Source organism: Azoarcus indigens (assembly GCF_004361735.1).
Classification (GTDB): Bacteria; Pseudomonadota; Gammaproteobacteria; order Burkholderiales; family Rhodocyclaceae; genus Azoarcus; species Azoarcus indigens.
This window is the reverse complement of the sequence record NZ_SNVV01000002.1, coordinates 285,078-342,748: the sequence shown is the minus strand read 5'-3', so window position 1 is coordinate 342,748 and position 57,671 is coordinate 285,078. Positions and strand designations below refer to the sequence as shown.

Annotated in this window: 41 protein-coding genes and 1 pseudogene (2 of these 42 cut by a window edge); 31 read left to right on the top strand and 11 right to left on the bottom strand. The window is 65.1% G+C overall.

All coding sequences use genetic code 11. The annotated features are described in order from the left end of the window. The 5 genes from C7389_RS04355 to C7389_RS04335 form a co-directional block, all read right to left on the bottom strand. Positions 1-1,422, bottom strand: the start of a protein-coding gene (locus tag C7389_RS04355; RefSeq protein ID WP_133588726.1) for a TIGR02680 family protein. Its footprint begins 2,697 nt before the window's first position; the window shows 1,422 of its 4,119 coding nt (coding positions 1-1,422); its start codon is at positions 1,420-1,422; its stop codon lies beyond the left edge, outside the window. Then, the gene (locus C7389_RS04350; RefSeq protein ID WP_133588724.1) at positions 1,419-2,675 is read right to left on the bottom strand and encodes a TIGR02678 family protein; all 1,257 of its coding nucleotides are present in this window, start codon (positions 2,673-2,675) and stop codon (positions 1,419-1,421) included. The genes C7389_RS04355 and C7389_RS04350 overlap by 4 nt, the downstream gene beginning before the upstream one ends. Beyond that, positions 2,672-4,186, bottom strand: coding sequence for a TIGR02677 family protein (locus tag C7389_RS04345; RefSeq protein WP_133588722.1), 1,515 nt, complete (start codon positions 4,184-4,186; stop codon positions 2,672-2,674). The genes C7389_RS04350 and C7389_RS04345 overlap by 4 nt, the downstream gene beginning before the upstream one ends. Positions 4,187-4,211: 25 nt before the next feature. Next, positions 4,212-4,451 carry a hypothetical protein gene (locus C7389_RS04340; RefSeq protein WP_133588720.1) on the bottom strand — a complete coding sequence of 80 codons (240 nt, stop codon included), beginning with the start codon at positions 4,449-4,451 and terminating at the stop codon, positions 4,212-4,214. Between the two features lie 70 nt (positions 4,452-4,521). After that, the gene (locus tag C7389_RS04335; protein ID WP_133588718.1) at positions 4,522-10,635 is read right to left on the bottom strand and encodes an AAA domain-containing protein; all 6,114 of its coding nucleotides are present in this window, start codon (positions 10,633-10,635) and stop codon (positions 4,522-4,524) included. 255 nt (positions 10,636-10,890) lie between these two features. On the opposite strand from C7389_RS04335, the gene C7389_RS04330 reads away from it, so the two are divergent. The 7 genes from C7389_RS04330 (at position 10,891) to C7389_RS04300 (ending at position 18,456) form a co-directional block, all read left to right on the top strand. After that, positions 10,891-11,538 (top strand): DUF7146 domain-containing protein, encoded by a 648-nt coding sequence (locus tag C7389_RS04330; RefSeq protein ID WP_246034621.1) that lies wholly within the window; start codon positions 10,891-10,893, stop codon positions 11,536-11,538. A 282-nt stretch (positions 11,539-11,820) separates the two neighbouring features. Further along, the gene (locus C7389_RS04325; RefSeq protein WP_133588716.1) at positions 11,821-12,885 is read left to right on the top strand and encodes a DUF932 domain-containing protein; all 1,065 of its coding nucleotides are present in this window, start codon (positions 11,821-11,823) and stop codon (positions 12,883-12,885) included. 346 nt (positions 12,886-13,231) lie between these two features. Further along, on the top strand, positions 13,232-13,531 hold the full coding sequence (locus tag C7389_RS04320; RefSeq protein ID WP_133588714.1) for a hypothetical protein: 300 nt from the start codon (positions 13,232-13,234) through the stop codon (positions 13,529-13,531). A 12-nt stretch (positions 13,532-13,543) separates the two neighbouring features. Continuing rightward, entirely contained in the window at positions 13,544-14,173 is a 630-nt protein-coding gene (locus tag C7389_RS04315) for a FlhC family transcriptional regulator (RefSeq protein WP_133588712.1), read from the top strand. A gap of 41 nt (positions 14,174-14,214) precedes the next feature. Next, a complete protein-coding gene (gene mobH / locus C7389_RS04310; RefSeq protein WP_133588710.1) occupies positions 14,215-15,930 on the top strand; it encodes a MobH family relaxase in 1,716 nt (571 codons plus the stop codon). Position 15,931: 1 nt separating this feature from the next. Then, entirely contained in the window at positions 15,932-17,836 is a 1,905-nt protein-coding gene (traD, locus tag C7389_RS04305) for a conjugative transfer system coupling protein TraD (protein WP_133588708.1), read from the top strand. Continuing rightward, on the top strand, positions 17,833-18,456 hold the full coding sequence (locus C7389_RS04300; protein WP_133588706.1) for an IncC plasmid conjugative DNA transfer DtrJ family protein: 624 nt from the start codon (positions 17,833-17,835) through the stop codon (positions 18,454-18,456). Before traD ends, C7389_RS04300 begins: the two co-directional genes overlap by 4 nt. A 49-nt stretch (positions 18,457-18,505) precedes the next feature. On the opposite strand, the gene C7389_RS04295 is transcribed toward C7389_RS04300, so the two are convergent. The 6 genes from C7389_RS04295 to mads1 are packed head-to-tail and all read right to left on the bottom strand — an operon-like array spanning position 18,506 to position 34,404. Further along, positions 18,506-20,341: a DUF262 domain-containing protein gene (locus tag C7389_RS04295; RefSeq protein ID WP_133588704.1), complete on the bottom strand. Its 1,836-nt coding sequence runs from the start codon at positions 20,339-20,341 to the stop codon at positions 18,506-18,508. A gap of 33 nt (positions 20,342-20,374) precedes the next feature. Further along, the gene (gene pglZ, locus C7389_RS04290) at positions 20,375-22,570 is read right to left on the bottom strand and encodes a BREX-2 system phosphatase PglZ (RefSeq protein WP_133588702.1); all 2,196 of its coding nucleotides are present in this window, start codon (positions 22,568-22,570) and stop codon (positions 20,375-20,377) included. Continuing rightward, a complete protein-coding gene (locus C7389_RS04285) occupies positions 22,567-26,268 on the bottom strand; it encodes a BREX-2 system ATPase PglY family protein (RefSeq protein WP_133588700.1) in 3,702 nt (1,233 codons plus the stop codon). The genes pglZ and C7389_RS04285 overlap by 4 nt, the downstream gene beginning before the upstream one ends. Positions 26,269-26,298: 30 nt before the next feature. Next, the gene (gene pglX, locus C7389_RS04280; RefSeq protein ID WP_133588698.1) at positions 26,299-29,982 is read right to left on the bottom strand and encodes a BREX-2 system adenine-specific DNA-methyltransferase PglX; all 3,684 of its coding nucleotides are present in this window, start codon (positions 29,980-29,982) and stop codon (positions 26,299-26,301) included. After that, complete coding sequence (gene pglW, locus C7389_RS04275) at positions 29,979-34,187, bottom strand: BREX system serine/threonine kinase PglW (protein WP_133588696.1); 4,209 nt, start codon at positions 34,185-34,187, stop codon at positions 29,979-29,981. The genes pglX and pglW overlap by 4 nt, the downstream gene beginning before the upstream one ends. A 13-nt stretch (positions 34,188-34,200) precedes the next feature. Continuing rightward, on the bottom strand, positions 34,201-34,404 hold the full coding sequence (gene mads1 / locus C7389_RS04270; protein ID WP_133588694.1) for a methylation-associated defense system helix-turn-helix domain-containing protein MAD1: 204 nt from the start codon (positions 34,402-34,404) through the stop codon (positions 34,201-34,203). Between the two features lie 351 nt (positions 34,405-34,755). Between mads1 and C7389_RS04265 the strand changes: the two genes are divergently transcribed. The 24 genes and pseudogenes from C7389_RS04265 to C7389_RS04155 all read left to right on the top strand — a co-directional run. Next, the gene (locus tag C7389_RS04265; protein ID WP_133588692.1) at positions 34,756-36,186 is read left to right on the top strand and encodes a Wadjet anti-phage system protein JetA family protein; all 1,431 of its coding nucleotides are present in this window, start codon (positions 34,756-34,758) and stop codon (positions 36,184-36,186) included. Beyond that, on the top strand, positions 36,179-36,859 hold the full coding sequence (locus C7389_RS04260) for a DUF4194 domain-containing protein (protein WP_133588690.1): 681 nt from the start codon (positions 36,179-36,181) through the stop codon (positions 36,857-36,859). Before C7389_RS04265 ends, C7389_RS04260 begins: the two co-directional genes overlap by 8 nt. Continuing rightward, positions 36,849-40,511 (top strand): SbcC/MukB-like Walker B domain-containing protein, encoded by a 3,663-nt coding sequence (locus tag C7389_RS04255; RefSeq protein WP_133588688.1) that lies wholly within the window; start codon positions 36,849-36,851, stop codon positions 40,509-40,511. Before C7389_RS04260 ends, C7389_RS04255 begins: the two co-directional genes overlap by 11 nt. Then, the gene (locus C7389_RS04250) at positions 40,508-41,671 is read left to right on the top strand and encodes a Wadjet anti-phage system protein JetD domain-containing protein (protein ID WP_133588685.1); all 1,164 of its coding nucleotides are present in this window, start codon (positions 40,508-40,510) and stop codon (positions 41,669-41,671) included. Before C7389_RS04255 ends, C7389_RS04250 begins: the two co-directional genes overlap by 4 nt. 168 nt (positions 41,672-41,839) lie before the next feature. Further along, positions 41,840-42,337: a hypothetical protein gene (locus C7389_RS04245; protein ID WP_133588683.1), complete on the top strand. Its 498-nt coding sequence runs from the start codon at positions 41,840-41,842 to the stop codon at positions 42,335-42,337. A 178-nt stretch (positions 42,338-42,515) separates the two neighbouring features. After that, positions 42,516-43,052 carry a lytic transglycosylase domain-containing protein gene (locus C7389_RS04240; protein ID WP_133588681.1) on the top strand — a complete coding sequence of 179 codons (537 nt, stop codon included), beginning with the start codon at positions 42,516-42,518 and terminating at the stop codon, positions 43,050-43,052. Beyond that, on the top strand, positions 43,049-43,729 hold the full coding sequence (locus tag C7389_RS04235) for an OmpA family protein (protein ID WP_133588679.1): 681 nt from the start codon (positions 43,049-43,051) through the stop codon (positions 43,727-43,729). The genes C7389_RS04240 and C7389_RS04235 overlap by 4 nt, the downstream gene beginning before the upstream one ends. A gap of 134 nt (positions 43,730-43,863) precedes the next feature. After that, positions 43,864-44,214 (top strand): hypothetical protein, encoded by a 351-nt coding sequence (locus tag C7389_RS04230; RefSeq protein ID WP_133588677.1) that lies wholly within the window; start codon positions 43,864-43,866, stop codon positions 44,212-44,214. Positions 44,215-44,242: 28 nt separating this feature from the next. Continuing rightward, entirely contained in the window at positions 44,243-44,542 is a 300-nt protein-coding gene (gene traL, locus C7389_RS04225; protein ID WP_133588675.1) for a type IV conjugative transfer system protein TraL, read from the top strand. Between the two features lie 16 nt (positions 44,543-44,558). Beyond that, on the top strand, positions 44,559-45,125 hold the full coding sequence (traE, locus tag C7389_RS04220; RefSeq protein ID WP_133588673.1) for a type IV conjugative transfer system protein TraE: 567 nt from the start codon (positions 44,559-44,561) through the stop codon (positions 45,123-45,125). A gap of 299 nt (positions 45,126-45,424) precedes the next feature. After that, positions 45,425-45,985, top strand: coding sequence for a type-F conjugative transfer system secretin TraK (locus C7389_RS25340; protein WP_246034627.1), 561 nt, complete (start codon positions 45,425-45,427; stop codon positions 45,983-45,985). Next, positions 45,982-47,340 (top strand): TraB/TrbI/VirB10 family type IV secretion system protein, encoded by a 1,359-nt coding sequence (locus C7389_RS04210; RefSeq protein WP_133588671.1) that lies wholly within the window; start codon positions 45,982-45,984, stop codon positions 47,338-47,340. The genes C7389_RS25340 and C7389_RS04210 overlap by 4 nt, the downstream gene beginning before the upstream one ends. Then, positions 47,327-48,130, top strand: a complete 804-nt coding sequence (locus tag C7389_RS04205; protein ID WP_133588669.1) for a DsbC family protein — start codon at positions 47,327-47,329, stop codon at positions 48,128-48,130. The genes C7389_RS04210 and C7389_RS04205 overlap by 14 nt, the downstream gene beginning before the upstream one ends. Beyond that, complete coding sequence (gene traV, locus C7389_RS04200) at positions 48,127-48,726, top strand: type IV conjugative transfer system lipoprotein TraV (protein ID WP_133588667.1); 600 nt, start codon at positions 48,127-48,129, stop codon at positions 48,724-48,726. Before C7389_RS04205 ends, traV begins: the two co-directional genes overlap by 4 nt. A 7-nt stretch (positions 48,727-48,733) precedes the next feature. Further along, positions 48,734-49,924: pseudogene (locus C7389_RS25335) on the top strand (TraC family protein); the annotation flags it as partial. Positions 49,925-50,216: 292 nt separating this feature from the next. Continuing rightward, the gene (locus C7389_RS25330; protein WP_342773491.1) at positions 50,217-51,296 is read left to right on the top strand and encodes a TraG/VirB4 family ATPase; all 1,080 of its coding nucleotides are present in this window, start codon (positions 50,217-50,219) and stop codon (positions 51,294-51,296) included. Then, positions 51,293-51,673: a hypothetical protein gene (locus C7389_RS04190; protein ID WP_133588665.1), complete on the top strand. Its 381-nt coding sequence runs from the start codon at positions 51,293-51,295 to the stop codon at positions 51,671-51,673. The genes C7389_RS25330 and C7389_RS04190 overlap by 4 nt, the downstream gene beginning before the upstream one ends. After that, positions 51,670-52,260 (top strand): conjugative transfer signal peptidase TraF, encoded by a 591-nt coding sequence (traF, locus tag C7389_RS04185; protein WP_133588662.1) that lies wholly within the window; start codon positions 51,670-51,672, stop codon positions 52,258-52,260. Before C7389_RS04190 ends, traF begins: the two co-directional genes overlap by 4 nt. Before the next feature lie 11 nt (positions 52,261-52,271). Then, entirely contained in the window at positions 52,272-52,673 is a 402-nt protein-coding gene (locus C7389_RS04180; RefSeq protein WP_133588661.1) for a hypothetical protein, read from the top strand. Continuing rightward, the gene (gene traW / locus C7389_RS04175) at positions 52,670-53,302 is read left to right on the top strand and encodes a type-F conjugative transfer system protein TraW (RefSeq protein WP_246034620.1); all 633 of its coding nucleotides are present in this window, start codon (positions 52,670-52,672) and stop codon (positions 53,300-53,302) included. Before C7389_RS04180 ends, traW begins: the two co-directional genes overlap by 4 nt. Continuing rightward, entirely contained in the window at positions 53,299-54,324 is a 1,026-nt protein-coding gene (gene traU, locus C7389_RS04170) for a conjugal transfer pilus assembly protein TraU (RefSeq protein WP_133588657.1), read from the top strand. Before traW ends, traU begins: the two co-directional genes overlap by 4 nt. Continuing rightward, positions 54,311-55,060: a type-F conjugative transfer system pilin assembly protein TrbC gene (trbC, locus tag C7389_RS04165; protein WP_133588655.1), complete on the top strand. Its 750-nt coding sequence runs from the start codon at positions 54,311-54,313 to the stop codon at positions 55,058-55,060. The genes traU and trbC overlap by 14 nt, the downstream gene beginning before the upstream one ends. 9 nt (positions 55,061-55,069) lie before the next feature. Then, the gene (gene traN, locus C7389_RS04160) at positions 55,070-57,547 is read left to right on the top strand and encodes a type-F conjugative transfer system mating-pair stabilization protein TraN (protein WP_246034619.1); all 2,478 of its coding nucleotides are present in this window, start codon (positions 55,070-55,072) and stop codon (positions 57,545-57,547) included. Next, a protein-coding gene (locus C7389_RS04155; protein ID WP_133588653.1) for a hypothetical protein crosses the window boundary here: on the top strand, positions 57,544-57,671 show its 5' portion. Its footprint extends 244 nt past the window's final position; the window shows 128 of its 372 coding nt (coding positions 1-128); the start codon lies at positions 57,544-57,546; its stop codon lies beyond the right edge, outside the window. The genes traN and C7389_RS04155 overlap by 4 nt, the downstream gene beginning before the upstream one ends.

Genomic DNA, 57,671 nt, shown 5'->3' with positions numbered 1-57,671 from the left:
CTGCTCCGCCGCCTGACCATGCCGGCCGTGGGCTTCCGCCACCTCGTTCAGCCGCCGCCTGATCAGGCCGAGATGTTCGCGCCGGCGCGCCAGCAGGCCGCGCAGGCGCTGCTGCGCGGCCCGCCAGGCGGAAGGGTCGAGGGCGGCCAGCGCCTCCGGATCGCCGATGGCCTCCTCCTGCGCGAAGTCGCCGCCAAGGCCGCAAATGTCGGCAGCGGCGGCGGCCGCGGCGCGGCCGTCGGCCAATGCCTGCCGGGTGTCGGCAGCCCGCAGCTGGCACTCTTGCAGCACAGCCGTTTCCCGTCGCAGCCGTGCGGCAGCTTCCGCCACCGCCTGCACCGCCTCCCCTGCATCCTTGTAAGCCTCGTCTGCCTGGCGCTTCGCATCATCCAGGCGCCGGGCGTCGCGCAGCGCCGGATCGTCGCGCAAAGCGTCATGGGCGGCGCGGGCCCGCAGCAGTCCGCCCGCCACTTCGTCCCGGCGCTGTTGCTGCCTCCCCTCCTCCATCCGCGCGGTCTCCAGGTTTGCCCGGGCATCATTCAGCGCCTGGCTGGCCTTGTCGAATTCGGTCTGGGCGGCGCGCAGCCGGCGCGCCTCGCGCCGGGCGTTGATGCCGGCGTAGACGCGATAGCGCTGGTTGAACTGCCCGACGGCCCTGGCGAGGGCATCGAAGCTGTCGAGTTCCTGGCGGTACTCCTCCAGCTGATTCAAGGCGTCGGCAACATCGCCGAGCAGTTCGGCGGGCAGCGGCGGCAGTGCTTCGGTGAGTGCTTCCGAAAGGTTCGCCTCGTCGGGGCGCTTGGAAAGCTGGGGTTGCCGCAACTGGATCAGGGTGTCCATGAGGGCGGAGTAGCGGGCGGTGCCCAGCCTGAACAGCCGCTCATCCACCGCCCGCCGATAGGATTCCGCGCTCGGGAAGACCTGGCCGTGGCCGCCGAGGGCTTCCTGCAGGCGTTCCCGGCTCAGCACGACGCCTTGCGGGCTGGTGAGCCACAGGCTCTCGCCCATGCGTACCTCGTCGGCGACGAAGAACCAGGGATCGACCTGTGGCCGGGCCGCCACCGCCGACAGCCCGCAACCGAGGGTAACGAAATGGACGCGGCCATCTTCGCCGCGGCGGCCGAATTCCGCCCAGACGTAACCGACGCGCCGCTCGTGCTTGCCCATGAGCAGGTTCCAGGCCATCTTCTTGCCGGGATCGCCATCGGGCTCGATGCGGGAAGGCTTGATCTGGGCGTCGAACAGGAAGGGCAGCGTCAGCGACAGGACCTTCGACTTGCCGGTGCCATTGTTGCCGCGCAGCAGCAAATGGCCGTCCCGGAACCGGAATTCCTCGCTGTCGTAATGATAGAGGTCGACGAGCCCCAGACGCAGGGGCTGCCAGCGGGCAACGGTCGGCAGCGGAAGTTCGGTGACGTTCATGAAAATATGTCCAGTTGCATCGGTTCGTCGCTACGCCGGGTCTTGACCGTCGCCTCGCCCAGTGCGACGCGGGCCAACGCGGGCGAGGGACGCACCGCCCCCTCCAGGCGGCGGATCAGCCGCAACATGGCGAGCCGGCTCAAGGCGGCTTCGGCGAGTTCCCGTTCTCCGCCGGGCTCGCGTGCCGACTTGCGCCAGTAACGCCCATAGCTTGCTGCCGCCGCCCGGATGAAATCGGCGATTTCGGCTTCCGTGACCACGGCATCGGCATCCTCGCGCCGGCGCTCGGCGAGGAACTCGGCGACCAGCAGGGTGACGTGGGACTCGGTGCCCTCGGCCGGCAGCGCGACATCCGTCAGGAAGCCGGTTTCGTCCACCAGCGCGACCCCCTCGGCGCGCTGCTCGGCGATGAGGCCGCTGTCCTCGGCGAGGCGTGCCGCCATGGGGCCGCGCTGGTTCAGAAGGTAGGCGCGGCTGTCGGCGTCGAGGTCGTCGAAATAGATCACCGGATCGTCGAGCAGGCGGCGCGACAAATGGTGGCGCAGCGCGGTGCGCCGGCCCTCCTCGCTTTCCGGCTGATGCTCGGCGACCAGGGCGGCGATGCGTTGTTCGAGATCCTGCGGCGCGGCTTCCGGCGTCCAGGTGGATGGCCCGCGCACGGCGGCCAGCAGGCCGGCCAGGACGCGCCGGTGGATATCGTAGAGGGCGTCACCGCCGCCCCCTTCGTGGCCCAGGACATAAGCTTCCTCGTCGCCCGCGACCCGGGCCATCACGCCCCAATCGAGCAGGGCGCGGCAGACGGCCACGAGTTCGCGTCGTTCATGGACATTCTCCAGCCCGAAAGCGAATCCCCGTTCGGCCAGCGCCGGCTCTGCGGCCAGGAGGAGCAGACGGTCGCCGAGGACGCGCAGGGTAATCTGGGGCTCGGCGCGCTCCAGCACGGCGGCGGCCAGGCAGAGCAGCACGTAGCGGCGGCGGTCGAAGCCGGGCAGGCCCCGCGAGGCATCGGACAGATCGGCCGGCCGCTTGTAGAGGCGGGCGCAGTCGCGCTCGATGGCGAGCGGCCAGCCGGTTTCGCGGGCAAACCAGGTACGCAGCCGATCGGCATGGCGGCGCACGGCGGCGAAGGCGGGATGGTCGCTGGTCAAGAGCGGGCGCATGAGCAGGACCCGCACGGCGTCGCGGTATTCCTCCTCGCGGTGTTGCGCCTGGCGGTCGCCGATGGCGCGGCTTTCGAAGCGCGGCTTCTTCATCCTGAGTTCGGCACGGGGGTGATGGTGAGGCGGTGGTCGCGCCCGGAAAAGGTGCCCAGCGCTGTCTCGATGACGGCATGGGAATCCTCGCCCAACGGCTCGAGGCGGATGTGCAGGAGGCCGTCGGAGGTGGTGCGCGCCACCGTCGCGCCCGGAGACGGCTGGCTCGCCAGCGCCTCGCCGAGCACGGAAAGAAAGAGATCGAATTCGTGCGGGTCGAGCCGGCCGAGCTCCGACAGGCGGCAGCTCTCGCCCGTCGCCAGCCGGGCCCGGGCCGCTTCCACCTGGCGGTGTTCGGCCGCCGCCTGTTGTGCCAGTAGCGCCCGCTCCGCATCGCGGTTCCTGACCCGGGGCGCGGCGCCGCGCACCGTCGCCGTGCCGTACTCGCGCAGGCGCGGATGGATGGCGATCGCTGGCGCATCGGCCCACGCGGTCGTGGCCGGCACCTCCTCGGCGGCCGGCAGCGACAGGTGGCGCGCCGGGTTGAGGGCGAAAGCGGCGCGCGCCAGGCGATGGGCCTGATCGTCGTCCGCGCAGTCCGCGAACCACCGGGCGAGGATCCGGAAGTCCGCCGACCGGTCGCTGCGTCCGCTGCGCCGCTCATTGACGGCGGCGATGGCGGCGAGCAGCTGCGGAATCGCCGCCCGCGCCTTGGCTCGCAAGGCCTCGGCCTGGGCCGGGCCATGGCCGTCCGCGACGAACCACAGGCGCAAGCCGCGCCAGCGTTCGCGCCAGGCATTGACGCGGGCCTGCAGCACGTCGGCCTGCTGGTGGGTGTCGCCCGGAGCGATGTCGCGCGCCTCGCGATTCGCCGCCTGCCACAGCAAGGCATCGACACGGGTGTCGAGGGCCTTGAGGCGCTGCGCAATGGCGCCGGAACGGCTCACCAGGTCGCCGATGAAGCGCTCCAGATAGTCGATCAACCGCTTCTTGAAGCCGACCACGGCCTGCACCTCGGCCTGCTGGATTTCCAGGCTGCGGACGATGCCGGCCATGAAGGCCTGGGCATTCTCGGCCAGATCCTCGAACACGCGCACCAGATCGCGCAGCACTTCGTGGACCTTGGCATCGTCCGGCGCGCTCTCGGCAGCCAGCGCGATCAAGGTTTCGAGACGGGCGTGGATGTCCTCCAGGGCGACGCTCTGCAGTTCGCCGCGGCGCCTCAATGCCTGCGCGAAGGTCGCCAGCGCCGACTCCACCGCCTCGCCGCCGTGGGAGAGCCGGTAGATGAAACGGGCCAGGTAAAAGTCGTCGATGCTTGCGACCCGCGCCGTATCGGGCTGGGATTCGAGGTTGCCCCATTCCACCAGCTGGGCGAGCCCGGCCCGGACCTCCTCCAACCGGGGCGGCTCGTCCGGCCAAGCCGCTTCGCGCCACACCTCGTCGGGCCGCAGGTAGGGGCGGAACTGGCGTTTGGCGGCGGCGAAGGCCTCCATGATGGCGCGGTAGAACGCCGCTTTGTCGGCGCTGACGTGGCGGAAGAGTTCGCGGTGGTCGGGAGAAACGTTCATGCAGCGCTTCGGGAAAGCGGCGATTCTATCGGTTCTGCATGTACATGGCGAAGAGCGTCGCGTTGGTGTGGCGCAGTTGGCGCCTGTTGTCGACGACTTCGGCATGGCGCCCCTGGCGTTCGAGGGCGAGCAGGGTCATGATCAGGCGCAGGCAGCGCTCCGGCGGTGTGGCGCTGCCTTGCTCGGCGCGCATCAGCTTCGCGGCGTCGACGACCGCGTTGCGCAACGTCACCGGCTGGCTATGTTCGAAAAGGTTGAACTGCATGGCGATCGGCGATCGATGATCCTGGCTTCCGTCCCTGCTTCCGACACGCTGGCAAGTCGTGCATGTGTCGTCAAACCGGATCGGTCGCCGCCACGGCAGGCATTGCGCCTGGCTCGGGAACGTCAAGCGTCTTCGGGCCACTTCCATCGCCAAGCGCCGCACGGATCTCGGCCAGGACCTGGGCGCGATTGCCATCCCACTCGCGGCTGGAAATACGCAGGAGCTTCCAGCCCCGGCTGGCGAGGACATTCGGGATGTGGACGTGGCTCTCGAATACGGACTCGGCGGGGACGGCTTCATCGAACAGGATGCCGAGCCGGTAGCGCTGCGGCGCGGCCGGATCGACGACCGCAAGCGGAACCCGGAAGTCGGAAGTGCCGACATCCAGTTCGCATTTGATGCCGAGTGTCTCCAGGGCCAAGGCGACCTGCGCGTTGAGCGGTACCCAGGATGCGGGCAGCCTGCCGGCGTCGGCATGGCGCGACCGACTCGCACCCCCGATCGCCTTCAAGGTCTGCTCCGCCTGGTTGCGCTGGCCGGCGGCCAGCTGGTGGGCGAACTGGAGAAATCCCTTGAAGAGCCTTGGGCCATCGTGTTTGCTGCGCGCCACCGAGAGCATGTGCGGTTCGAACGAGGCGACGACAAAAATTTCCTGCTTGGCGCGCGACACCGCGACGTTGAGTCGCCGCTCGCCGCCGCGCTGGCCCAGAGGGCCGAAGCGGGCCGGAACGTAGCGTTCCGTCTGGCCGTTGCGGCCGGTCCGTTCGACGGGCGCATGCCCGAGCGAAAAAATGATGATGTCGCGCTCGTCGCCCTGCACGCTCTCCAGATTCTTCACGAACGGCCGGTCATCGATGCGGGGTGCGGCGTTGGCGCGCAACCAGAGTTCGGCAAAGCCGGCGTCGGCGCCGACGCGGCGATCGATCTCGTCGAGGATGGCACGCCGTTGGGTCAGGTTGAAGGTGACGATCCCCAGCGAGGGCTTGTCGGGGCGCTGAAGCAGGCGTTCGACCAGGCCGATCACCGCCCGCGCTTCGGGTGGGTTGGCGCCGTTCTCGTAGCTTCCGTCCGGAACATCGAGCCAATGAACCGCCGCTGGTGCCAGCCGGCTGACGGTGGACGGAATGGTGTTCAGGTCGCCGCCATAGATGGCGTGGTTGGAGAAGGCGATCAATTCCTCGTGCCGGCAACGGTAGTGCCAGGCCAGGCCCATGCGCTGGGCGCGATGGCGGGCCAGCACCAGCAAGGATTCGGCATCGAACATTTCGCGCGCTTCGATGCCGGCTTCGCTGACTTCCTCATCGGCGTCGTCGCCCGCCTTGAAGAAGTTGCTGGGCGGCATCTGCCGCTCGTCGCCGGCGATCACGGCGCGGCGGGCCCGCATCAGCACCGGGAGGCCGTTCTCGACGGTGCATTGCGACGCTTCGTCGAAAATCACCAGGTCGAACACCGGGGCACGGGGAAACAGCAAGGTTGCGGTTTCGGGCGAAAGTAGCCAGACCGGGAGTACGTCGAGCAGGCCCTTGTCCCAGAAACGCCGCACGAATCCCCGCAAAGGCAGGATGTTGCGCTGTTTCCTGGCCTCTCGCAGGATGGCTTCGCGTGTCGCCTGTTCCGGCGTCCGCCGCGCACCTTTTTCTGCCGGGGCGACCCGGAGCAGCGGTGAATCGTCTTGCATGGCGAGGATGTGCTGCACGGCGAGGCGGCGTTCTTCATCGTGCAATGCCGCGAGCTTGGCTTCATCGGCATACAGCGTTGTAGCGGTTGCCTGATCGAGGATGGACAGATCGGAACGATGGTTTTGAACCGAGGCGATCGAGGCTCGGGTCCACGTCTTGCGGACCCCGTCGGCCCATGCGTCCGCGCTGTCGAATTCCTTGCCATCGGCAAGATGGGCTGGCAGGATCGCGGCTTCACGGACCATCGCCTGCGCCGCCGCCAGTTGCCGGTCGGCGCCGACCAGGCGGCTGGCGTCGCGACGCCAGGCTTCGGCAAGCTGTCCGAGGCTCTGCGCCGTCGGCGACAGGGGAAGCCAGGGCAAAACGGTACGGATCGGCGCAACCGCGGAGGCCAGTGCGGCCATCGCCGTGGCCGCGGCATGCAGGCAGTCGATCCGCTGGTCCCATGCCATCACGGTGTCGGCATTCCATCGTTCCGGCCAGGCATGGAGCGCACGCAATGCCGCTTGTTCTGCCTCCAGGGCAACAACCGGTGCCCGCAGTGACTGGGCGCGGTGATGCCAGTCGATCCAGTTTTCCGCCGCCTTGTCCCACGCTGCGATGACCCCAGGCCCCGGCGCCGCACGCCAGACACCGAGCGCCTGCATATCGGCGCGGCAACCGGCGATGGCACGGGCGGGACCGATGAGCGCCATGGCCGCCGCAAGCCAGGCGCGCGCTTCTACCAACGATGCAGGCCGCTGGGTGGCAGCCAGCCAGTCCATGGTATCGGCCAACCCCCGCCAGCATTGCGCGGCTGCCGCTCTGCCGTCGATGCGGGCCAGCAAGGCATGGTCCATCGGCGCAGCAGCCATCTCCGGCCATTGCGCTGCGAGGCTGGCACGCACGGTTTTCCGGGCGCGCCACCAGGCCGGACTCAGAAAACGCGCCAGGCTGTCGACACGGGTGCGGACTTCGGCCAGGGCCTGCGCAAAGACAGGATCGATGGAAAATGCGACTGGCCTGGCAAAGGGCTCCAGGGCGGCTTCGTGCTCGCGCCAGAGCCGGCCGAGTTCCATCAGCTTGTCTGCCCCTTCCGGTTGCGCGGCCAAGGCAGCAATCAGTTCCCCGAACCAGCGCACACGGTCGGTCCCCTGGCGCTGCGCCTGGGAATCGATGAGCGCATGCCAGGCAAGCTGGGTACGTTCGACGGCCTCCGGTTTCGTATCCTTGACCAGCAGAGCAACGAATGCATCCTGGCCCGCCGCGGCATCTCGCCACTGCCGCGAATCGAGGGCGGCCGACAGGCCCTTTGCCGCACCTTCCAGCAACTTGTGCCCCATCTCGCCCGGCGGCAGCGCGGCTGCTGCCAACGCCCCTTCCAGCGCGGCCGCCGCATCGCGGGCGGAGACGAGGTCGGCCATCAAGGCGCGCGCCTTGTCGTTGTCGTAATCGGCGAGACTGCTGCGTACCGATGCCCCTGCGGGGTCCCGCCATGGCGACCCCTGGCGCCAGAGGTCGGCCAGGGGGAACAGCGCGGAGATCTGGACGGCCAAGGGATCGAGGCGACTCGGCGGCAGTTCTGCCAGGGCGTCCACCCGGCAAGGTTCGGTCACCTCCAATCCGGAAGCGTAAGTATGCAACTGCCCCAGGGGCAGCGGAGCGATGGCATCGCCCTGATGCCCCGGCGGCGTCACCATGGTCAGAGCCGCCCGTTGTCGCAGGCTCGCCATCAAGGCATCGACTTCGCCGGCGACCACGCCACGGCGGAAACCGTCATCGTTGCGTGGCTCGGGATTTTCGAGTCGCGCCGCCACCTGCCCATACAGGGCGCGGCGATCCTCCTGCACGTCATGCACGACGGCCAGCAAATGACGCAGGCCCACACCATCGAGCCGATGCGCAACCACATCGAGGGCCGCGCGCTTTTCGCAGACCACGGCGACTTTTTCGCCCCGCGCCAGCGCATCGGCAACCAGATTGACGATAACCTGGCTCTTGCCGGTACCCGGAGGGCCATCCACCACCAACGCCGGCGCCGTACGTGCGGCGGCCAGGACGCCGCGCTGCACCGGGTCGGCATAGAGCACCGGGACCGGTGGCGATGCTTCGGCCTCGGTGGGGGCTGCCGTGTCCGGCACCAAGGCCTGGCGCAAATCGGCCGGCAACACCTCGCGTGCACTGGCGAAAAGCGCTATCGGCGGCGCGCCTTTATCGAGCGCGGACAGCAGGTCATCGTAATCCTGCAAGAGGTCGGAACTCGATTGCGGGAAGAGTCCCAGCACTGCGCATTCCTCGATCTCCAGCCGGTCGTCGCGCCATTCGGCGAGTTCTTCCCGCCGGTCGGCGAAAGGCAGCAACCGGTCGAGCGAGCCGACCGTCCCGAGACCGATCAGCGCCAGCTCCCCGAGCAAGGCCTCGGGGCCGACGGCGGCAAGTTCATCGGCCTTTTCGGCGAGTTCGTCCGGATAGCTGTATCCCTTGCGGTGAAAGATCAGACGCAATGCGGACTGATTGGCGATGGGCGCTGTATCGGGCGGCACCACCAGGCTGATGGCCCCGGCACCGTGGGCACCCCGCTCGATACGCACCGGCTGGAGGATCAGCGGGGCACGGAACAGATAGCCGCCCGCCAGGCCGGCGACAAAGGGGTAACCGAGGTAGAGGTCGTCCGCGCCCGTTTCCTCGTGGCGGGTCGACCGCTCGCGCTCGAGTTGCACCAGTGCCTGGGCCAGCCGGCGCGCCGTGTCATGGGCACCGATTTCAGCCGCATCGAACAGGCGAGCCCGTTTGCAGCCGCGCAGCAGCGCCAGGGTCCGTTCAGCCAGGCCGGTCGAGACGGCCTCAAGCTCGTACAGGTCGACCGAGCGGCCGGGGCGGCAGATCTGCATGCGAATCGAAGGACTGCGGCCATCGCCGGAAATCAGCTTGTCGCGCAGGCGAGCCAGGCCGCGACGCAGGCGCTCGCCGTCCGGGCCGCAGCCCTGGGTCGGCGCCTCGGGAAGTTCGATGGATGGCGCGGCAACGCCTGGCAGGAGTTCCAGTCGATGGATGGCATCGAGATCGTCGCTCAATGCGGGATCGAAATCGAGCCCGTTGCCCTGGGCCATCTTTGCCAGGCGCTCGTTCATCTCCGGCGAGGATCGGTAGGCGCCGATCATGCGCAGCAAGCGCCGCAAACTGACCTGCCCGCCGCCCCGACGGGCGACACCCTGGAAATATACCGTCAAGGCCTCATCCACATCCGCCCCGCGCGGCGGCATCGGGATGCTGCGCTCGGGCCGTGCCAAGGCCTCGTGGACATCCAGCCCGAAATGGGACAGCACCGCCGGCAAGAGCTCGACAAAAAGCTTGCGGCACCCGAGCGCCCCGCCAATCGCGACGATGACTTCGACTTCACCGGGACTGCACTCGCCATCCACCGCCAGCACATGCGCCAGGACGGAAAAAAGCGAGCGTTGCAAGCGCGGGCCACTGGCGGCGATCAGGGGCGCGAGGCGCTGGAATTCCGTCAAGGCCCGTTCCGGATCGAGGCTGTCGCGCCAGTGGGGAACCAGCGGTGCGAATACCCGTTCGATGGCCTGCGTTTCCAGATCATGGAATTCGCCATCGGCGGCCGCCACCAGCACGCACGCCGCCAACGCGCATTCGTGCACTTCGATGGGAGGGTCTTCCAGCATGGTGGGGATGCCGATCTCAAGCTGCGGATGCCCAAGCACCCGCAGCAGCAAGGCGTCAACTTCAGCCAGGGTGCGCGTGCCGGAACCGTGCCCGGTGAGTTGCCGGTAGATATCGGTTTCGGAGAATAGCCACAATGCCCAGGTCCGCAGGCTGTGTTCCGGATGGGTGCTGCCCTCGGCAGTTTCGCCCTCGGCCAGCGTCGTCTCCATCAGATCGCGGCTTTGGGCAAGGTAGGCGTCGGTGTCCCAGGTCAGCGTTTCGGCGGCAAGCCCCGTGACGACGACCATCTCCAGGCGCAATGCGGCATCGAGGCCCGAACAGGCGAGCAATCCGATACGGTCGGCGGTCAGTTCCTGGGCCATGGAGAGGCGCTGAGCGGCAGCCATCAATGCTTCCGGCGCACTGCTGCCGTGCAGGATGGCCATCGCCGCCAAGGTCGGGCCACGGTGCGGATTGTCCTCGCCATGGGCGAGATAGTGGCCGAGCTCGTGGCCGAGAAGCGCAGCCAGGGTGTCGTCGTCAAGCAGGGAGAGCATGCGCCCCTGCACTTCCATCAGTACCGGAGAACGCACCGAATGCATGGCCGCGTTTTCGGCACCGGCCGCCTGGTAAATCTCGACAGGGGCATCGATACCGAACCGCGTTGCGAGTTCCCGCGCCACCCGGTACAGGTTCGGCGCCATGCCTTCGGAAAGCAACAGGCTGCGCGCCATGAGAGTCCGACGCACACGTGCTGGATCGTGAGAAATTTTCGCAGCCAGCGCGTCGACTCCCGGCAGTTGACGCAGAGTGTCAGCGTAGTCGGATTCGCCACGAAAGCGAATCGATTCGATATCGAACTTCACGTGATTGCCCCGTTCTCGAGTTGGAAATATTCCTGGCGGAACATTTTTATGACACTCGATATGCTACTCGAAAGTCGCGGGCTCACGAGTCAGGAAAGTGGCCGCAAGGGGAAGTTGTCTGTCGATTACCGGAAGCAGCCGCTTGACTGAGTTCCTGCCCCGGCCAGACACGAATAACGCAGCCAAGAAAATTCAAGCACGAAGACAACGACAACTTGTTGCTGCAATACCCCGCGCTCAAACCCAGCAGCGGCTATGTTCAAGCAGTCGTCACGCTCATACCGCGACGAGGTCGACCGCTACCTGAGCGGCCGAGGCCTGGCGCTACCGGTGTACCCGAAGGTGCTGCGCTTTCATCCGGCGCTCGGCTACTACCAGAAGGATGCCGCCGGCAAGTCGCGCAAGATCGCCGAGTACCCGGCGATGCTGGCCTGCATCCAGGGGGCCGATGGCCATGCCGTGACCCTGCACCGGACCTATCTGCAGAACGGCGGCAAGCTCGCGGCCCTGGACGCGAAGAAGGTGCTCTCGGCCGGGATCAACGGCGCCGCGGTGCGTCTCTTCGAGCCGACCGAGGAACTGGCGATCAGCGAAGGCATCGAGACCGGTCTCGCCCTGCATCTGGCGACCGGCAAGCCGGTGTGGGCCGGGCTCAACGCCGGCAACCTGGAGAAGCTGTGGCTGCCCGACACGGTGCGCAAGGTTTGCATCTACGCGGACAACGACGCCGAGGGCGACTTCGCTGGCCAGGCCTTCGCCTTCGCGCTGGCGCGTCGGTTGAAGCGGGATGAGAAGGCGACGGGTCGGCGGGAAGTGCGGGTGTTCCTGCCCAGGCAGGCCGGCACCGACTGGGCCGACGTCTGGCGCCAGCGTCTGGCCGCCCAGGAGCCTCGCGCGGCGTAAGTGTTGATGCGGGTGCGGTCCATCTTGGTGATGCCGCCGCACCCGCCTTTTCAGCGGGACCGCATCTGGCGGTTCCGGTGAAAAGGCGGTTTGCCCCACTGGTAGTTGTCACACCAGGTGACGCCCCACGGCGTCGCGAAGACAGCCCTGGAGTTCTCGCGCGATTCACGTCGCGCCTTTTTCGGATCGGCCAATCGCCGCTCCGCCATCGACCCTTGCGGGGATGCGCATCCCCGCAAGGATGTGCCGTCCCCGCTTTTCTTTTCCGACAAGGAGATTGCCATGAAAAGCGGACGTTCTCTCGTGAGCCTGGCCCAGGAACTCGAGCGCCAGTTGCACTCGAAGAAGGATCTGATCGTGCCCTCGACGCTGGTGCGCCATGCCACCGATGACCGGGGCGAGACCCGTCTCGTCATCGAGGAGAGCGGCGGCCCGGTGCGTTACGCTGTTACCCCACTGGCACGCCGGCAGCTGGCGGACAAGCTGAAGATTCCGTATGCCTACTTCGAGCGCATGCGCGAAGATCAGCCGGCTCTACTGGACCGCAACGTGAACACCTGGCTGCAAAGCGAGGAAGAGCGGCGCATGCTGCGCACCCTGGACGGTCAGGTGCGTGCCGTGCTGTCGGATCGCTACCGGCGCCTGGACAACTTCGACCTGGCCGAGAGCGTGCTGCCCATCCTGCAGCAGTTGCCGGAGGTACGCTTCGAGTCGGTCGAGTTGACCGAAACGCGCATGTACCTGAAGTGCATCACGCCGCGCCTGAAGTACGAGATGGCACCCGGCGACGTGGTGCAGGCCGGTGTGGTGATCTCGAACTCGGAGGTCGGCCATGGGACGCTTTCGGTGCAGCCCCTGCTGTTCCGGCTGGTGTGCAGCAACGGCCTCATCGCGGCCGACCGCTCGCTCAAGAAGACCCACGTCGGCCGCGCACTCGGCAGCGAGGATGAAGGGATCACGGTGTATCAGGACGACACCCTGCGCGCCGACGACAAGGCCTTCTTTCTGAAGGTGCGCGACGTGGTGCAGGCGGCAGTGTCGGAAGCGACCTTCCGCCAGACGGCGCAGAAGCTGCAGAAGACGCTTGCCATCCCGCTGGTGGGCGATCCAGTGAAGACCGTCGAGGTGCTGGCCCAACGCTACACTCTGAACGAAAGCGAGCGCGCCGGCGTGCTGCGGCACCTGATCGCCGAAGGCCAGCTCTCGGGCTATGGGTTGGTCAATGCGGTCACGCATTACAGCCAGGAGGTCGAGGACTACGACCGCGCGACGGAGTTCGAAGCGCTGGGCGGCCGGCTGATGGACCTGCCGGCAAATGAATGGAAAGGGCTGGCGGAAGCTGCCTGATCCTGAAGATCGCTGAAAGCCGGCCGGGGTATACGCCCCGGCCTGGCCTTCTGCCCTTCCCCGTCATGTCCATGCAACAGACATGGCATTCCGTTCGGCGTGGTCGTCGCAGCCGGTAGGCGACGGCACGCTTCCCCAAGCGACGGCATCGATCGGACCTTGCGTGTGGCAAGGATAGCGGCGCCCCTCGCTATCCGGAAAATGCTATTGCCATACAGCGTTCGCGGTATCTATTCTGATCCAGATCTACCCTCACTACACCCCATCGCGCCCGATCGCCCACGAAGGTTTCCAACGTCGACATCGTGGGCGTCTATCGCACCAGGGCGAACCGGAGACCAGGCCCATGAGTCACGTGACCCTTACCGACGCTGAATGGATCAACCTGAACGTGCTCGTCGTCATACGCGCCGGTCTCCAGCATGACATGGCTTCAACCTGCTGCCGGTACGGGCTCGACACCGAACAGGCCAACTACCTTCGGAGCTTGAGCCTTGATGATCTGTGGTCTCTGGTGATCCACGTCGGCGACACGACCCTGTTCCCGCCGCGCGCCGACCTCGTAACGCTCTTGAGCGCTCCGCGGCCGCTGGCAGGCCCCATGGCACTCGTCCATCCACCCAAGCCCATCGAAGGCCGGCGGTAGGAACCGAGACCCATGCCGACGCGCGGCGACCGGCACCTGCGCGCCATCCAGCTGGCGAAGCAATTGGCGGCGCTCGGCGCACGGCTGAAGACCATCCACCTCATCACCGGCATCCCGCCGCGTCAGGTACAGGCTCTCTTCTTCCCCGATCCCCGAAGCATCCCACGTGGACGCGCCCCCGATTCGGCCGAGTGGTACCACGGCGCCAACCTCATTGTGCGTACCGACGCCTGCCTCATCGGCGCCAAGTATCGCCAGTTGCGCGTCCAGGGGCTCACCGCCGGCGACGCCCTGGTTCTCGCCTACCGCGCCTACCAAGCCGCCACGCAGCCGCCTCACCGCATCAGCCTGGATCGCGCCTTCAACCTCGTCTCCTATATCGACGGGCTCTGGCTGGCCACCGCACCCACGTTGTCCGTGCTCCCCTGCCCGACCTGCGGCTGCGAGTTCATTGCCGCGGTCGGCACCGTGGCACACGGCGACGCTTGCCCGTTCTGCAAGCTCCTGGAACGCTCTCACCTGGACCATCGCATCCAGGCCTCCTACCCGGCCCGCGCCACCCGCGACATGACGGAGCGCCAACTGGGCATGCTGGCGCTCTTCCACCTGCTGAGCCCCGGGAGCGATACCCCCGCCGAATAGGCCCCGTTTCGACGCGACAGGCCCGCGCCGACGCCACGAGAATGGTCACATCCCATTCCTTCCAGCATCGCGGCGCTCCCATGCCTGCCACACCACCGCCCGTCACTGCTTACCCCGCCTCCGACCCCGGTTTCGCCGCGCTGCCCGTCGATGAGTTGCTGGCCGGCGACGCAGACCTGATCGCGCGCATCAAGCTCTGCTACGGCGCCGACCGGGACGGTTTCGAGCGCGACATCCTGGCGGTGGTGCGCCGCTACGCCGCCTGCGTGCACCTCCTGCCAGCGACCGCCGACAACTACTTCAGCACCCCCGGCGGCCTGTTGCGGCTCGGCCTGGAGACGGCCTTCTTCAGCCTGCAAGGCACCGACGCGCACATCTTCTCGGGACGAATGAGCATCTCGGCACGCCGGCAACTCGAGCCGCGCTGGCGCCACGCAACCTTCATCGCCGGCCTGTGCAGCGAATTGCACCGCCTGATGAGCCATGTCATCGTCACCGATGCCGCCGGCGAGACCTGGCCGGCCTTCCTGCATCCGCTGACGGACTGGTTGGCCTCGCGCGGCAACGAACGCTATTTCCTGCGCTGGCGGCCCCAGGCCGTCGAAGCGCGCGGTCTGGGATTGTTCGCCCTGCCCCACGTGGTGCCGCCCGCGGTGATGGCCGACCTCGCCGAGGGCAATGCGGTCATCGTGCCCCACCTGCTGGCCAGCATCGGCGGCATCCCGGTCTATCGCGACCACAACATCCTCGACGAGCTCGTGCGCCGCTCGCTGGCGCTCGTCATCGACCGCAATCTGATCGCCAGCGCCGACCGCTACGGTTCGCCGCAATATGGCTCCCACCTCGAACGCTACCTGGTCGATGCCCTGCGGCGGCTCACCCGCGGCAACTCCGCCTGGCTGCCCAACCGCGATAAATCGCGTCTGTGGTTCGGGCAGGATGGCCTCTTCTTGATTTGGCCCGGCGGCGCCGAGGATATCCACCAGTTGCTCGAGGCCGACCAACTGGCCGGCATTCCCAAGGCGCCCGAGACCGTGCTGGAACTGCTGCTGGCCGCGGGCGTGTTCGAGGCGGCGACGGCAGGCCGCTCGACCTGGTCGATCCAGCCGCCCGGTGCCAAGGCCCCGCTCGAAGCCGTCAAGCTCTCGGCCCCGGAGATTCTCCTCGCGGGAATCGATCCACCACCTGTAGCCCTACCTCAGGTGCTGGAATTCAAACCGGAGCGTGCGCCCGCCCCACCTGCGCCGCAAGCGCCCGAGCCCAAGCCCGCGTCGGTGGCCCCCGTCAAGAGCGGCACCCAGCTATCGCTGATACCGCCGCCCGAGCCGCCCGCCGGCAGCAAAGCCAGTGCGGCGCTGGAAAAGGCGCCCGCCCCATCCTCGCGGGAGCCAGTCTCGGAGCCGCCCCCCGCCGCCTTCGCCCTGCAAGCCCCGATGCGTCTGAATCCGGTCGTGCGGGACGCCCTGGCCGAGGCCATTCGCACACTCAACGATGGCATGGGGCCGCCCGCCGTCTGCACCATCGCCCAAGGGGTGTTCGTGCCCCTGGTCGAACTCGAGCGGCGCGGCATCCAGCCCTCGCTCGCCATGCGCGCGCTCGTCGAAACCAGGATGCTGGTCAGGCCAAGTCAGGATGGGCCGCCGACCCTGTCGCGCGATTTCAACGGCAACTCCACCGTCGGCATCGTGCTCGACCCACGCTGCGTGCGCGGCCTCGATCTAGCAGGCTTTGCCGTGCCAGCAGCGGAGAAAGACTGAGATGCTGGTCCGCCGCTACGAGATGCCCTGGCGCCGCGCCTACGAGGTCTATGCTGGCGTCGCCTGGTGGCTGGCGTTGGTCTATTTCGTCGGCGTCGGCGTGACCGGTGCCCTTCCCCGGCACTTGGCACTGCCGCTGGCGTTCGTCTGCTTCGCGATGGGCGTGCTGCGGATGGCCCAGGCGCTGCGCATGCTGGTCCTGCGGGCGTCGCTGGGTGGGCGCGGTATCGAGGTCATCGGCACCGACGCCCTGGCACGTTGGTGCAAGGATCCGGCCTCGGTGTTCCTGGGCTTCGGCTTCGAATGGCGGCCGGTGCATTCGCAACGGCTCTATGAGCTCGCCAAGATCGACTACCGGGAATTCGCGGTGTCACCACGCCTGCTGCGGCTGCTCGGCTACAACGCCAAGCCCCAGCCGGACGCCGAGATCGGTCTGCCCTACATCCACGGCGTCGAACCGAAGGAAGGCCCCCTGCACCGGCCGCTGCAAAATTTCGAGGGCGGCACCCTGCTGGTCGGCACCACCCAGTCCGGCAAGGGTGTGGCGCTCGCCAACCTGATCACTCAGGCGATCCGGCGCGGCGACGTGGTGATCGTCATCGACCCGAAGAACAGCCGGCGGCTCAAACGCGTCGTGGAGCGTGCCTGCGCGGACTACCGCGAGCCGGACACCTTCATGGAGTTCCACCCGGCATTCCCGGAGCGGGGCGTGCGCCTGGACTTCACCTTCAACTGGCAGAAGCCCACCGAGTTCGCGTCGCGCATCCAGTCGATCATGCCGCCCGACACCGCCGGCGCCTTCTCGGCCTTCGGCTGGGATGCGGTCAACGTCGTGGTGCAGGGCCTGGTCGAGATCGAAGAGCGGCCGAATCTGGTGAAGCTCACCAAGTACATCGAGGGCGGCATCGAGCCGGTTCTGGAGAGCTCGCTGCGCCGCTACTACGACCAGACCCTCGGTGCCGGCTGGCGGGAACTGCCCGAGATGAAGAAGCTGCTCCACGACGCCCACCGCGGCAACCTCAAGCGCCCTTCGGAGGCGGCCAGCGCCGACCTGATGGCCTTCGTCGCCTACTACGAGCACCACATCGCCCAGAACCAGCGCAACAAGGTTATCGACGCCCAGGTGCGGACCTTCCGCCACAACCGGGAGCACTATCAGAAGATCACCGCCAACCTGCTCCCCATCCTGTCGATGCTGACTTCAGGCGACCTGGGCAAGAGCCTCTCGCCCGACCCCTTCGATGCGGACGACCGGCGGCCCATCATGAACTTCGAGAAGATCGAGCGCGCCGGCCACGTGCTTTACATGTGCCTGGACTCCCTGCCCGACCCGTCCGTCGCCTCGGCCATCGGTGCTCTGGCGCTGGCTGACCAGGCAGCACGGGCAGGCATGCGCTACAACCTGGGCGGCTACCGGCGCATTGCGCTCTTCGTCGATGAGGTCTCGAACGTCATCAACCAGCCGCTGATCGAGATCCTCAACAAGGGCGCCGAGGGCGGCATCTTCACCACCTGCGCGATGCAGACCCTGGCGGACCTGGCCAAGCGGATGGGCAGCGAAGATGCGGCACGCATGGCGCTGGGCAACCTCAACAACCTGATCGCCCTGCGCACCAAGGACCGGCCGACCCAGGACTTTGTCGTCGAGACCTTCGGCAAGACGGCGATCCACACCGTGCGTGTGGGCTTGAGCCACGGCTCGGACGCCCACCTCGGCGACTTCTCGTCGAGTTATTCCACGCAGTTCACCGAGAGCTTCGAGGAGATGGTGCCGGCCGACGTGCTGGGAAAGCTCCCCAACCTCCAGTACTTCGCCTCGGTGTCGGGCGGCCGGATCATCAAGGGGCGGTTTCCGATCCTCGATCCCGATGCGAAGCCGCGCGGTACGAAGGGGAAGGCGCCATGATCCGCGCAGTCGCAGTGGTATCGCTGCTCATTCTGCTGGTGCTCGTGCTGTACGTGCCCGCGGCACATCCGCCGGGGCGCTTCCTCGCCCAACTGCGCGCCGAACATGAGGCGGCGGCTGCATACTGGGGCGGCGAGCCGGCCACCCGCATGCTGAATCGGTCGCTGACGATGCAGGAGACGACGGCCGAGATTACCCCGATTCCTGCCGCGAAGGATGCGCCCTCGCCGGCGGGCGTGAATGGCGCCGTTTCCCGGGAGATGTCGTCAGTCAACCAGCGCCTCTTCAATAACGCCTACTTCCGCGCCGTCGACGCCCCGCTCCTGCTCGCCAGCTACCGGTTCGCCACTCTGCTCGAATGGCTGCCCGAGCTGACGGTGTTCGTCCTGGCCGCACTCGTTGACGGTGGGTTCGCGCGGCTCATCAAGGCCAAGGAATTCCTGCAGCACGATCCGGAGATGTTCGCGCTGTACGCGAGCCTGGGCATCATCTCTCTCTGCGCGACGGTCATCGGCTTCGTGCTGCCGGTGACGCTGCATCCCTTGCTGTTGCCTTGTGTGCCGTTGGTGGTCGGGGTGCTGGCGGGACGGGCGGTGGGATGTTTTCACCGGAGAGGGTAAGGAGCACGCCTCCCACTTCCCGATAACCCACCACCAGCAGAGGCAGCGGTTACACGTCGATCGGCGTCGTCCTCCACACGTCTTGCGCCAAAGACATCAATACCCCATGCCGCTTGTCGATCGATGCCGCATTCCATGTCGGGAAAGACTGCAGCTTCCCGTTGATCCGGGTGATCGAAGTGTTCTGCCCGACATTCGTCAAATCAACCAGGCTACGAGTCAGGTAATTGCTGCTCTTCTGGTACTCCTCCCGTTTGGCCGCGTAGAAGTCATTGCCGGCGACAATGTTGATCGGCTTCTCCAGCAGAGTCAGATTGCCCAACTTGTTCTTGTAATCCTCATAAAGGGCGGCCGGGTTCTCAGCAGTCCATTTCGCACGCAACTCGACGGATGGCGTGTCCGGCAGGATGTGCTCGATCTCAAGGTTGGTGTAGGACTCAAGGCTACCCGGCAATTTAATGCCACTGAACGCCATGTCGACGTATTGGGTCAGCTTTGCCAGCAGATAACGCGTCCGGTATTGCTGCATCGAGTACAGGGTAAACCGCTTCAGTGCATCGGACAGCTCCTGGGATTTGCCCGCCATATTCGTTTCGAAGCGGTCGGCAATAAACGCGTTGAGCTTCACCCGCTGTTTCGCCGGGTCAGAGATCTCCGCGACCGAGCGCAGCTCGTCGGCCCATTGCGAGAAACTCCGCTCAAGATCCTTGGTCGGCGTCTTGGTGAAGATGTAGTAGAAAAGGAAACTTTCGAGCTGCGCCACGAAGTGATCGAACAGTGGCTTCGGAAAATTCGCAGCTGCCAGCAGCAGCACGTAGTGCAAGCTGAATGCGCCACCGGCCAAGCGCTTGAGGCTATCCATCGCGAGACTAGGCTTGCCATCGTTGCCAAGTCCATTGCTGAACGCGAGGTAGTGCTCAACGTTACGTATGACCTTGCGAACGAACTCGAATGGCTTGTTCGCATAGTCGCATAGCGCCGCATTGTCCTTGTCGACGAACCAGTCGTAAATCTCATCCTCGCGCACCACGGCGTCGCCACGGTCGTTCTTGATGACATAGTTGGCCATCAGGAAGTAGCGCAGGAAACGAAGCGGCTTCTCCTTTTCCTTTTCCAGCGGCTTGGTGATCTTCTTCCACTCATCCTTGAGCTGGGTGAACTGGGTCTGCTTGACTTGGGTGAACAGCAAGTTCTTCAGCAAGTCCATCGGATTCAGGCCGACGCCGCGCTCATTGATGGTTTCGAAGATCTTCAAGGCGCTACTGACGTCGGTGGATATCTGTATGAAGACGACATTGTTGGCAAGGTAGCCCCAATATTTCTTCAGCTTCGCCGGCTCGTCGTAGTTGTCCTTCAGGTAGCGATAGAGTGTGGCGTAGGCATTGATTAGGTTTTCCAGAGAGCCGAAGCTGGCGATGCCAGAGGCCTGAATGCCCGAACGCACTGCCTGGGGATCGGCATCCAGCTCTACCAATTTGGTGATGACATCCCCTGCGTTCTCGTACCGCGGCTCCAGCTTCAAGCTGGTCTGAACTTCTCCATCACCGTCGACGTAGCTGGTCGAAACAAGACCTGCAATCATCTGGCGCTGGGGCTCTCCCTGGAATAGATGCTTAAGCGCACAGAGCAGCAGAAAGAACGTCGTCAGGCGTTGCTGGCCGTCGATTACCTCGTAATGGTTCTTCTGGTCAGTCGGCGATACCAGCACGGTACCGATGAAGTATTCCCGCGTTGAGCCCGCATCGATCTGCTCATTGATGTCGTCAAGCAGTTGATGAACTTCTTTGTCTGTCCAGACGTACTCGCGTTGGTAATCGGGAACGATGTAGAAGCACTCCCTGAACGCTTCCTCAATGCTGTATTTGTGGTTTTCAATGCGGGCCATATCTCTTCTTCCTGTTTTCCTGCCTGCGTCCGGTTACTCCTGCCACCAAACGGGTGAGCTCTCGTCCCGGACGCTCCATTCATCGCCAGCTTTAGTGCCATAGCGGTAGGTGGCTATCGGAACGAGTGCTTCCGCCGGCGCACAGCCGCCGTGGTAACCGTTCCGTTTGGTCGCGTACCGCAGCTTACTGCTCCAGGCCAAGACGACCTCGTCCAGTCCGCTAGCGGCCTTGATCCGGGGGCCCCTGAGCGTGATTTCGCCTGGATAGGACTCCAGATTCGGCTCGCGCCAGCGGGCGTTGGGGCTCGCGCCCTGCATCACGGTGTCCTGGTCGAGGATGTGGCCGTGGTCGCTGGTGAACACGACGGCTCGATCCGAGGAGCGCGCCTCGGCCAACAAGGCATCGAGGCCCTTGAACTGTCCGATGTCCCAGCGCAGTCGCAGCTGGTCCGACTTCATCAGGTGATCGTCCACCGCATTGATTACTACCGCGACGATCCTTTGGCGGGTATCACTGAGGGCAGTTCTCAAGTCATCCGAAAGGATGACGCCAGTGCTGTCGAGCAGATCCCGCTTATGAAAAATGACCGGTGGCTTGCCGGCGACAGATGGAGCCACGAGGGATGGATACGCGCTGAACGCCGACCGCTCGGTCGCCGCCGAGCCTGCGCATGCCGTTCCACACAACAGCGAAGTTCTGGAAGCCTCGGTTGTCGATGGCAGCATTGCCAGCAGCGTCGAGCATTCCCCTTCGGAGCGTTCGAACTGGACCCAGCCATGCTCCTTCAGACTTTGGTGGAGTTCCAGGAAAACGGGGATGCTCATCCCATCGACAACGATCAACAAGCTGCGGGCAAGCGCGGCCACCGGCGCAACATACTTCTCAAGCGCATCCTCGATCGGCATCAAGGATGTGCCGTTGGGCTGATCCGCGATCAGTGATTCCGCAAAGCGGCGATCGAACACCTCCCGCCGGATGCGGGTGTTCTCTCGAAGCTGCCCATAGGCGTTGGCCAGATCGGCAGAATCGTCGCCTTCCAACAGCACGGTCTGCGCCCAATCCACCCAGGCGATCTCATTCCGATATTGCTCGGTGAGCGCATTCAATGACGACGGAAAGGCGTTAGAAGTCTGGGTGAGCCAACTCACTAGGCGCACCGCCATCTTGCATCTCAATCCGGAGCGGCTGCTCAGGACGGGGCCACGGTGGTCCACCAATTGTCCCAACCGTGAGATGGCAGCCGGCAAGTTCAACTCATTGAGGGCGGCCGCAAACGCCTTGGTCTTCTCGCGAAGCGCAGCTGCGCCATACTTCGCGTGCACGGCCAACGACTCGGCTTTCAGCTGGATCACCAGTGATTCGTAGCGCGACACCTGCTGCTGCCTGGCAGTCTCCGTAGCACGCTCGAACCACTCATCAGCGGCCTTGGCCAGTTGGTGAGCCGTATCCGACGAGATTGTCAGTCCATCAAAGAACGCTTCCAGGCGGGCGGCTACCTTCGCTCTGTCCGCCTCCGAAGACGTAGTCTTGTCTTCCAGCGATTGACACAGGATGGCTATGGCGATCAGCTCGTCCGCGCTGCCAGCATCAAGGGCTGCGAACACACATTTCACCAGTGCCCCGAGGAAATCATGGAGTCGCTGTATCGCTTCGTTCCGCGCGAGATCCTCCAGCGCCTTGAACTGCTCGCGCCGTTGCGCATCACCAGCCCACTTCAACAGATCGAGCTCGGACGGCGGGTAAGACTCGAAGCCCAGGACAACGCGAAACAACTCCTTCCATGCACGATCCTGATCAAGGACCAGAGAGCGAACCGGCGCGTAGCCCTCGGCAGGCATGAAGCGGACGAGTAGTTCCGCGAGCCAACGATGACGTGCAAGTCGAGGATCGATGTGGGCCGCCCGAAACAAAGCCATGACGGTTTGCCATAGATCGTGGGTGATGGCACGACGCTTGGCACACCGCGCCAATACATCCGCCCCCAGATCGCCTTCGTTGCCGGCAAATAGCAAGACAACCGGCGTCGCGACGAGCGCATGACGGCGCATCGCGTCACGGACGGCCAGTGGAGAGCTACAAACCGCGACCGGCCAGCTGGCGGCATTGACGTCTACGGCAGTCCCCTCAAAGGCATCCAGGGGAAGGTGCAGCAGAATGAACTTCGCCGACGGGTCCGCCTCATGCGCCTGCTTGGCCTGAAGACTGATCTGATGTCCCGTGACCTTCATTCCTGTTCCCGGATCACGATCTGAATATCCACACTCACTGCGCCTAGCCCCTCAAGCAGATGCCGCGCGTCCGAAAGTGCCTGCAGCGCGTCGCTCTTGGCCAACCGTGTGCGTTCAATCCGCTGCGCTGCCTTCATGCCGGGTTCGGGCTCCGGCTCTGGGATCGGCTCAGGAGCCGGCGCGGGAGGGGCCGCGCGGTTGGCCACGTCCGCCATCAGCGTCCCCGCATCACGCTCAAAATGCGCAACGGCCGCTTGCAGCCCATCCACATACTCGTAGCGCAGAACGGCATGGGCAAGGCTTTCCAGAATCTGATTGGCCCGGGGCGCGAACTCGCCGCTCCCGGCCGCAATCGAGCGGAGACTGTTGACCAGATAGTGCTTGGCCTCCACGCGGGCCAGAGCCTGGACTCCAGCGAGCACAGCCTTGGCCTCTGCGATCTCTTCGGTGCTGAGGTCGAGCCGAGCCACCAGGTTCACGAGCTCAACCTCTGAACTGCTGGAATCAATTGCAACGAACCAGTCGCGCAGACGTGCTGCGCCCGTCTTGCGCAGGGCCGGCTCGCCCGTTGCGACCACATCGGTTTGCACGAGGGTCATCAACTGCTCAACAACGCGCAGGTAATTCAACAGGTGCGCAGCCGTGTCGGCCACGCGCTTTTTCGCAGCTCGCGAGAACTCCACCAACCCTGGCGCCGAACGATAAAGTGAGGCCATCATGGGATCGAGGATGTCTCCTGCCAATCGTGTCGCCTTGTCCCAATCCGCCGCGGTCGGCAAGGGCTGCTCGCGCACCTCGCATTCGTTGGGCACATTCCCGATCTCGCCCCGGAAAGGCTGGCCAAAGCGGTACAAGGAGCGATTGCTCTTGGCCAACCAGGTCAGGATGACGAGATCCTGCAAGTCATCGCGCAACCCGCGTTTTTCGGGTTGATCCAGCCACCGGCGCAGGTCTACCACGCTCGGGTCGCGTCCGGACTGCTGGGCGATCTGGCGCGCAAAATGTTGCGACCAGTCGTCACGCAGCTGCAGGGCCGCTTCGCCCACCTCGGCCAAATCGAGCTTTGGTGCGATCCGTTTCGCGTCATCGCGCAGCGATGCCTCAAGCTCGACCCTATGGGCCGGCTTTTGAGCCGCCAGCACCATCACGTCAGCCAAGCGCTTGACGGCGATCGGGCGAGGTTCGACATCGAAGTGCGGGTGCGCTGGAAACTCGTAGTCCAGCGCCTGCTCGGCGAGTTTTTCGAACGCATCCCTGAAATTGGCGGCCACCGGCGGGCGGAGCACCAAGGACGGATCGAGGCTGTAGAAGTGCTCGTCGACCGTTTGCGCCGGGTCCAGCGCCTCCTGAGCGACGCTATTGAGTCCGTAGGCGGTGTACAGGCAGTTGCGAATGAACTGACGCAACTGGTCGCGCTGGTTGGTCAGCAACACCCGCGCCTGCTCCCGGTCCGCCTGCGATAGTTGGCTCGCGTACTGGTCCAGGTTATTGCCGCGCAGAACGAAATTGATGACCACCAGACGGCCCAACTGATCCTGCGTGTTGGGCGACAGGAAGGACGGCAACCACGCCACGGAGCGCCCCACGCGTCCATCATTGAGGAAGCCATTGAGCTTGGCGACGTCATCCTGCGGGCCGTGTTCCGGCTGATGATCGAACGGGAAGTCAATCAGGATGCGCCAAGTACCTTCACGTCCCTTGAGGGTATCGAAGGACTGCTCGCGGATGTTGCCGAACAGAATCTCGGCACTTCGCCGCGAGCCGCGCCAGACAATCTCCATCTCGGGCGGCAACAAGCCGGAGCCTGCATCGGGCAGCCCCAGGCCGTCGGTGATCAACTGCCGGACCTCGGCTTGCCGGTTCCCCTGCGTATCAAAGGACATCGCATTGGCCAGGATGGCGTCGGTGTCAACCTTGGCGACCTCGACCGACACGACCGGATTGGGCGAATCGTCGGCGATCTTGATCTCCCCCGCCTGTCCGGCCCAGCGCTTCAGCTTGGTCAGCACGGTGATGCCCTCGCTACCCGGCACAGGGGTACGAATCGTGCCGTGATTCAGCGCGGCCAGCTTGGTCGGCGTCAGGTTCTTCAGCGCCTCGACCTCGGGCACCAGTGCCGCCAACACCAGAGTCTTCAGCAGGCGCGCATCGTTCTGCAGGGCCGCCGCCTTCTTCGGGTCGGCCTTGCCGGCTTCGATGTCTTCCCAGGTCACGCCGTGCTGCGTTTCCAGGATAGGCAGCAAGCGCCGCCGCCAGAGCTGTTTGGCCTGCTCGAAGAACAGCTTGATGCCATGGGTGAAAGGTTCGTCGCCGTCGGCAATCACGTCGAACAGGTCGCCAACCGGGATCACATCGCCGATTTCCAGGGAGTCGGCCTTGTCCACCAGCATCTGCTGCATCAGCTTGAGCGCCGTGCGCTCGCGCTGCAGCATCGACGACACCGCAATCAGGGTCTGCACCAGCGCCGGAGTGAAGGGGTACAGGTCCTGCAGCATCTGCTGATCGCCATCGCGGGTCAGAAGCGTCTGCAGCACCTCAGGCTGGCTGCCCAGGAGCTTGTTGATCGCCCCCTTGAGCTGTGTCTCCTCAGCCGGACCTCGTGTACGCAGCAGGCGCTTCTTGGCGATTTCCGGGAGGTTGCGGTCCTCCAGGTTCACTTTGTCGAAACGCGCCTCCCACCACTGCAGTGTGTCCGCGAACGACAACTGTTCGGCACCCGGCATGTGCTCGCCGACCAGCTCGCGCAGATCCCGCTGGCGAGCCATGAAATTGATGATGGGGATGGGGCGATCGGCATTCCCCGACTCGACCAGTTTGGCAACTTTCTGGCCCTCGCGGGCAATCCACGCGGCATCAGCAGCACGGCTGGCAAGCCACAGGATGAACTCGTCCAGGAACAGGATGATGCCGTCGTAGCCCAGATCCTTGGCGTGATGCGACATCGCAGACAGGCCCTCGTCAAGCGCGGTGTACAGCTCGCGTTGCGAGGCGGATAGATGGCTCACGCTGCTGAAGAAGGCACGCGTCAGCGCACCCACCAACTTGAAACGCTCCGGGCTGCCCGGTGGCAGTTGCAGCGTCGACTCAAACCGAGCTGCGGCCCAGGTCTGCGTCACGCGCCCCCAGCCACCGCCACCACCAGCGGACGCACCGACCGCATCGTTCAGGGTACGGAAGAAGGCTTCATCGCCCATCTGGGTGCGCAGCTTCTGCGCATCATTGAGCATCCCTTCGCTCTGGTAAAAACCAGGGCTTGGTGCGGTCGGATGCAACCTAGCGGTAAGCTCGGCGTACCCCGAGAATAGCGCCGATTCCAGTGTCTCGGCGTTGATCATGTGGTAGGGCACGACCAGGAATTTCTTGCCCTGCGTCCAGACATTGTGTTTGGAGACGACCGGGGCCAACTCGGGCTTGCCACGGGCCGTGGCGTCCCCCCGCAGCAGCAGCGACAAGATGGCCATGAAATGGCTCTTGCCGGATCCAAAACTGCCGTGCAGGTACGCGCCCTTGCTCATCTGGCTATCGAGGGCGCCCTTGACCACGCCGAGTGCCTGATCGAAGCACTTCACCAACTGTGGCGTGGCGATGTAATCGCGCACGGTCTCGGCGGGCGCATTCAGGCCATCCGTCAGGCGTAGGACGAAGTCGCCCTGATGAACCTGCTCCGGCAGGTCAAAAATCTCGCGCAGTTTTGGCATCTTGTTGTCTCCCTCGATACAGTGATCTCGTCAGGCCTCGGTGGCAGCGCTGGATCGCCGGCCCCGGGGGCGGCGAGTAGATGCAGGCGGACGCCAGGCACGCACGGCGGCCAGGGTCAGCCCGTGTTGGGCCAACTGCGCATCGAGCAAGCCCTGCAGGTAATCGCCGGTACTCATCCCCAGGTCGTCATCCACTTCGGGATGCCACTGGTGCACCCAGGGCAGCAACTCGTCGAGGCCGGCCAGTGCCGGTGCCAGACGATCGGCATCCGCACCTTCGCGTTGCAGCATCTCGTACAAATATCCCGTCAGCGCCAAAGCCCGCGCCTTGGCGTCGTACCCGGCCCACAACAGCATCGGGCTTGTTGCGTCGTTGCTGCGCTCGAGGCCAGGGAAGCTCACGAAACGCTCCTTGGGCACATCCAGCGCTCCGCGCAACTTCCAGGAGACGCCATCGCGGTAGTCCTCCTGCTTGTATTTAGGCGGGACCGGAATCGCACCCACTTCCGCAGCCTTACGCCGCGACTGTTCCTCATTGACGGCTTCCATGGGCTGCCCGGACAAGCGACGAGCCACCTCGGCATCGATTGCATCTTCACGCCGCTGCATTGCCCAGGTGTTCTGCCAAACCCCCCGCTTGCGCAAGCCGCTGTCGCTGTAGCGCAGGGCATCGAGATACGGGACGCTGGCCTGCTGTATCAGCGCCACTACCGTCGCATGCGCATCGCTGCCGCTGCCCGCGTACAAATCGAGGGCACGCCTGAAGTCCTCGTCGCCAGACAAGGCATCGACCAGCTCGCGTACCGAGCGCAGTCTCGGGGCGGGATGGACGTCGCGCGGCCAGAGGTCGGCGCCCTCCAGGCGATCAAGCAACCAGTTTTCAATGGCCGCCTTCTCCAACGATTCCCAATCCGCGCCTGCCCAACGACGCTTGCATTCGGGGCGCTCGAGTAGGGCCAGATCGCGCGAGCGCTCGATGGCCGCGATGCGCCGTTCTACCAAGGCCCGATAGTCCGTTGGCCAGTGGTCAGGAAGCTCGGTAAGGGGCTGTGCGCCATGGCGCGCGAACCAAGTGGTCGTCGTGATGCCAGTCGTGCATTGGCGCGCCAGCAGGATCTCAAACGCACGCTCACCTATACCAATTTGGGGTGGAATGCCTACATATCGAAGCTCGTCACTGAGCACCCCGAAAAGCTTGTAGACCTCCCAGTCAAGCTCTTCTTGCAAGGAGATCATATTCTTGCGAATCGCCTTTAGGTCTTCTCGCCTAGCATGTAAGTCTTGGCGACTGGGAATCGGCGACTTTATGGCCTTATCCGGAAGCGCATCGGCGTGCCTGCCTGAAAATTCATCTAGCAATCTCGCAGTTGCAGTAGGAAGCACTCCCGGTAAAGGAAACTTCGCAAGCCCGGTTGAGGTGAACTCATAGAAATCTTCAAAGGCGTCCGTTCTTTGTCGCGCGCCATGTTGATCAACTGTGCTGCCTTTGTTGTGAAATACTTGCTTTGCCCAAAAGCAGGCCAGGGAAGAGTTTAGAACTCCGAGGACGCCGAAGTGATATTCTTCGGTTGCGTCCGCTCGAAGTTTGATTACGGGAGCCGAACGATTGAATATCTTCCCGCCACGATCTAGCACGAAATGATTGTGAGTCGCTACGAACGCATACGTTATGGTCAGCGGATTTCTGAGCTTTGCTGCGTAAAGCTCTTGCCACTCATACCAAGAAAGGCCGCGCTCCAACATCGGCGTTCCAAAGCGTTTTCGCTTTGATAGGTTGGATCTGAAACTCCAAAGAAATCGATGTGTATTAGGATGCATATCGATTGATTGGAGATTGAAATCAATATCGTAAAGCCAAACTGCCGTAAGACCAGATGCATTCCAATCTCGAACAAGGTCTCCTGTGACAAGTTGCTTAGTATTCTCGATTCCATGACGATCTGCGACGCTTTGATCCGTCACCAGATAAACCTCATCTTCGCCTGTGACGCTGACGATTCCCATTTCATCAGCAATCGCCCCCAAATTTCCGCTGGCAATTTCTTCGATTTGATTCTTTAATTCCGAAGCCCCTCCGCCTCCAATGCTCCATGGGTGTCGAGCGAACAGGGAGCGCTCAGCATCAGTAACGCTAATCCATTCCGATTCAGAGTCACGCCGGTCGACTTGGTTGAGAATGGCCTGCCAAACTACTCCCTGAGCTGGATCGGCTGGTGTTGATGGCTCGCCCTTGATTCCCATCACTGCGCGAATTGCGCTGCTGGCTGGCGGTCGATTCCGTCCGAACAAGATGGCTGTCGGGGTGCCATGCCCTGGAATGTAGGCACCAGCAGTATCGATTACATGTGTCAGGTCTACGGATGGAAAGAACGCTTCTACCAACTTCTTTCCGAACTCGCGCTTCATGAAGTTGTTGCCAACGATCAAACCCACGTGTCCTGCACGTTGCGCGCTATCGAGCGGCTTGGCCAGCGCCCAAAATCGCTCACAAAACGGCGCAACGAGAGCGTACTTGCCGTGGCAACTGGAGAAGCGATCTCGATATAGGGCAGAGACAGCCCGGTCCTTGACGGCGATGTAAGGCGGATTGCCCACAACCGCGGCGTACTTGCGTCCCAAAATTCGATTCGTGGCCGCCAGATCTTCTGCGGCAAACGCATGGCGATACAAGTGATCGGCGGCCGTCGCAAGGTTCTCCTGCGGGGTATTCAAGGCGAGTGCCGCCTGCGCTCGCGAGTAGTCGCGCTGGTCGAAGCCATGCAGCAAGCTGTCACCCGTCGCGATGTGCAGATGGAAGTCCGGAGCGAGCCGCAACTTGCTGACCTGCGCCATCTTCAGCGCGGCCACCAGGAGCCGGAAACGGGCGATCACCACCGCGTAGGGGTTGAGGTCAATGCCCGCGATGCGGTCGAGCGCTTCCTGCAGGGCCAGGTTGACGTTGTCTGGCCGCTTACGCAGCCACAGCGGGGCCAGCCGTTCAAATGCTCCGAGCAGGAAGTGTCCGGACCCGCAGGTCGGGTCGATCAGGTCAACGTCTTCCAGCGTGTAGATGTCGAGCGCCGGGGTCAGCGTCCGATCCAGGATGAAGGACTCGACGAACTCGGGCGTCTGTAACAACGCATAGCGTTCGCGGGCGGCTTCGGAGAGGTCCTGGTACAGATCGCCCAGGAAGCGGGTGTTCCAGTCGGGATCGGCGAAGTCGTGAACCGGAGCACCGCTGTCGGCATTGGTGGCCCGGAAGAAGCGCACCAGTTGCTTGCCCATATCGGCAGAGACCGGTGCGGCGAGCAGATTGCGCTGAACCTTCAGGACATCCGATAAACCCGGCAGGCGGCCCGCTACGGCAAAGGCATCGCGCAAGTAGTCGTTGTCGGAGGCTGTCGGGTGTTCAAGGTAGAACGCTTCCTGCCGCCCCACGGCAGATTGACCTCGGCTATTGGTGCCGGCAATCAGCGGGGCATCGAGCAAGTCGTTATCTTCGCAGAAACGAATGAAGACGCAGGCCAGAACCCACGCTACAGCGGACTGGGTGAATTGGGCCTCTACCCAGCTTTCCAGGGCCTCAGCCGTGCGACCGGCGTCGCGAGCGGCCTGCCAGTCCGCAGTCAGGCGATTCTTGTACTCGGCGTGGCTGGCAAAGCGCCCACGCAGGTCGCCCTCCAGGTCGCGAACCTGAAGCTTGAGATCGGAGAGTAGCTTGATGCGATTGATCATTCTTTTCTTGCCTTGGCGCGGGTCTTGGCAGACGGGTTGCCGGGCGTGCCGTGGGCATTCTCTAGCCAGGCACGTGGGATCCGACCGTAGTCCGTGGTGTTGATGGTCACCGGAACGGCCTGGCCATCCAGCACCGGGCGGTTGTCGGGCGTCATCGGGCTGGCAATCAGCGCTATCAGAGGAGGACGCTGACCGAACATGCAGGCATCGGCCAGTCGGGCGAACAGGGGCATGCGCTGCCAACGGGCGGCCAACCCGAGGTTGACCAGGAGCCCGGGCTGGTCGTCCGTGAGCAACTTGGCTTCGACTTTGGGCCACACCTCGCCCAGCACCGTGGCGAAGTTCTGCGCGTCGACGGACCCTGCCGGTGCGGCATCGGCGGCGAGCAGGACGTTCCAGTCGACCTCCCATTCGCGCGCCTGCGCTTCGAGCTGCGTCAGCACGACCTCGTCGAAGTCGATCACCTTGAGGCCAAAACGCTGCGCCAATTCACGCTGGGCGACCGGAAGCCCCTTGGGATCGACCGACAGCGTGAGCAGCTTGCCGCTGGCAAGGGCGTGCCTGATGCGCTCATCGATTTGCAAGGCCGCCTGAATATCCGGCGCCGTGGCCGTGCGTGGGCGGCTATTGGTCGAGAGCCGGGTGATTTGCGTGGTGCCCGAAATGACGCCGGTCGAGAACTGTGTGACGAAGGCGCGCTTGACTCCATCCCACCTCACATCCAGGCCCGCATCCTTGAGCAAGGTTTCCAGGTCCGTCGGGCCCGGCAATGGGGCGGCCTCGGGATAGCGGGCAAAAACACGCCGCCGGATCGTCTCGATGTCGAACTGTCGCAAGCCGAGTAGCGACGTGGTAGCCAGCTTGACAGCACGCGCGGCGGGCAACTGAACCGGGTAGAACTCGAGGCGTGACGACAAGGCGGCCTGACGGGCGCATGCTGCCGCCAGACGAATCATTCGTTCCGAGCTCAAACTGGTGTCGCCAGCGGGGCGCTGAATGCGCGCCAAGGCATCGGCCACCTGTTGGGCCGAAGGTAGTGGGTCCAACTGCGCCAGTCGGTCGGCCGTATCGCCCAGATCGACCGCGTAGCTGGCGCGCACCTCCGGCGACGAAGGGAAGAGGCCCGAGGCTCCGCTGCTGGCCAGCGTGGCGACCACGAGATCATCCGCTTGCGGCGCCTGGACCAGGGGGCGGACGTTGGAGTCACGCTGCACCACCTGCCAGCGTGCAGCCTGCTTGGTACGCTCGACGGTGACGACCGCGCGCGTCAGAGCCACCGCCTCGATGTGCCGGGTTTCACCGGTTTGTACGCTGCCACGTCGGGCCAGCAATGCCGAAGCGATCTCGCCGACGGTGGCAATCCCGCCGAGCCCAGCCACGACAAGGGCCACGTCGTCACGGAGGTGGGTGATCTCGGGCTGGCGCGACATGCGTTCAGCCATCGACTGCAGAAGTTCTTCTGCCAGCGGTGTGCTGGCGGCTCCGGCCGCCAGGCCCAGCCACCCCTCCAAGGCTTGGAGCTGCGCTTCATCGCCTTTTTTCGGCACGAGCAAGGCGGCGGCGGCATCCACCGAAAGCTTGGCAACGGTGGTGTCGGCCGGTTGCTCGTCTCTGACGACACCGCCACTGAACTGATGTCGCAGCCGGTCGGCAATCTGGTGCAGTTCGCGTGCGACCGCCAGCGCGATGCCGCGGTGACGGTACAGGCGATTGCGCGGCAGGTCCGCCAGGTCACCGGCCGTCGACAGCTCGTCGTGACCAATTCGGTCAATCAATTCGAGGTGACGGGAATCCAACTCCAACGATTCCAGCGGCGTGGTCGGCGTGATGCCGCTCACCGGTGTAGTCGGTTCTTCGCCGAACGGCAACTGGCCCTGCGGCGGATTGGTGGTGTGGGCGGTGACGGGCCGAGAAACGTTCTCAAACACCTTGCGCCAGGCGCGCAGCATCTGCTCTGCGTTGTCGAAGCGCTTGCGGTGATCGCGGGCCAGTGCCCGGCTGAAGAATTCGAGCGCTTGCTGGCGGATCGATGCGTCAAAGCGCTCGGAGTCCAGGATGATCTCGGACTTCAGCGTCGCCGGGTCTGCGCTGCCGTCACCCCACTCGGGCAAGGTGCCGGCGGCCATCTCATGCAGCGTCAGCGCGCAAGAGTAGCGCTCGGCGTAGCCATCCCACATACCGCGCTTGCGCAGGAAAGGGTCCATGTAAACCCGGGTTCCCGCATTAAGATCGCTGGCGGGCACCCCCGCCAGCGAGAAATCAAACAACGTGAGCGTGAGCCGCTTCCCCGCCCCGGGGCGGATGCCGATGTTGTCGGGTTTGATGTCGCGGTGAGGAACCCCCTCCCGCTCCAGGTACTCCACGACGGAAATCAGCTCCTCACCGAAGCGCTGCAGCAGGTCCAGCCCCAATCGACCTTCTTGCCGCAGACGCTCGCCCAGCGTTTCCTCGCCTGCAGAGGACAGGAACAGGGTCGCAAGCCCCGCGATTTCGAAGCGCTCGAAGCACTGGACAATGTTCTGATGCGGTTGCAGGCGGACCAAGGTTTCCGCCTCGCGTTTGAGGCGTTCGTTGTATTCCGCTTCCAGTGCAATCTTGAATACACCCTGGCGGGGCTGACCCGCGCCTTTGCGGCGGACCTCCAGGGCCAGACTGGTTCCACCCTTGCCAAGGCGACGGACGACTTCAAAGCCGTGCAGCTCGTTGCCCGCATTTGCTTCCAACGGGGAAGCGAGGGGTGACGCCGGAGCGGTCAGCGCGTCTTCAAGCGCTTCCTCTGCCTTGTCGAGCGCCACGAGGAATTCCCCGGTCGAACCGAACCGGTCTTCCGTTGAAGGCCAGGTCGCGAACTGGATCAGATCCTCGATCTCGGCCAGACAGCCATTGACCAGTGCCGAGAGTGTAAGACCCGGCCCCTGCTCACACTTGGCAACCAGCTCATCGCCGCTGACGGCGGGCGGCTCACCGGCGAGCACAAAGTAGGAGATGGCACCGAGGGAGAACAGGTCCAGCTTGATGGCATCCGGGCGCGGGGCTATACGGGCTTCGGGTGCGAGGTAAATCTCCTGCGCCACCCGATCCGAGAGCATTTCGACATGGAGCGTGCCCGTCGTCTCTCCCTCGGCTTCCTGAAGTTGCCGCGTCGCTATCTGCCAGTCGAACAGCGTAACGTCGAACGAGTTCGCGCCCACGGTTCGGACCATGATGGTCTGGGGTGACAGGCCGCGGTGGTAGAGACGGTAGCGATGTGCCGCATCCAAGGCTTCGGCAATGGCACGGACGAGTTTCAGCCGTTGCCAGAGGTCGAGGTGCTCGCCTTGAGCCCGTATGAAATGGTCAAGTCGTTGCAGCCCTTCCTCGTAGTCGAAAATCAGGGCCGGGCCGTGCTCACTGTCGATGAAATCCGATGCACGCAAGATGCCCGGATGACGGATGCCTTCAAGCAACTGAAATTCACGGCGCGCGGCATCTGCCAACATCGAGCGCTGCGCGGCGTTGAGGTTGCGCTTTGCGGTGTAAAGGCGCACGCGCCGCCGAAGGTTGTTCAGCGATACGTGTTTGGCGAGCCAGTCCTGATGGAAATCGGTTTCCGCGAGGACTTGCTCGAGCTGATAGTCACCAACGCGCCGACTCTGCTGCGGGGGGCGAATTCCAATCGCTTCCAGCGCCCGGTTGATGGACGTGGCCAGATCCCGGTCAATAGGCTGCGCACTGGCAACGGGGGCGGTCTCATTGAATAGCTTGCCAGCGATGTCGGCCCTTAGATGCACGTTTTCGCGTGCAGGGCCCGTGAGCTTGCATCGTTGCCCAGGGTCCGACAGGAAAACCAGGGACTGAATATACGGTGTGCGACGCTTCTGTACGGTCAGTTGCTTGCGAAGCAACGACGCGAGTTTCTTTGCCTTGCGGTTGGTGAGCAGCAAGGGGTTGTCGTCAAAGTACTCCCGAGCCCCATCGCGCCAGATCCAGGTGTGCGAATCGCCACCGACTTCGCCTGGGCGGCTCTTGATTTCGACCAGGAAGATGCTGTACCGGGAAACGACCAGCAGATCAACTTCGTTGATGCTCCCGTCGTCGGCAACAAACTCGAAATTGCTGTAGGCACGGAAGGGCTCTCGGTTGGGTAACGCACGCTGGATGAAGTCCAGTGCGTTCTGCTCCCACGGGAACTGAGAGGGCGATATGGTTTTCCAGCGACTCGTCATAGTCTCCCCCGAGTCACGAGTCGGCATCTGAATGGGCGTCATCGGCCTGAGCCCCACCCGCCCGGACCCAGCCGTCCACGTCTTCTTTCTTGAACTTCCAGAACCGGCCGACCTTGTGACCGGGCATGCCTTTCCCGGTCACCCAGGTGTAGACGGTGTCCTTGGAAACACCCAGGTATTCGGCGATTTCGTCAACCGACAGCCAGCGGTCATCCATTGAGCGATCCATGTGAAAGAAGGGCGAGCTGTTCGCAACGGCGCATTGTATCCAAACTGATTTGGCTTCGCTTGGGTTTGATGGGATAAGATCGGGTTTGTGCTGAGGTGCGGCGTGATTGGCCGGTTCGGAGGCTCACGCCGTGAGCCTCCGCTAGCGTAGGGTTGCGGTGTGTCACATCATGGAGACCACGTGAGCGACAAGAAACTTGGGGCGCATCCGTTCATCTGCCAGGCCGACCAAGGCCTGAAGGACAGGTTCGATCTACGGATACAGGATGGGATGCTGCAATGTAGGCGTGGCCCACACGACGGCCAACGACAAGCAGCGGCTCTGCGGCACGGATAGCTTATGTTCACTTCCGGGCACGCGCAGTTCTTCCGTCCGCTGACACTCAAGAAGCGCCGGCTCATCGCCGCCTGCATTCGTGCCTTCTACCAGCGGCTTTACGGGTCTCACGCCGACTACCGCTCAATCCTCGGGCGAGAGGAACTGCGCGACTTGTTCGTGCAGACGATCCAGACGGACGGTGCTCGAACCGAGCCGGATGACGATGCAGGCGAAGAGGGATTTGCGCCCGCCGATCTGGCCGACGACCAGAAGATGGCGAGCGCCTTCATTCGCCAGCTCGTGGCCGACGGCTGGCTGGAAACCGCCGAAGACCGTGTCCGTCTGGTCACGGCCTACCGCTTCACCCGCACCGGCAAGATTTTCGCCCAAGCCCTGACCCTGGCTGACCGCCCTCGCGAGCGAACCCGTCAGCGCAACATGCGTTCGTGCAAGAACGCCCTCGGCGCCTTCATCGAACGCCGCGATGTGGAAGATCTACTGGACGCCTACGAGTACGCCGATCGGGTGATCACCGATCTGTCCGAGGACATCGAGTTGTTCTATGAGCTGGCTCGCAAGATCCTTCTGGACGCTCATGCTCAGGGCAACTGGGATTCCTTCGTCGAGTTCGTGGAACGTCGCTTCCGGGACGAGTTCTCTCCCCGTCTGGTGTATGACAACGCCGAGCGTCATCGCCTGGACATCGCCGCCCTGATCGATCGGCTGCATGAGCTGACGGCAGCCGAGATTCAGGCCATCGACGCCGAGCTGACCCTCCACGCGCCATGGGTGGCGCAGGCCGCCCCCAGCGGCGGTGTGCTGGGCTGGCTCTTGGAGCGGATCGAGGACATGGTGACCGCGGCCTGCCGGACAAAGCAGCCGGAGCTATTCCGGGCCATGGAAAGCTACATCCGCCGCCACGTGGTATTGCTGTCCCAGAGCCTCTTCATGGATGTAAATGGGGCCAACGCCGCCCTTTCCAGTCTGATCCGTTCCATCGGCGGAATGTCGCGGGAAGGGCAAACTGCCTGGCTGGAAACCCAGGGTGCAGCGCTGTCGCCCGTTGCCGTGGCGCTATATGACCCAGCGACGATTCGGATGAAGACCGCCGCGGAACGCACCCGGGCCCAGACCATCAGCATCGTTCCCGAGATCACGCGGGAGGAGCGCCTGAGGCAGTTCCTGCGGCAGGCCGAGGAACGTGCCTTCTCGTTGTCGCAGCATGACGTCGTGAACTATCTCCTCGGCCATATGAACGGGAAGGATCAGCTTCGCTTGTCGGAACTGCCGGTGGAGGACGCCATCCAGGCCTTGTCCCTGCTGCGTGCGGTCGAGGCGGCCCGAAGCAGCGAAAGCCTGGAGGTGGAGCGGCGGGAGGGCGAACCGCTGGAGAACCCGATTATGTCGGGTACGGACTACGCGATCAGGAAGAGGCATGTCGGCCATGGATGAAACCACGATTGGACAGCTGGTCGGCGCCGAGTTGAAGGCGCGCGGGGTGCGGCCCGAGTCTTTCCGGCAGATCGCCGGCCGTCTGCTGGGGCTCTCCATCCTGCACCGGGAGGACAGTGCAATCGAGCGGCAGCTTTACGACGATGCCGTCCGTATTGAAGGCCTGCTCAACGATTACTTCGAGGCGGCAGGGTTTCGTCTCTTCCATGAGCGGCACCAGAACTACTTCCGGCTCTACCCGCCCGGCGCCCGCGCCCCTGGTCTGCCCGACGAGGACGATGCAGTCGTGGTTGAGGCTGTACGGGCCAGGCTATCCGCCGATTTCGTCGCGACCTGCCTCGCCCTGCGGCTGCTTTATAACGAAGGCCTGCGGCAAGGTTCGATCAACGAGCGCAATGAGGCGCTGGTGACCGTGGAACACCTGAACGCCACCCTGACCGCGCACATGCGTCGCTCGCTGCCGCCGAAGACTGCTCGGGAAAAGCTCTTCGCCGACTTGAAGCGGGCGCGCCTGATCGACTATCGGGCCGACCCGCAGGTAGAAGACGCCGATGCCCTCATCGCTGTTCGGGGAACGGTCCTGCAGTTCGTCGCGGATTCCGCCGTCGACGCCCTGCTCTCGCAGGCACAGAAGCCGGCACCAATGCCCGAGGAGACAGGCGATGAAGCTTGAGAAGCTTATCCTCATAAACTGGGGTTTCGTGGTTTCCAGCGAATATCCCTTCGGCAATGCCACGCTGCTGTCTGGATCCACCGGGGTGGGCAAATCCTCTTTTCAGGATGCGATCCAGTTGATCATGACCGGCGGCAAGCAGCACATCAACGTGTTCAACTCTGCCCAGGATGAAGTGGGCGCAGGCGGGCGTGCCGGCGGCAAGGTGAGGCGCACCCTGGCCACCTACGCGATCGGCATGCGGGATAACCTGTGTGCTCGACCGTTTGGCTCCCACACCTATGTCGCTGCCGTTTTTTCACCTGAGCCCGACGAAGTGGCAGAAGCGTTTACCGCTGTGGTCGCTGTGGAAGCGGAGGTTTCCTGCAGCCGGGAACAGGGCCGTAATGCCGAGGTAAGCCGCAAACAGTACCTTGTCCTGCCAGGAAGCCGGTTGTCCGAGGCGGATTTCATCGCCTCGCGAAAAGGCGCTTCCATCGTTGCGGTGCCGGTCGAAGAGATCTATGTACGCCTGCGTCAGCGCTATCCGAAGGTGCTGTTCTTCGAGAACAGCATCGAGGATTACCTGTGCAAGCTCTATGCGGAATTCCGCGGTGGAGGCAAGACTCTGGTCGGTCCGCGCGAGGCGGAGGCTGCTGCCCGTGCCTTCGTCCAGTCCATTGCCCGAAAGACCGTCGGTTCGGTGGACGAGCTGATCCGCGAGCAGGTATTGGCGGAGCCCGACTTTTCCGAGCAGATCGGGCATATCGCGTCGCTCATGCAGAACGTGCAGCGTCTGCGCAAGATCGCCACGGATTTGCAGGCTTCCCAGCAGCGACTTGAAAAACTCAAGGAGCATGCCGATGCTTTCCTCGCCGCATTCGAGGAAGCCCTCGAAGCCGAGTTGGGCGAAGCTCTGCGCCGCAAATTCGATGTCGAGCGGAAGATTGAAGGGTTGCAGCAGACCAGGCGGCAAGCCCATGCCGATGCCGAGAGGGAAAAGGTGCTCGCGGAGCGGCACGGCAAGGCATTGGAGCGGGCCACGCATCTGCTCGCCGCTGCCCAAGGCCGGCTCAACGGCAATCCGGTGGCTCAGGAGCGCGCGCGGATCGACCACAGGATCGAGACTGAAAGGGACAACCGGTCAGGCATCGCAGCCGAACTGCTCGGTGCACTGCAAGGCGTGCGCAACGTCCTGAGTGAGTTGGCTGTCTTGGCCACGCAGCCCAACCAGGAGGAGTCAGCTTACAAGGCGGCGGTCGATCGCCTTGTGCTGGACCTCGCCCGGATCGACATCGCCAATGCTCGGGCAGCAGTCAAGCAACTGGCAACACAGCTCGCCTCGGGGGTAGTCGAGCTTAGCCTTCTGCCACGGGATCGGCTTGCAGATCTGGATGCCGAATTGACGCCGTTGATGGAGCGAGTTCACGGCCCCGATGGCCTCTATGCATCGGTGACGCGAGAACAGGGCCGCCAGCAGGACAAGGCCCAGGCCCTGCAAGAGGAGATCGAGGGCCTTGCCAAGCGCCGGCAGGGGCTGGAGGACGGAAGGATGGACGTGCCCGACGCCGTGGAGGCCGCCGTCACGTTCCTTGAGTCGAAGTACCCTGGCGCCCGACCGCGGGTGCTGTGCAATCTGGTCCAGCCCCGTGAAGGCTCGCGCTGGCAGAACGCTATCGAAGGGCTGCTGGGCGGCAACCGTTTCCTCATCCTGGTCGAGGCGGATTTCGAAGCACGTGCCATTCACGCGGTGCGCCATGAGCTGCGCGGCATCGCCGCATCAGTGATGCAAGGGGAGCTGGCCAGGCAGCGCGCCGCAAATCAAGCGCTGCCGGCCGATTCCATTCTCCATGAGCTCGTCATCACCGACGAAACAGCAAGGGCCTACCTCATTGCGAGCTACGGCCGCTACGTCAAGGTCCGCGATGCGGAGGCTTTGCGTCGAGTGCCCCAGGGCCTGACGGTGGACGGCATGGCCTCGGGCGGCTTCAAGATGTTCACGTGCTGGATGGAGGATGGAGACCTGGCCTTCGGCGCCGAGGCGCGGCGCAAGCGGGCGGTAAGGCTCGGCCGGGACATCGAAGAGAAGACGCGTGAGATGGGCAGACTCAAGACGAAAGCTGCCGAGCTGGCCGGTTGGGGCGAGCGTTTGCGCAAGCTCAATTGTTCCCCCATTGCGCCTCAGTTGGATGCCCTGGCCGAGACGCAGCGTCTCTTGAACAGCCTGGCCGCCGAGCGCGCAAGCCTCGACGACTCGGGTATCAAAACCCTGGAGCGGCGGTTGGCACGAGCGCAACGCCTTTTTGACGGGCACCTGGACCTCAAGGGCCGAGCGGAACGCGCCGCGGGCGAGGCAGCAGGCCGCGCCAAGGGCTTGGACGCAAGCATTGCCGAGGCCGAAGGCGAACTGGACCTGCGGGCAGACGGCATCAGGCGCGTAAGGCTGCGCATGGTGGAACTGGTCCGCCTCAATCCTCGGTTCGCACCGGCCCAACTGGAGCACCGCGCTCAAGAGGCTGTGGCGGACCAGACGGCCGAACAGTTCGACGGGCGGCGTCGTCAGCAGACCGGCTTGTACCGTGAACGTCGCGAGGCGTTCGAACGGCAGATCGAGGAGCACAATCGGCTCGCCGCCTCCCTCGACGAAAGGGTGAGCTACCAGCCCCGCCACTCCTCGGAAGCGGAATACGAGTGGCAGGCCTATGGCGGTATTCCGGAATCTCGTCGACAAATCGTGGCGATGCTCGATCGCCTCGAGCAGGTACGCATTCTGAACAATGCGCGCGAATTGCAGGACGCCGAGAAGAACTTCAACAACACTTTTAGCACTCACTTCGCCCTGGCCGTGCGCACCGCCGTGGAACAGGGCATTCAGCCGCTCAAGCGGCTGAACGAGAAACTTAAACGCCTTGCCTTCGGCGAGGACCGGTTCGAGATCGAATACGGTCAGATGGTCAAGGAGTACAAGAAGTATTACGACCTGTTCCAGGAACTCAATCGGCTGGCCGAAACGCAGACGCCGGTGGATTTGTTCTCCGCGGCTGAAGGCGTGCTGTCCGGAGACGGTGCCGTAGCCCTGGATGAGATCAAGAACTTGCTCCTCGACCCCAACCGCGAGTATGCGTTGCGGCGCCTGAGGGACATCGCCGACTATCGCAGTTACCGCCACTACGACATCCGCAAATACTCGGAGGACGGGCGCGAAGCCTCCCTCGCCAAGATGGCAACCTTCTCCGGCGGCGAGCTCATGACTCCGGCCTATTTGGTGCGTGCGGCCGTATTGGCCCAGGCCTTCCGCCAGTTCGAGAAATCGGCCAGCCTCAGACTCATGATGATCGACGAGGCTTTCGACAAGATGGACGAAGCTCGTACAGCCGCCGTCATGCGTTATCTCAACGAGAACCTCGGCCTGCAGTTGATCGTCGCCATGCCATCCCGCGCTTCCGGCCCGTTGCTGGATTTGTTTACCTTCGAGCACCGTTTCTCCTTGATGAAGGTGGAAGGCTTGGCCGGAGAACTGGACAAAGTTACCGAGGTGGACAGCTCGGCGCTCAAGACCGACTACCTGCGCACACTTTGGGCAAAACGCCGCGACGAAGTGAAACTGGAGGCAGAGCAGGAATTCCTGCTGCAGGAAGCGCGACAGCAGGTCGCCACCGGACTGCAGACATGAATACCGAGTCGTTCGTTGGAGTCCGCGAGCCGGCACTGGCGGCCCTGCTCAATGCTCTGGTCGACCGCATCGAAGCAAGGCCTTTTCCAGAGCGGTCCCGGGATCTCGTCTTCCCGTTGAACCCGCACAACTGGCCAGAGTTCTTCGCCATCGACCATCCAAGGGAACGCACCTTTGTCTGGCAGGCGCTGGAAACTGTCGTGGGACAACGGGGATTTGAGCTAAGACTCGACCAGCGAAAGAGCCGCCTCGACCTCGATATCTGGGAAAGGCGGCCGAAAATCATCGTCTCGCCGGACGGCGAGGCCTTCCTTCGCGAAGCGACGAAGCGCTACCCGAGCGTCACGTCTCGCTGGATGGAGCAGTGGCGACAAGCGGTATTGACCCGGTTCGGCGAAGGAGAGTTGGGAGCCCGACTACTCTCCCGACCCATCAGCATCATCCAGCGCTCGGCCGACGACGTATTAGAGCGGTTTGCGGCGCTTGCTGCTTTGTCCGACTCGGGTCTCATGCTGCACGAAGTGGCCAGCCGCCAGTTCTGGGGTCTGTCGAAGATCCTCAATGGCCAGCAGGAGGCCATCGCCCTATTGCTTGGGCAACCCATTTGCCCTTTCCCCGACAAGCCGGTGCAGCTGCTCGTTTCCGCTCTCACCGACGATGCCGATGCACCGATTCTGTTCGTCGAGAACGCCGCAACATTCGAGTCCCTGGCGTCAGGCCGCCTGGATGCGGCTCGCGACTTCATCCTCGTTTTCGCCTCAGGCTACAAGGCCAGCGCGCGGCGACTCCGCAGCCCGGGCGGCAGCTCCGTCTATTTTGCCCCGCGCGTCTTGACCAGCAATGTCGAACTGCCGGGAAAGTTCCTTGTGTGGCTGTACTCGGCCAGTACCGACCGAGCTATCCACTTCTGGGGAGATCTGGATTTTGCCGGCATGGATATCCTCAAGGAACTGCGCGTAGTGTTCCCTGAGGCGCAAGCTTGGAAGCCCGGTTACGACGCCCTCCTCGACCGCCTCTACTTGGGTGAATCCCATGCACCCGATGAGGCGAAGAAATCCGGCCAGACTGATCCCGGCCAGACGGGCTGTCGCTATGCCGACGCAGTTCTCTTGCCAGCGCTGCGCCAGCATGAGCGGTTCGTGGATCAGGAGAGTCTGTAGCCAAGCATATGGCTTATGACCTTTGCGATTTCGGGGACTACGGCAGTGCGCTGACGGCGAAAGCCCCCTGATAAGGCCTTCATTCCGAGGAGACGCAACAGCTCCAACTGCCTACCCTTCGCTACGTACTCATATGAGACGTACCACGACGGATTCGAGGTAAGCAGCATGTTCACCGCCACGCCAACGACTGATCCAGACAACATCGCATCGCCCGCAGAGAAGAGCGAAGCTCACGATGTCATAGAGACGCGCTTGTGGCTCGAGGAACACGACTGGCTCTACCGCCTCCTGCGCAGCGAAGACAATGTGTCGCCGACATTCCGTCTACCCGATCTGATCAGCGCCTGCGTCTCGTTGGTCTTCGAGCATCACGATGCCCCTGCGCGTATCTTCCGGTTTCTCGGAACCGAGTTGGTTCTTCGTCAGCCCCAAACGCCGCGCCGCCGCGAATCGATGTGGCGGCCGCAGTACCAGTTGCTGCTGGCGCTGCAGCGCTCACCTGCCAATCGGCACCCCAACCCCAAGTTCCAACTCGACCAACTGACCACTGCCTGCGTCGCCCTGTGCCGGATAGAGGATGGCTCGGGAGCCGCCGTCCTGCGGCAGGCGCGCCGCAACATGGCTAAACGATCCCATCGCGGGCGGGAGGCACCGCCCGGCTAAGGCTTTCCTCGGCTCAACTGCTGTCCCTGATCGGCATCCCGACCCGCTCGCTCACCTCGCCCGGCTAAACGCCGGACCGACCCGAACCCGACCCTGACCGTCTGCGAACCGCCGACGGCCCAGACCTCGCTGCCCGCTTCCCGGCGGGTCGTTCCGGTTTCGATTGGAGAGGTGATTCATGCGTCGACTGCCGCGTCTTGCTGCCCTGGCTGCGTTTGCCGTCCTGGCGTTCGCGTCGACTGGGGCGCAGGCCTGTTGGGAGGAGGCTGCCCAGCGTTACGGCGTCTCGGCCGACCTGCTCTATGCCATTGCCCGGGTCGAGTCGAACCTCAATCCCCGGGCGGTCAACCGCTCGCACCTCCGGCGCACCGGGTCCTACGACATCGGGCTCATGCAGATCAACAGCGGCCATCTGCGGACCCTGTCCCGTCACGGTATCCGCGAAGCCGATCTCTTCGTGCCCTGCACCAACATCCATGTCGGCGCCTGGTTGCTCGCGGACAGTTTTTCGCGGCGAGGCGCGACGTGGGATGCCGTCGGCGCCTACAACGCGGCCTGCTCGCAACTAAAGGGCAAGGACTGCATCGAGGCCCGCGCCAAGTACGCCTGGCGGGTGTACCGCCAGTTGTCTCGGCAACGCGGCGCACGCTCGGGTTCGCTGACGGTATCGACGGCGGCGACCTCCGCCCTGATGTCGGTGAGGGTCTCGCCATGATGGCTCGCGTTATGCGTCGCGCCGGTTGGCTCGCCGTTGTCGGCTGCTGCACGGCCCTTGCAGCGTCGTGCAGCCTGTTCCGCGCGCAGGAGCCGCTCGATTCCACAACCGGACGGCACCCGACAGAACCCGCACGGTTGGCCCAACTCGATTTCGGCCGCGACGCTGTGTTCGCGCAGTGCGTGCCCCCGGCCTGCCCCACGCGCACGCCCAAGACCCTGGCCGCCGAAGCGCCCAGGCAGTCGATCGACCCTGCCGCGTCGCCCGCCCCGGCCGAACCCGTCGCGCCCGCCCCCGTGCAGCCCGCTCCTGCGACGACGGCGCCGTCCTCGCGTACGGTCATTGTGCAGTTCGCCCTGGGCAGCGCGAAGCTGAGCCGCGCCGCGCGTTCCCAGCTGAATGCGGCCATGGACGACCTATTGCGAGTGCGCCGCATCACGATCATCGGCCGTACCGATAGCACGGGGCCCCTAGCGTTCAACCAGGACCTCGCCCTGGCGCGCGCCCTCGCCGTTCGCGACCACCTTCGCAGGACGCATCCGGCGCTAGCCGCGACGCTGACCCTACGCGCCCGTGGCGCGTGCTGCTTCATCGCCCCCAACGACACCCTGGCCGGCCGCGCCCAGAACCGCCGGGTCGAGGTGGTCTTCCAGATGAACGAGGAGGACCAGCCATGACCTCGTGCCGGTCGTTCGCCGATCTCGAACTCGTTCACCCGTCGAGCCATCACGCTCCCACCCGCAGGCGCATCCACACGCCCACCCGTCTCCCCTACCCCCGTTCAACGCTCAATCCATTCCCGGAGGTTTTCATGAACACTGCAGTGCTCGTCGCTTCCCCCCGCGTTTCCCCGCGCAAGCCGATGACCGTCGCGATGCTGCTCGCGACGATCGTGCTCGGCCTCTGCGCCGCCTTCCCCGGCTACGCCCTGGACTTGGTCGCCTTCACCGGCATCACCGGCCCGCTCACCTCGGCCCTGACCCAACTCGCCGATCTGGGGCCGGGAATCAAGGCGCTGGTCGGCTTCATCGGCTTCGTCGTCGCGCTGATTTCCCTCTCCGCGCTGCGCAACTTCGGTCCCGTTCTGTTCTACGTCGGCCTCGCCATCTTCGCCGCCGTCGGCCTGGTAATCGCCGGCGCGATCATGGGCGTGGTGGTCTGACGCCTGCCTCGAGCACTGGGAAACCGGCATGCGCACCGACACCTACATTCCCCGTCGTCTGGACGACCAGTGGAAGATCGGCTTCTGGGACGTCGATGTCGCGGCGCCGGTCGTTCTCATGTTCTTCGTCGGCTACCTGTCCGGCACGAGGATGTCCTTCGCCATCTGCCTGGCGACGGGCATCTTCCTCTCGCGCTGGATCTCACGGCTGAAGGCGGACAAGCACCCGGCCTATGCCATCCACTGGTTGTACTGGCATCTGCCCGCGATTCCCCTGACCGCGATGCGTGCGACCCCGCCCTCGCACCTGCGCCGCATGGTCGGTTGAGGCCGGGAGAACGCCCATGGACTTCGAACGGCTCAACGGCGACATCAAGGAGATGCGGCGCCGCAATCGCGGGCTCGGCCTGGCGGTCGGCGTGCTGGCTGCCGGCCAGATCCTCGCCCTGGTGGTCATCCTCAACCTGTTGGGGACGGTACGCACGATCGTCGTGCCGCCCGCCCTCACCCAGACCTTCTGGGTCACCCGCGACCAGGCCAGCCACGAATATCTCGAGCAGATGGGCAGCTTCATCGCCTGGCTGATCCTCGACGTGACTCCGGCGTCGATCGACTGGAAGAAGGACGTCCTCTTGGGCTACGTCGAGCCCGAGCAGTACGGCCCGCTCAAGACTCGGCAGGAAGTGGAAGCCGAGCGCCTGAAGCGCATCAACGCCGCCACCGTGTTCGCGCCCCAGCAACTTGTCCCCAGCGAAGCGGCGCAGAGCGTCGTCATCCGCGGGCGCCTGCGCACCCTGGTCAATGGCTTCGAGACGGCGAACGAGCTCAAGGCCTACCTGATCGAGTTCAGCTACGCCGGCGCGCGCATGCACCTGAAAGCCTTCAAGGAGGTGCCCTATGCGAGCAAATAGATCAGCAAGTAGTCTAGCCACGGCACCGCTGCCGCGGCAGCGCATCGGACAGGCGTTGTCGGCGATTGCCACGGTCGCCGCGGTCATCCTGGCAGCGCCCGCCCATGCCCTGCAACTCGTCGAGGCCAGCGACGGCGTTTCGGTCGAAGCCATCCTCTCGATCAAGGAGCCGACGCGCATCCGCATCGAGCACGCGCCAATCACCGACGTGTTCGGCAACATTCTGTCGAGCAACTGCGGCCCGTCTCCGGCGCTGCCCGCGAGCCCGGGGGCGACGGCGCCCGGGGGCCGGCCTGCCGGTGATCAATCCGGGCGGCGAGATCGTGCTGGAGTGCGACCGCGACAAGGGCGAAATCTACATCCGCCCCGTGGGCGACTCGGCCAAGCCGATCAACCTGTTCGTCTCGTCGGCCGGCGCCACCTACACCCTGCTGCTGCGCCGCGCCGACACGCCGGCCGATACCATCGTCATTCGCGACAAGACGCCCAAGGCGTTCAGGGTGACGGGGGCGACTCAAGCAGCGGCCGGGCCGTCGCCGAATCCCATCCGGGCGATGAAGGCCCTGCTGGTGGCGATGGCCTCGGACCGTGTGCCGGCGGACATCCAGGTGGAAGAAGCGCACCGCGCGATCCAGCTGTGGACCGAAGTGCGCTTCTCCTTGGTACGCCAGTACGAGGGGCGCGGTCTCATCGGCGAGAAGTTCCTGCTGCAGAACGTCGGCACCGAACCCATGGTGGTGGCGGAGCAGGAGTTCGACCGAGACGGCGGCGAGGTCGCCGGCATCGCCATCGAGCACCACAACCTGCGCCCCGGCGAGAGCACCAGCGTCTACGTGATCCGGCGCGGAGGTGGGCGATGAACGCGCCGCGCCAACCCGCCCACGCCCTACGCGCACTGTTGGAACGCCTGTCGCCCAAGCAGCGCCAGTACGCGATGCTGGGGGCCATCGTCGCCGGCGGCGTCGGCATCCTCTGGCTGATCTTCGCCGTCACCGGCTCCAGCGCCAGGAACGGCGAGGCCCGCACCGCCGCCGGGCAACCCGGCACCGTCACCAACATCGGCGTCATGCCGCCCGGCGGCCAGGTCAACCCGGTGGACCAATGGGTCGGCACGGCAGGACGCAAGCTCGCTCAGTACGAAGCCGAGCGCGAGGAGCAAGCACGGCTAAACAAGGACCGCCAGGCCTTCGAGGCGAAGACACTGCAGCGCTTCGCGGAGTTGGAACAGCGGCTCACCTCGGCCCAACAGGCCGCCGCCACACCGGCCCCGCCGAAGCCGGTAGATCCGCCGACCTCCATGCCGCCGGCGCCGCCGCCCAAGGCAATATCGGCGGGCGCGATGCCTCCCGGCGTCCCGGGGAACCTGCCCCCACCCGCGATCGCGCCGGCCATACCCACGATCACCCGCATCTCCCTGGGCGATCGATCCCGGGCCAACACTGGTTCCAGACCGGCATCGAACACAGAAACGGCCCTGGCGTCGGGCGCCGGGGCGCGGACCCCACCTACCCTTTCCACCTTTCTGCCGGTGAGTTTCACACGCGGCACCTTGTTGGGCGGGCTCGATGCGCCCACCGGAGGCCAGTCCCAGGCCAACCCCCACCCGGTGCTGATCCGCCTCTCGGACAACAGCGTGCTACCGAATCGCTTCCGCGGCGAATACCGCGAGTGCTTCGTGATCGCGGCCGGCTACGGTGACATCAGCTCCGAGCGCGCCTATCTGCGCACCGAGAGCCTGTCCTGCGTGCGGGCCGACGGCGCCACGCTGGAAGTGAAGATCCAGGGCAGCGTCTACGGCGAGGACGGCAAGGTCGGCATGCGCGGGCGCCTGGTCACCAAGCAGGGCCAGATGCTCGCCAATGCGCTGCTGGCTGGCGTAGTGAGCGGCATCGGCCAGGGCCTCGCGACCTCGTCAACTGAATACAGCACCTCGGCGCTGGGCACTGTCGCCAGTGCCACCGGCGCCGAAGCCTACCGTGCCGGCCTCGGCACCGGGGTCGGCAAGGCGCTGGACCGCCTGGCCCAGTACTACATCAAGCTCGCCGAGAACACCTTCCCGGTCATCGAGGTCGATGCCGGCCGCGAGATCGACGTGGAGATCACCAAGGGCGTGCGCATCGACGTGCCGATGGCCGCGAATACCGCCCCGGCATCGCGCTTCCCCGCCTCTCCCGAAACCCGCTACCTGGAGACCTCCGACGATGGCAACTACTGAAGCCGTGCGCGGCCGCCTCGCGGCGATCGCGCTGGTCACAGCGTTCGCGGGCGCATTCCCGCCGGCGCACGCCGCGACGTCCGACGAATCGCGCCTCCTGGCCGCCTTGCAGAAGGCCCATCCCGGCACGCGCTTCACCGAGGTCACGCGCTCCCCGGTGGCCGGCCTTTTTGAGGTCTGGATGGACGGCAACGTCGCCTACGTCTCGGCGAGCGCCCCGCGCTATTTCCTGTTCGGCCGGCTGTTCGACACCGAGACCCTGCAGGACCTCACCGGCCCGAAGCTGGCGCAGGCGGCGCGCACCGGTAGCCCGGCAGACTCTGCCGACGTGCAAACGCCAATCCCGCCGATTGCCTTCGACCAGTTGCCGCTGGCCGATGCGATCAAGACGGTGCGCGGCAAGGGCGAGCGCCGGCTCGCCGTCTTCAGCGATCCCAACTGCCCCTACTGCCAGCAGTTGGAGCCGGAGTTGGCGAGCCTCGACAACGTCACCGTCTACACCTTCCTCATGCCCTTCCAGGGCGAGACCAAACCGATCGCGGTGTGGTGCGCGGCCGATCGTGAGCAGGCCTGGGAGCGCCTGATGCTCCGGAGCGACGAGACGCTCCTCAGTCCCGGCGCCACCTGCGACCACCCCATCGCCCGCAACCTGGAGTTGGCCCGCCGCCTCGGCTTGCAAGGCACGCCCACCCTGGTCTGGGCAGATGGCACGCGTACCGAAGGCTTCGTCGGGCGCACGGTGCTGAAGGCGCGACTCGCCCAGGCCGGCATCCCGGAGCGGCAGCCATGAAGACCCTCATCCTGCGCATCGCCACGGCCTGCCTGCTCCTCCCCCTGGGTGCCTGCATGAACATGTCGGGACTGGGTGGCGACTCGAAGTACGCCTGCAAGGCGCCCGAAGGGGTCGCCTGCGATTCGGTGTCTGGCACCTATGCCAATGCCCTGCATCACAACCTGCCCAACCAGCGGGCGCAGCGCACCTCCGCCGCCCGCCAAGAGGAATCCGACGAGCGGGCGCCCCAAACGGCGACGCGCGCCGCATCTCCCGCAACCGCCGGCGATGCCGGTCCCGGCGTGACGCCCAGCCCCTTGCGCTCGCAGGCCGGCGTCCTGCGCCTGTGGATCAAGCCTTGGGAAGACGCGGACGGTGACCTGTACGACCAGGGTTACGTGTACGTGCAGGTCGACAACGGCCAATGGCTGATCGACCACATGCAGCGCCAGATCCGCGACGCCTATGCACCACTGAAGCCGCCGCCGAACTTGCCAACTAAGTCCGCTCCGGGTACCGCCACCGAATCGAACCCCGGAGGCAACTCGCCGGTCGCGCCAAGCTTGCTGCAGCGGCCAACCGTCACCGGACCCGGCGCCAGCCGCGCACAGTGAGGACGTCATGAGCACCCCGCATCTCGACACCCCTACACCCCGCAGCCGCTCCGAGGCACCGCGCTTCGCCTTCAGCCGGCCGGTGGAGACGCCGGCCGAGCAGTTCGCCAACTGGCTGCCCTACTCCGCCTACCTCGCCGCCGAGAAGATCTTCGTCAATCGCGACAGCATGGGCTTCCTGCTGGAACTCATGCCCCAGTCCGGCGCCGACGAGCGCATGGCGGAAGTCCTGGTCTCACTCTATGCCAACTGCCCGACCGGCACCGGCATCCAGTTCCACCTCTTCGCCTCGCCCCAGGTGCGCGAGCCCTTGCGCCGCTACGCCAACCTGCGGGTCGAGGACGCGACCCAGGCCGAACAGGCCAAAGCTTGGGGCCGCCCGGCCCGCAACGGCAACCTGTTCAGGAAGCTCGCCCGCCAGCGTGTCGGCCACCTGCTGCAGGGCGCGCAGACCTCGCTCACGGCGGGCTTCCACTACACGATCCGGGACTTCCGCCTGATGCTCTCCGTCGCCTTCCCGGGCGACGCAGAAGACCTCAACCGGCGCGACGAATTGATGGCGCTGCGCGACTCGATGGCCTCGACGCTGCGCTCGGCCTCGCTCCCGAACCGTGTCTGCGACGCAGCCGATCTGATCAACTGGTGCGCCCTCTTCACCAATCCGGACCGCATCTCGCAGACCGACGCCCCCGACCTGCACTACGACGACGGCCGCGAGCTGCGCGACCAGATCGTGGACTTCGACACCATCCAGGATCCCCATCCGGGCGGCCTCACCCTCTGGAAGGAAGCCAGTCCCGAGGTGCTGGAGGCGCGCTTCTACTCGATCAAGAGCTTCCCGGAACGCTTCGCGCTCTGGCAGATGGGTTCCCTCATCGGCGACCTGATGCAACCGGCGCTGCAGTACAGCGCGCCCTTCCTGCTGACGCTGGGCGTGCATGTGCTCGACCCCAACGTCACCAAGTCGGTGGTGACCGCCAACCATGTGCGGGCGACGCAGAACGCCAAGTCCAAGATGGCCGACGTCATGCCCGATGTGAAAAAGAAATTGGACGACTGGACCGCCGCGGCGGATGCCATCGACACCGGCGGCAGCCTGGTGAGCCTCTACCACCAGTTAGCGCTCTTCACCGCCCCCGGGAAGGCGGTCGCCGCCCACGAAGCCGCCAACGCCATCTGGCGCGGCCGCGGCTTCCAGCTCAACGCCGACGCCTACATGCACCGCCAGGCGTTGCTGGCGAGCCTCCCCATGACGCTGACCGAGAAGTTCCACAAGGACCTGGTGAAGATGCGCCGGGTCACGCGCAAGACGATGGCCAACGCCATCCACATGGCGCCGCTGATCGCCGAGTGGCGCGGCACGCGCACCCCGGCCTTGGTCTTCGGCGGCCGGCGTGGCCAGTTGATGACCCTGGACATCTTCGACAACGACCTGGGCAACTACAACTTCGCCATCATCGGCGCCCCCGGGCTCGGGCAAGTCGGTGCTGATGAACGAGATGGCGTGGTCCTACCGTGCCATCGGCGCCAAGGTCTGGATGCTCGACCTCGGGCGCTCCTTCGAGAAGCTGTGCCGCAAGGCCCAGGGCACCTACATCGAGTTCCGCCCGGACGTCGACATCTGCCTCGACCCGTTCACCCACATCGTCGACATCAATGAAGACATCGACATGCTGGTGCCGGGCATCGCCAAGATGTGCTCAATGCAGCACGCGCTGGAAGAGGTCCAGTACAAGGCGATCTCGGCGATGGTCTTGAAGCTCTGGCGCGAATACGGGAACGGGCTGCGCATCACGGGGCTGCGCGATGCCTTCAAGGGCGGGACCATCGAGGAACTCGGCGTGGTCAATGATCAGCGCATCAAGGACCTCGCCATCATGCTCAACCCCTATGCGCGCGGCGGGCAGTACGAGCGTTTCTTCGAGGGGAAGAACAACGTCGATTTCTCCAACGACTTTATCGTCATCGAGAACGAGGAGCTGAAGCGTCGGCCCGACCTCCATGCGGTAGTCAATATCCTGCTGCTGCACCGGATCACCGGCGAGATGTATCTGACCCGCAACCGGCGCAAGGTACTGTTCGTCGACGAGTTGAAGCAGCAGCTGGGGGACATCGGCGCCGACGATCCCGTAAAGGCAGCCGTGATCGAGGAGGCGGCCCGACGCGCCCGCAAGTACGGCGGCGCCTTGGGCACGGCGACGCAAAGCGCCGACGACTTCTACGGCTCGGCGCAGATGGAAGCTGCTTTCAACTGCTCCGACTGGGTCTTCCTGCTGCGCCAGAAACCCGAGTCGATCGAGATGCTCGACCGCAAGGGCCGGCTCACCATGGACGAGCCGAAAAAGCGCCTCCTGAACTCGCTGCGCACCGAGGCCGGCGTCTTCTCCGAGCTCTACATCTCCTCGCCGGTGGGCGAAGGGGTTGCCCGCGCCATCCTCGATCCGGCCACCCACCTGCTCTTCTCCAACAAGCTCGAGGACAACGCCCCCATCGACGAACTGCGCGCCCAGGGCCTCTCGATCGATGAGGCGATCAGCGAACTGTTGCGGCGCCGGGGGCACGCGGTATGAAAGCGAGCGTTCTCCACTGGCTCGCCCACGGCTTGGTGACGCTGTTCGTGGTGGCCGCATCGCTCGCGGCCTACGACCGCTGGGTGCTGCGGCCGGCCCTGGTCATCGGCGTGGTGGATGTGGCCGAGGTGTACCGCGCCAAGGAAGCCGAGTTCACCCAGATCCTGACCGAGACGCTGAGTCAGCCCCACTCGGAGGAAGACCGGCAGAAGGCGCTCTCAATGGCGAAGACCTTCGCCCAGCGCCTGCCGGCCGCCCTCGATGAGCTGCCGCGGGAATGCGGCTGCCTCGTACTCCTCAAGACGGCTGTCGCCGGACCGACGCCGAACACCGTCGACCTGACCACCCAACTGCGCAGAAAGGTGGAAGCTCCATGAAAGAGCCGATCTCCCCGGTGGCACCTCAAGTCCCGCCCCGCTCCCTCGGGCGGCGTGCCCTCGACGATTTCGCCGACTTCCTGCGCCATATGCGTAGGCGCTGGTATCTCTACCTGCCGGTCTTCGCGATCTGGGGCCTCGCCTATGTGCGGCTTTTCGTCGATGCGACGCCGCGGCTGCCCGTGCTGTTCAACTGGACGCCCAGCCTGCCCTACCGGGTCGCGCTGCTGGTGATCGATGCCGGAGAACTGCATCGCGGCGACTACGTGGTGTTCGCCTTCGCGGGCGCAGCGCAAGCCGACTACCCCGGCTTGCGCGGCCAGCCCTTCTTCAAGGTCGTCCGCGGGCTGCCCGGGGATACGGTCAGCGTGCAGGGGCGCGCCGTCGCCATCAACGGCGTGCCGGTCGGAGTCGCCAAGACCCACACCCACGACCGGCGCCCGCTGGCACCGATCGCGCCCACGGTCATTCCGCCCGGCTACTTCTACATGCAGGGCACCAGTCCCGACTCCTTCGATTCGCGCTACGCCGCGAGCGGGCTGGTTCGCGCCGATCAGGTGATCGGCCGCGCGGTGCCGCTGTTCTGAGGGAGGCCGGCATGAAGCATCGCACCGCACCGATGTCGCGGCTCGCCCCCCGGCTCGCCGCCGTCGTCCTGGCCGCCGCCTCCGCCGCTCTGCCGGCGTGGGGACAAACCAGTCCGGCGCGCGGCCCGCTGCCAAAATCGGATGCCCACGCCGACGAGATGCCGCTCGACGACTACCTGGGCTTGCTGCAGCAGATCGCCCCCGCCGCTGAAGCCGGGGCCCGGGCCTACCTGGCGGCATTCCAGCGGCGTTGCGGCCACCCCATGCGCACCAGCGAGTTGCGCCGTGCCCTTTCCCAGGGCGACGGCGATCCGGTGCTGCTGGGGCTGATCCGCGCCAGCCACCTGCGGGATGCGGCGGGAGAAGCTCAATGGACCCGGCAGGTGCGCTGCCCTGGCGGGAGCACGCCATGACCAGACTCAAGACGCTCGTCGTCGCGACGGGTCTGAGCCTCCTTGCGCCCACCGCATTCGCCGTGGAACTGGGAGTCATCGGCCCGACCTACGAGATCAGCGAACCCCATCTGCTGCAGATGATCGAGCAGCGCTTGCGGGACATGGAACGCAGCGGCGAACTCAAGCGCCTGGAAGAAGAAGCCCGGGTCCGCGGCACCGAGACCGTGAAGCACCCGCCGCCGGTGGCGGGCCTGCACCCCACCGAAACCGCCCGGACCTTCTACGTCGATCCGAGCTTCACCCTCGATCGCAACATCCTCGGCCCCCAAGGCGAGCTGCTGTTTGCCGCCGGTACGCGCAAGAACCCGCTGGAGGTGGTGTCGCTGTCCCGGCACCTGCTGTTCTTCGACGCCCGCGACCCGCGCCAGGTCGGCCGGGCGCGGCAGCTGATGGCGTCGTACCGGGGACGCGTCAAGCCCATCCTGGTCGGCGGTTCCTACCTGGAGCTGATGAAGTCCTGGCGCATCCCCATCTACTACGACCAGCACGGCCTGCTCACGCGCCGCCTCGGCATCGCCCAGGTGCCGGCCCTGGTCTCCCAGGAGGGACTGCGGCTGCGGGTCGATGAACTGGAGCTCGCGCGATGACCCGGCGACGTCTGCCTATGCTGCCGTTCGTCCTGGCGTTGCTCCTCGGCCTCGCCACCCTGCCGGCCCGGGCCGCCGGCGCGGCCACCTGCACCGGCAAGTTCCCCAACCCCATCACCGACATTTGCTGGTCCTGCATCCTGCCCATCAGCATCGGCAGCGCCCGCGTTGCCAACTTCGGCGACCAGGAAGACACCGACAACCCGTCCAGCCCGGTCTGCAGTTGCGGCGTGAATCCGGCCATCGGGCTTTCCATCGGCTTCTGGGAGCCCGCACGGCACGTCGAAGCGGTGAGGAAGCCCTTCTGCCTCGTCTCCTTGGGCGGCGTCGATCTCGACCCGGGCATCCCGGCGCCGGAGGCCGCGCGCTTCACTCGCCCGGAAGGCGATGGCGACGGCGGCAGCTTCTACCAAGCGCACTTCTACGTGAACCCGGTGATGTACTGGCTGGAGGTCGTGACCGACTTCCCCTGCCTGGAAAAGGGCTCTTTCGACCTCGCCTACCTCACCGAGGTCGACCCGCTGTGGAATGACGACGAGCTCACCCTGATCCTCAACCCGGACGCCGTGCTCTTCGCCAATCCGGTCGCCATCGCCGCTTGCGCGGCCGGCTGCGTCGCCGCCTCGGTGGGCTTCGGCCTCAAGGAGCTCTTCTGGTGCGCCGGCTGCCAGGGCGGCATCTACCCGCTGGACGGCCACGTGCCCTACCACTTGGGCGGCGTGCGCACCGCCGCCCTGATGGCCCAGCGCCTGACCGCGAAGATGCACCGCGAACTGATCGCCTGGGGCTGGCACGGGACGCCCGGCCTGTGCGGACCGTACTTCGAGCCGGTCATGGACAAGACCGCCTACAAGACCCAGCTCACCTACCCGATCCCCAACACCGCGAAGGAGGCCGGCCGCTGCTGCCAGCCCTTCGGCCGCACCACCGTGCTCTGGGGCGCCGGCAAGGAATACCCCGTGCGCGGCGAGGACTTCGCCTTCATGTTGTTTCGCAAAAGGAACTGCTGTGTCGGCTTCTAACCCCGCCCTTCCTGCCCTCGCCTTCGCTGTTGTGCTGGCGGCGAGCGCCCAGACCCTTGCGCAGAACCCGCCGCTCGTCACCGACGCGGACATCGAACGGGTCCGCCGCGAACAGCCGACGATCTCCGATCAGGATATCGAGCAGGTGCGGCAGCGACATCGCATGCTGAGCGACGCCGAACTGCAAGCCGCGCCGGTGCCGGCCTCACCCCACATCGACGCCCTGCCGACGCCGGCGGCCCGTGCCCCGATCGACCTCGAAGCGCTCGCGCGGGGCTATGCATCGCAAGCGCAGGAGATGAGCCGAGCAGAGGGACTGGCGTCCGGGCCGGGACTCCTGGTGTTCGTCAGCCTCTCCATGCCGCAGCCCACGCTGCAGCGCCTCATCGACCAGGCCGCACGCGCCCAGGCTTCGATCGTCCTCCGGGGCTTCGCCGACGGGTCGCTGCGCACCACCGTCGCCCGGGTGCAGCGCCTCATCGGCGACCGGCAAGTGGGGGTGCAAATCGATCCGCAGGCCTTCGACCGCTATGCCGTCACCCGGGTCCCGACCTTCGTGCTGGTGCGCGATGGCGCCCGACCGGTCGCCTGCGCCAGTGGCAGCTGCGCGCCGTCCGAGATCTTCCTGCGGACCTCCGGCGACGTGAGCCTGGACTACGCGCTGGAATACATGCAGCGGTCGGCACCCGGGTTCGGCTCGGCAGCCGACATCTTCCTGAAGCGGATTCGGGGATAGGAGGCAGAGATGAACGGCCCCCAGGCTCACCTTCATTCGCTGCGCCCCACGGGGGCGCCACGCGCCTTGAGGCGGCTCGGTGGCCGGATGCGTCGCTGGGTCATCTGGATCACGCTCTTCAGTTTTGTCACGACGCAGACCACTGCCGTGGCCGGCCCGTTCGAGGAAGGCACCGCAGCCGGCCAGGCGGCCAACCCGGTGATCCGGGGGACGGTCAATGCGCCGAGCGCCTCGAGCACCGTCCCGGGTTATACCAGCACGCCGCCAGAAACCGCGTATTACGGCCAGCCTAGCTTGGCGGGGTCGGCCAATGCCCGCCTGACCGCCTGCGCCACCGCTACCGGCGATCCCGTCTGCGAGGCTCAGCGCGGGGCGATGACGTCGGCCAACACGCCGCGCGAGGCCATCTCGCCCTACGACCCGGCAGTGAGCGCCGCCCGAGCCATCGCCGCCAACCCCGCGACGACCCTGGAAGACATCGCCACCTATTACAGCGGTTGCCAGGTGGATAGCGTCCCCACACCTGCCACCGAAGACCGCGTCTGCCGCCAGTACAGCGGCACCTCCCCGTTCTCCTGCACGCGCTCCTTGAGCGTATCGGTGTCGCGCACCAGCAGTTGCACACCGGGCAACTGGTTCGCCAACGCCGCTTCGGGCCGCACCGGCCTGGATGTGCAGTGCATACCGGACAGGCCTGCCAGCCAACAGCATTTCCGGGTTACCGACCGGGGTACGCCCCTGACGTACTTCGACCTCGATATGACCACGCCGCTGACGTTTCCCCGCATGGTCGCGACGCTCCCCCGCAGCGGCTCATGGTGGTGGTGGTGGGGCAGCGGCCAGAACGGCCTGTGGGTCGCCGACAACCAGTGCGTCGGCGACAGTTGTCGGCTGACCGCCATGCTCGCCCAGGAATACCGGCGCGTCTGCACCGACGGAGGTGGCGACGCGGGCCTCGGGGACTGCGCGCTGGAGCGCCCCTTCCTCGAAGTCTATGGTGCCTGCCCGTCCGGGAGCCAGAGTGGCGACAACATCTTGCCCTGGTGGGGTTGGGGCTGGGGCGGCGACCCAGTCTCCGCCTTCGACGCGTCCGCCTGCTACGCGCCTTCCGCGGGGGCGTCCGGCCTCATCGGCTATGACATGACAGGCACCGTGCCCGGCTACTTCTGGACCAAGGACGCGCAACGTCCCGTGGTCGGCTGGCGGGTCAATCCGGCCTATGGGTCGATCCCGCAGATGGTCCTGAATTACGAACGGCCCCACACGACGGTGACCGAAACCGATCGATGGGACGACCAGTGCCCCGCCCTGAACACCGGTGGCCGCTGCACGGTGGCAGGAGCCGCACGCTGCATCGATGGCCCCGCCACCAAGGTGGTGAACGGCGCGTCCGTATCGCGTGCCTGCTGGCAGTACGAGACGACAATCGCCTGCGCGCAAGCCGCCGCGACCGACGAGTGCGCGCCTCTGATTGCGGCCGGTTGTACACCCGCAGGCACCGTCTGCCGGCAGATGAACGCGGCCACCGGTATCTGCGAGATCACCGAGAACACCTACACCTGCCCGGTGCCGCCGGGCACCACCATCACGGCAACGAACTGCCCGGCGAACGTCTTCTGCGTCGCCGGAAACTGCTTCAACACCAGCTACACCAACGACGCCGACTTCGCCCGTTCGATGTCGCTGATGGAGGCCGCGCGCGAAGCGGGCGTGTACCTCGATACCGACAACATGCAGGTCTTCAAGGGTGAGGGCAACCTCTGCCGCGACCGGTTGTTCAAGAACTGCTGCTATTCCGACTCGGCCGGTGCCGGCATGACCAACCAGAGCCTGTTCGGCACCGGCTCGCGTCTGGTTTACGACGTGCTGATGAACGCCGACAACCGCGAGTTCCTGTACCAGGGCATGCAGGCCCTGCTGCTCGGCGGCGGCTTCAGCGGCACCTTCACTACTTACGGCGTTACCGTGGCCGTCAATGGCGCCGCCCTGCCCGCCGGCTCGGCGGTCCTTTATGCGGGCGATAGCTTGGTGATCGCCTTCGATCCGTGGTCGCTCGCCATTGCCGTGGTCATCTACATCGTCATGTCCATGTCGTCCTGCAACGAGGAGGAAGGCAAGCTCGCGATGAAGGAAGGGGCCGGGCTCTGCCACAAGGTCGGCACATGGTGCTCCTCCTGCATCCGCGTTTTCGGCAAATGCGTCGCCTGCATCGAGCACACCACCGGCAAGTGCTGCTTTAACAGCAAGCTCGCGCGCATCGTCAACGAACAGGGCCGCGTGCAGGTAGGTAAGGGCTGGGGCTCCGGCAAGAACCCCGACTGCTCGGGCTTCACCATCGCGCAGCTCCAGCGCCTCGATTTCGCGGCGATGGACCTCACGGAATTCTATGCCTCCATCGTCCCGACGCTTCCCAATGTCGGAGCGATCCAGGGCAGCAATGCCGCGCGCCTCACCACCTGCTACTACGGACAGGGGAAATGCCAATGAAGCTTATCTATGCGGCAGCGCTGGCCGTGCTCGCGTCGCCCGCCCTTGCCGACGACGTATCCCGCACGCCGGTACCCGATGCGCGCCCGGTGATGCTGGCCGCCCTTCAGGCGACCGACGGGCA

Bases quoted from the DNA above. Each gene is read 5' to 3' on its own strand.
- traD (WP_133588708.1), top strand. From the start codon at position 15,932: ATGCTGGTCCGCCGCTACGAGATGCCCTGGCGCCGCGCCTACGAGGTC.
- C7389_RS04210 (WP_133588671.1), top strand. From the start codon at position 45,982: ATGAACGCGCCGCGCCAACCCGCCCACGCCCTACGCGCACTGTTGGAA.
- pglX (WP_133588698.1), bottom strand. From the start codon at position 29,982: ATGATCAATCGCATCAAGCTACTCTCCGATCTCAAGCTTCAGGTTCGC.
- C7389_RS04315 (WP_133588712.1), top strand. From the start codon at position 13,544: ATGCCGACGCGCGGCGACCGGCACCTGCGCGCCATCCAGCTGGCGAAG.
- C7389_RS04230 (WP_133588677.1), top strand. From the start codon at position 43,864: ATGAACACTGCAGTGCTCGTCGCTTCCCCCCGCGTTTCCCCGCGCAAG.
- traE (WP_133588673.1), top strand. From the start codon at position 44,559: ATGGACTTCGAACGGCTCAACGGCGACATCAAGGAGATGCGGCGCCGC.
- traV (WP_133588667.1), top strand. From the start codon at position 48,127: ATGAAGACCCTCATCCTGCGCATCGCCACGGCCTGCCTGCTCCTCCCC.
- pglZ (WP_133588702.1), bottom strand. From the start codon at position 22,570: ATGAAGGTCACGGGACATCAGATCAGTCTTCAGGCCAAGCAGGCGCAT.
- C7389_RS04320 (WP_133588714.1), top strand. From the start codon at position 13,232: ATGAGTCACGTGACCCTTACCGACGCTGAATGGATCAACCTGAACGTG.
- C7389_RS04255 (WP_133588688.1), top strand. From the start codon at position 36,849: ATGAAGCTTGAGAAGCTTATCCTCATAAACTGGGGTTTCGTGGTTTCC.
- C7389_RS04350 (WP_133588724.1), bottom strand. From the start codon at position 2,675: ATGAAGAAGCCGCGCTTCGAAAGCCGCGCCATCGGCGACCGCCAGGCG.
- C7389_RS04340 (WP_133588720.1), bottom strand. From the start codon at position 4,451: ATGCAGTTCAACCTTTTCGAACATAGCCAGCCGGTGACGTTGCGCAAC.
- C7389_RS04325 (WP_133588716.1), top strand. From the start codon at position 11,821: ATGAAAAGCGGACGTTCTCTCGTGAGCCTGGCCCAGGAACTCGAGCGC.
- C7389_RS04285 (WP_133588700.1), bottom strand. From the start codon at position 26,268: ATGCCAAAACTGCGCGAGATTTTTGACCTGCCGGAGCAGGTTCATCAG.
- traN (WP_246034619.1), top strand. From the start codon at position 55,070: ATGAACGGCCCCCAGGCTCACCTTCATTCGCTGCGCCCCACGGGGGCG.
- C7389_RS04265 (WP_133588692.1), top strand. From the start codon at position 34,756: ATGTTCACTTCCGGGCACGCGCAGTTCTTCCGTCCGCTGACACTCAAG.
- C7389_RS04250 (WP_133588685.1), top strand. From the start codon at position 40,508: ATGAATACCGAGTCGTTCGTTGGAGTCCGCGAGCCGGCACTGGCGGCC.
- traL (WP_133588675.1), top strand. From the start codon at position 44,243: ATGCGCACCGACACCTACATTCCCCGTCGTCTGGACGACCAGTGGAAG.
- C7389_RS04345 (WP_133588722.1), bottom strand. From the start codon at position 4,186: ATGAACGTTTCTCCCGACCACCGCGAACTCTTCCGCCACGTCAGCGCC.
- C7389_RS04235 (WP_133588679.1), top strand. From the start codon at position 43,049: ATGATGGCTCGCGTTATGCGTCGCGCCGGTTGGCTCGCCGTTGTCGGC.
- C7389_RS04180 (WP_133588661.1), top strand. From the start codon at position 52,272: ATGAAGCATCGCACCGCACCGATGTCGCGGCTCGCCCCCCGGCTCGCC.
- traF (WP_133588662.1), top strand. From the start codon at position 51,670: ATGAAAGAGCCGATCTCCCCGGTGGCACCTCAAGTCCCGCCCCGCTCC.
- C7389_RS04240 (WP_133588681.1), top strand. From the start codon at position 42,516: ATGCGTCGACTGCCGCGTCTTGCTGCCCTGGCTGCGTTTGCCGTCCTG.
- C7389_RS04190 (WP_133588665.1), top strand. From the start codon at position 51,293: ATGAAAGCGAGCGTTCTCCACTGGCTCGCCCACGGCTTGGTGACGCTG.
- mobH (WP_133588710.1), top strand. From the start codon at position 14,215: ATGGTCACATCCCATTCCTTCCAGCATCGCGGCGCTCCCATGCCTGCC.
- pglW (WP_133588696.1), bottom strand. From the start codon at position 34,187: ATGACGAGTCGCTGGAAAACCATATCGCCCTCTCAGTTCCCGTGGGAG.
- C7389_RS04330 (WP_246034621.1), top strand. From the start codon at position 10,891: ATGTTCAAGCAGTCGTCACGCTCATACCGCGACGAGGTCGACCGCTAC.
- C7389_RS04260 (WP_133588690.1), top strand. From the start codon at position 36,179: ATGGATGAAACCACGATTGGACAGCTGGTCGGCGCCGAGTTGAAGGCG.
- traU (WP_133588657.1), top strand. From the start codon at position 53,299: ATGACCCGGCGACGTCTGCCTATGCTGCCGTTCGTCCTGGCGTTGCTC.
- traW (WP_246034620.1), top strand. From the start codon at position 52,670: ATGACCAGACTCAAGACGCTCGTCGTCGCGACGGGTCTGAGCCTCCTT.
- C7389_RS04300 (WP_133588706.1), top strand. From the start codon at position 17,833: ATGATCCGCGCAGTCGCAGTGGTATCGCTGCTCATTCTGCTGGTGCTC.
- C7389_RS04245 (WP_133588683.1), top strand. From the start codon at position 41,840: ATGTTCACCGCCACGCCAACGACTGATCCAGACAACATCGCATCGCCC.
- C7389_RS04295 (WP_133588704.1), bottom strand. From the start codon at position 20,341: ATGGCCCGCATTGAAAACCACAAATACAGCATTGAGGAAGCGTTCAGG.
- mads1 (WP_133588694.1), bottom strand. From the start codon at position 34,404: ATGGATGACCGCTGGCTGTCGGTTGACGAAATCGCCGAATACCTGGGT.
- C7389_RS25330 (WP_342773491.1), top strand. From the start codon at position 50,217: ATGAACGAGATGGCGTGGTCCTACCGTGCCATCGGCGCCAAGGTCTGG.
- C7389_RS04205 (WP_133588669.1), top strand. From the start codon at position 47,327: ATGGCAACTACTGAAGCCGTGCGCGGCCGCCTCGCGGCGATCGCGCTG.